Source organism: Mitsuaria sp. CC2 (assembly GCF_048957715.1).
Lineage (GTDB): Bacteria > Pseudomonadota > Gammaproteobacteria > Burkholderiales > Burkholderiaceae_C > Roseateles.
The window spans coordinates 1-44,325 of the sequence record NZ_JARVXN010000002.1; the positions used below are offsets into that span (position 1 = coordinate 1).

A 44,325-nucleotide genomic window follows, 5' to 3' on the forward strand; every position below is an offset into this window, starting at 1 on the left:
GAGCTGCGCGAGAGCAGGTCGTTCAGCAATTGCGCCAGCACCTCGTTGCCCTGCATGCGGGCGAGGACGACGTGGAAGTCCGCCAGCAGCCGCGTGCGGCCGGGGACATCGGTGCGCGCAACGGCTTCGCGTTCCTGCTTCAGATGCGCGCGCAGCTGCCTGATCTGCGCCGGGGTGATGCGCTGGCAGAGGTCGGCGAGCATCGCGGCCTCCAGCATCTTGCGCACTTCGAAGACCTGACGGGCTTCCTCGACGCTCGGCTGTGCGACGAAGGCGCCGCGCGCCGGCTCCAGCCGCACGAGCCGGTCGCGGCTGAGCTGGTTCAACGCCTGCCGCACCAGCGTGCGCGAGCAGTCGAAGATGTCCGCCAGCTGCTGTTCGACCAGCTTGGTGCCTGGCATCAGGCGGCGCTCGACGATCGCCTGCGTGATGGCGGCGGTGATGCGTCCGGTGACGGAAGCGCTGGCGTCGAGGTCCCGGGCGTTCATGGTGTGCGCAAGTGTATACACTTTGCACTTTCCTTCTTCCTTTCACCGAAGGCGCCGATGGGCAAGCTCACGACACACGTCCTCGACACCATGCACGGCAGCCCGGCCGCCGGCATGGCCGTGCGGCTGTACCGGATCGAGGCCGGCGAGCCGCGCCTGCTGCAGGCGCTGACGCTGAACGCCGACGGGCGGGCGGACGGTCCCTTGCTGGAAGGTGCGACCTTGCAGGTCGGCCGCTACCGGCTGGTGTTCGCGGTGGCCGAGTACTTCCGCAGCCGGCGGGTGACGCTGCCGGAGCCGGCCTTCCTGGACGAGGTGCCGCTGGACTTCGGGATCGCGGATCCGGGCGCGCACTATCACGTGCCGCTGCTGGCCAGTCCCTGGTCGTATTCGACCTACCGGGGCAGCTGAGGGTCTCGCATGCGTGCCTGGCAGACGCTGGCCCTGAGACTCGCGCGCGAGCCGGCGGTGCTGGTGCGCGTCGACGAGCTGCAAGGCAGCGGCCCGCGGGAGGTCGGTGCGTGGATGGCGGTGACCGCGGCCGACGTCGTGAACACGATCGGCGGCGGTCAGCTGGAATTCGACGCGATCGCGAAGGCGCGGGCGGCGCTCGCGGCGGGGCGTGTGATCGAGGCGCGCCAGCGCTTCGCGCTCGGGCCGTCGCTGGGGCAGTGCTGCGGCGGCGTCGTGTGGCTGAACTTCGAGTGGCTGGATGCGTCGTCGATCGCCGGGCTGGCGGATCGGCTCGGCGATCAGCGCGAGTGGCGCCGCATCGCGCTGTTCGGCGGCGGACACGTGGGCCGCGCGATCGTCGACCTGCTGGCGAAGCTGCCGGCGACGGTGCACTGGATCGACAGCCGCGAGGGCGTGTTCCCCGAGCCGCTGCCGGACAACGTCCGCGCTGAACAGTCCGAGCCGGTGCAGGGCGCGGTGCCGACGCTGGCGGCGGACTCGCATGTGCTGATCATGAGCTTCAGCCACGCGGAGGATCTCGACATCCTCGCCAGTTGCCTGAAGCGGCAGCGCGAGTCGCAGGATCTCCCGTACATCGGCCTGATCGGCAGCAGGAGCAAGTGGGCGACCTTCCGTCACCGCCTGGAAGCGCGCGGCTTCACGGCCGCCGAGCTGGCGCACGTCACCTGTCCGATCGGGATCCCGAACATTCCGGGCAAGCAGCCGGAGATGGTGGCGCTGTCGGTCGTCGCGCAGGCGATGCAGAAACCCGCCGAGCCGCTTTGAGCCCGTCCGGGACTGTATACACTTCGCTTCTCAACGTCGCCGCGGCGCCCGGATCTATTCAGCGCGACGCTTGCCGGTTCACAGCGCCCGCAGTGGTGGTCCGGATCTTGCTCGACGTTCGTTGATGGACAGCTACCTGCTTGACTGGGCCAATCTGCTGCTGCGCTGGCTGCACGTGATCGTGGCCATCGCCTGGATAGGCGCCTCGTTCTATTTCGTCTGGCTGGACAACCACCTGATGAAGCCCCAGGCCGAGGATCTCAAGTCCAAAGGCGTGGACGGCGAACTGTGGGCGGTGCATGGCGGCGGTTTCTACAACCCGCAGAAGTACATGGTCGCGCCGGCCAATCTGCCGCAGCACCTGCACTGGTTCTACTGGGAGAGCTACTGGACGTGGATGAGCGGCTTCGCGCTCTTCGCGCTGCTGTACCTCCTCAACGCCGATACCTACCTCATCGACAAGCGCGTCTTCGACTGGAGTCCGCCTGCGGCGATCGCGGGAGCGCTTGGCTTCCTGGCGGGCGGCTGGCTCGTCTACGACCAGATCTGCCGACGCTTCGGCCGCAAGGCCGACGGCTCGATCGGCAACGACGGCGTGGTGCTCGGGCTGATCGCGGTGGCGGTTGTCGGCACGGCCTGGGGCACGAGCCAGCTCTTCGCCGGCCGCGCGGCCTTCCTCATCACCGGCGCGATGCTCGCCACGATGATGAGCGCGAACGTCTTCTTCTGGATCATCCCCGGCCAGAAGCAGGTCATCGCCGACATGCGGGCGGGACGGCCGGTGGACCCGGTCCACGGCCAGCGCGGCAAGCAGCGCAGTGTGCACAACACCTACTTCACGCTGCCGGTGCTGATCGCGATGCTGTCCAACCACTACGGCATGCTCTACAGCCATGCGCAGAACTGGCTGGTGCTGGTGATGCTGATGGCCACGGGCGCGCTGGTGCGCACCTGGTTCGTGAAGCGCCACAAGGGCGTCGACGCCTGGCCGCTGCTGGTGGCGGTGGTCATGCTGCTCGCGGTGCTGATCGCCTGGCTGGCGCCGCAGCCGGCCACGGTGCCCGTCACGATGGCGCCGCCGGCGGCGACGTCGCCGGCAACACCTGGCACTGACGCGACCACGCCGGCGGTGGCCGGTTCGACCGTCGTGTCCTTCGAGCAGGTGAAGACCATCGTCAACGCGCGGTGCCTTGCGTGTCACAACGCGGCACTGGCACCCAAGCGCATCCAGTTCCACGAGCCGCAGATGATCGAGCAGCACGCCGCTGAAATCTACCAGCAGGTCGTGGTCCAGAAGACCATGCCGCTGAACAACGCGACCGGCATCACCGACGAGGAACGGGCGGCGTTGGGACGGTGGTTCAAGGCGAGGTGAGCCCCCGCTAGGGTCACCCCGGTGGCGCTCGTCGCTTCTGGAAATCAGAATCCAAAACAGCGTTTCAAAACTGAGAAACGAAGAGGATTCCGATGACCAAGCGCGTGGCCGTGATCGGCGAATGCATGCTGGAGCTCAAGGGCGAAGCCTTCGGTGCGATGACGCTGGGCTACGGCGGCGACACCTTCAACACTGCCGTCTATCTGCGCCGTTGCGGCGCTGCGGCCGGGCTGGAGGTGGCCTATGCGACCGCCGTCGGCGAGGACGGTCTCAGCGCCGGCCTGCTCGATCGCTGGCGGGATCAGGGCATCGATACGCGGCTGGTGCGACGCCTCGCGGGCCGCATGCCGGGGCTGTACATGATCGAGGTCGACGGGCGCGGCGAGCGCAGTTTCCACTACTGGCGCGACACCGCCGCGGCGAAGGCCTACTTCGACGCCGAGCGCACGCCGTTGGAAACCCACGCGGATGAATTCGACGCGCTGTACCTCAGCGGCATCACGCTGGCGATCCTGCCCGCGGACGGGCGTGAGCGGCTCTATGCGTTGATGGCCGCGATGCGCGAGCGCGGCGCGCACGTCGTCTTCGACAACAACTATCGGCCACGCTTGTGGAAAGACCGGCAGGCGGCGCGCGTCGAGTTCGAGCGCGCCTTCTCGCTCGCCACGATCGCCCTCGTCACTGCGGACGATCACCAGGCGCTGATGGATCTGCCGGACCTCGACTCCGCCATGGCGCATGCGAAAGCCTTGGCAGCGCCCGAGGTGCTGATCAAACGCGGCGCTTCGTCGACGCTCGTGCGTGCCGCCGACGGCCAGGGGCATTGGCTCGAAGCGCCGACGCAGTGGGTCGAGCGCGTCGTCGATACGACGGCAGCCGGTGATTCGTTTGCAGGAGGCTATCTCGCCAGACGCTTGACCGGACACGACGCTGTCAGCGCGGCCACGCACGGCAACCGCGTCGCAGCGCGCGTGATCGGATATCCCGGCGCGATCATCCCCGCCGAGGCGATGGACGATCTGCTCTGAAGTCTGCTCAGCGCATCCAGCGCTTGAGCTCCGGCATCGTCACGAGCAATTGCTCGGCGACCATCGCCGAGAACACCTGTGCGCCCTTGGCGCCGAGGTGCGTGCGATCGAACACCGGATTGGCCGCGCCAGCACGTTCCGCCCCGGACGCGCCCGGGGCGGGCGCGTCAACAGGCTTGGGCGCCATCGCCAGCGTGTCGGCTTCGTTCTCGCCCATCGTCTGCACCGCCGTGTGGCTGATCGCGTTCAGATCGATCAGCGGCACATGGTGCTCGGTGCTGACGCGGATCGTGGCCTCGGCCCAGGGGCGCAGGTTGTTCTCGAGCTTGCCCTGTGGATCGAAAGTCCGTCGTGTGAGCGGCGTCAGCATCACCAGGTGCGCGCCGGTCGGTGCGACATCGGCGATGTAGTTGGCGAGGTTGCCGGGGAACTCCGTCTGCAGGTCGGTGGAGCGGCCCGGCTTGCCGGGCTGGTCGTTGTGGCCGAACTGCATCAGCACCACGTCGACTTGGCCGGCGGGTCGATCACGTAGCAGCGTCTGCACCTGACCCCATAGTCCTTCGGCGCGAAAGCTTTTCGTGCTTCGACCGCCTCTGGCGACATTGAGGCAGGTCACCTCGGGTTTGAACCGTGCGCAGAGCGCGTCGCCGTATCCGCTCTTCGTGGCCATCGTCGAATCGCCGACGAGGATCACGCGCAGCGATGGCGGCGCCTCCTGCGCACACGCGGCGCCGGCCACAAGGGCGAGCGCCGCGAGCCATGAAGTCTTCATGAGTGCTCCGTGGTGATGCGACCGGAATGGGGCTTGGGGTTCCCGGAGGGAGGCCCCATGCCCCGTGGAGAGTCGGCGCTCATCCTCCCGCAGTGGACCCCGCGGGCTGGCTCAGAACTTGTACGCCGCTCCGAGCAGAAACTCCCGCCCTGTCACGTGATACACGACGGGGCTGTTGCGCGCCCTGGAGATGAACTGATCGTTCGCCTCGTTGGTCAGGTTGACGCCTTCCAGGGTGATGGTGAGGTGGTCGTTGACCTTGTACGAGATCGACGCGTCCACATTGAGCGTGGCGTTCTTCCCTTCGACGTCGTTGTTGTTCTGCCCCGGCACGCGCGTCAGGAACGACGAGCGCTTCGATGCCGACACCCGGGCGCTGAAGGTGTTGTCGTCGTAGTACATCGTCGCGTTCCACGACTTGGGAGACATGTTGAGCAGGTCGTCCGTGATGGTCGTGTTGCTGGTCGGCGAGACCAGGTAGGTGATCTTGGACTTCACGTACGTGTAGTTGAGCACCGTCCCGAAGTTTTTCCCCCAGCCGGGCAGGAAGGTGAACGGCTGCTGGTAGTTCAGCTCGATGCCGCGCAGCTTGCCTCCGGGGGTGTTGATCGGCGTCGTGAGCTGGAACACTTCCTCGCCGGTGAAGTTGGACGGCAGCAGCGACAGCGGCAGGCCGGTCTGGTTGTACGGCGCGTTGGTGCGCAGGCTCTGGATGTAGGTGTCGATGTTCTTCTGGAACAGGCCCACGCCGATGAAGGCGTTGCGGCCGAAGTACCACTCCAGGCTGCCGTCGAAGGTCTTCGCGCGGAAGGGCTTGAGGTACGGGTTGCCGGTGGTGATGGACAACGTGCCGGTGGTGCTGATGGTGCCGCCCGGGTTCAGGTTGCCCAGCTGCGGACGCGCCATCACCTTGGCCGCGGCGAAGCGCGCGATCAGGTCCTTGGTCAGGTTGGCCGAGACGTTCAGCGCCGGCAGCCAGTCCTTGTACTTCTGCCCGATGACGACCTCGGTGCCGCCGCCGGTGGCCAGGTAGCCGGTGGCGTCCTGCTCCGTCACGACGTAGCGCACGCCCACGTTGCCCTGCATGCGCAGGCCGAGCACGCGGCCTTCGAAGTCCGCCTGCACGAAGCCGCCGGTGTCTTTCTCCACCACCGCGCGGTTGTTGCCGCGCGCGTTGCCGTTGGTGGTCGAGGACAAGGTGTAGTCGCCCGGACCGCCTGCGGGGCCGCTCTTGATGCACTTGCAGTAGATGTCGTAGGCCGCGGCGATCGCGTTGAGGTCGGGGATGGCCCACGAGGTCGGCGTGCCTTCCGGCAGGCTGAGCCCGCGACCGAAGCCGGTGAGCATCTTCGTGAGCACGCCCGATCCCGCCGCCGGCGAGAACATCGTGTCGTTCTGGTTGACGCGCCGGAACTCGAAGGTGTCGAAGCTGTATTTCTTGTAGTCGAAGCCGGCCTTCAGCGTCAGCGTGTCCGGCATCACTTCCCAGGCCAGGTCCAGATGCGCGATGTCGTTGACGTTGTTCGCGCCCTGCGGCCGGATGCGGATCTCGCTCGTGGTCGTGTTGGTGACCGTCGTCGGCTGCGTGCCCGTGGTGACCTGCGGCACGCCCACGATCTGCAGCGCGCCGTTCTGCGCCGTCGGATCGAACGGGTACTTGATCACCGGCAGCCGGTCGTTGTTGCGGAAGTCCAGCGTGTAGCCGTTGACGTTGAGCGCGTCCAGCGTGACCGTCGTCTGCACCGGGTTGCGGAACTTCGAATCGGCGCGGCCCACCTTCGCGTTGAGCTTGAGGTGGTCGGTGAGGTCCTGCTCGAGCGTCAGGCTCGGTTGCTTGAAGGTCGTCGTCAGCTCGTCGTAGCGCGACTCGGCGCGGATGTCGACGCCGTTGAACACGCCGTACTGCAGCGCCCCGTTGGGCGCGTACTGCGCCTCGACCACGCTGGTCTGCGGCTTGCCGCCCTGGCTCGCCGTGCGGCTGAACGAGATCGCCTCCAGGAAGTCCTCGCTTCGCGTCGCGTCGAGCTTCGAGTACAGCATGTCGAAGGTCAGCAGCGTGCGGTCCGTCGGCCGGAACTGGATCGAGCCGGTCAGGCCCAGCCGGTCCTGGTCATGCGACAGCCGCCCGTAGCGCGGCAGGCGAGGGTGGAAGTTGTCGGCGCTGCTGGCCGCGTTGTAGGCGGCGGTCGCGCCGGGCGACGCCGGCAGACGCGGCACGCCCTGCGCGGCGGGGCCGCAGTTGGCGGCGGTGGTCGTCGGATTCGCGGGGGTCACGCCTTGCGGCGAGCACCAGCCGCCCGACGAGGCCCCGTTGTCCCAGCGCACCGACGAGAAACCTTCCTCGAAGAGCCGGCGCTTCGAATACGCGCCCGAGACCAGCACGCCCAGCTTCTTGTCGAGGAACACGTCGCTGAGCAGGAAGGCCGCGCGCGGATCGGTCTCGCGCGCCAGATCGTTGTACCGCGCCTTCACCGAAGCGGCCACCACGCGCTTGTTGAAGTCGAACGGCCGCGCCGCCTGCAGGTCCACGGTCGCGCCGAGCGAGCCCTCGTCGATCTCGGCCGAGCTGCTCTTGCGCACCGTGATCGTGTTGAAGAGCTCGGAGGCGAAGACGTTGAAGTCGAAGCCGCGCGAACGGTTCGCGCCGCCGGAGCTGTCGGTGCCCCCGGTCGTGGCCAGCGCCTCGATGCCGTTGATGCGCACGCGGGTGAAGTCCGCGCCCAGGCCGCGCACCGTGATGTTGCGGCCTTCGCCGGCGTCGCGGTCGATCACCACCCCCGGGATGCGCTGCAGCGATTCGGCGAGGTTGGTGTCGGGGAACTTGGCGATGTCCTCCGCCTTGATCACGTCGACGATGCCCTTGTCCTGGCGCTTGGCGTTCAACGCGCTCTCCAGCGAGGCGCGGATGCCGGTGATCACCACCGTGTCCAGCGCCTTGTCGGCGGAAGGGCCCGCCGGCGTGGCGGCGGCGGAAGCCGCGGGGGCCGGCGCGGGCGCGGCCTGCTCCTGGCTCCAGGCGGGCAGCGACAGCGTCGCGGTGCCCAGCAGGCAGGCGGCGAGGCGGGTCAGGCGGGGTGTCGCTGCGACGGGGGCGGCCCGTCGTGCCCGACGCGGGCGGTTGGACGTGGACGTCCCGAGGCGAGTCCCAATACGGTGGGGCATGACGTTGTCTCCATGGTTCTTCTGCGGTCGCGGGCGCGGGATCGTGGCCCGTCGCTCTCGCGCATGAGTCGCCAGGCGCGCGCAGGGCGCCGGCAGGGTGGGACGGGAGCGCTGTAGTGCGATGCCGCCTCGGTACTGCTGGATGACTGCGATCCGCGCCGCGCGCGGACCTGGGGGAATCAGCTCAGAGGTAGTCCTCGCGCCGCGGCGAGAACTGGTCCAGCAGCGTGCTGCCGGCCTCCAGCGCGACGACGCCGTGCGTCGTCAGCCGAGGCGCCACGAAGGCGTCGCCCGGCTTGAGCACGCGCTTCACGCCGCCGACGTCGCATTGGAACGAGCCGCTGATCACGAACGCGATCTGGTCATGCGCGTCGTGCGCATGGGGCGTGCCGATGGCGCCCTGGTCGAACTGCACCAGCACCGACATCAGTTCCGGCGTGTGGCCGACGATCTTGCGGCGGATGCCGTCGCCGAGCTCGGTCCACGGTTCTGCGTCGTTCACGAAGTACGGGCTGTTCATCGGGGCGTCTCCTGGAATCTGCTGGATTCAGGACGGTTCTCGGCCGTCGTTGCGAGCAACTATAACGACGTCGCAGAAAATTGAAACAGCGGTTCACTACATAGAAACCATAGTTTCGGGAAAGTCCGCAGGCCCGTACGCTGCGATCCCATCAGAGCTCGTGAAGCCACAGGAACCGCCAGGAGACGACATGGAAATCCGCCAACCCATCCACAGCGAACACGCCCGCACACTGGACACCGAAGGCTTGCGCCGCCAGTTCCTGGTGGACGAGATGTTCAAGCCCGACGAGGCGACGCTGACCTACAGCCAGATCGACCGCATCATCGTGGGCGGCATCATGCCGGTGACCAAGCCCGTGACCTTCTCGGCCGAGCTGGGCAAGTACACCGGCACCGATTTCTTCCTGCAGCGGCGCGAGCTGGGCCTGATCAACATCGGCGGCGCGGCGCGCGTCTTCGTCGACGACACCCAGTACGACGTCGGCCCGCGCGAGGCGCTCTACACCGGCCAGGGCGCGAAGATCGTCGAATTCAAGAGCGTCGACGCCGCGAATCCGGCCAAGCTGTACTTCAACTGCGCGCCGGCGCACACCGCGTATCCGACGCGCAAGGTCACGCTGGCCGAGGCCTCGCCGGAAACGCTGGGCTCGCCCGAGACCAGCAACCGCCGCACCATCCACAAGTTCCTGGTGCCCGACGTGCTGCCGACCTGCCAACTGCTGATGGGCATGACCCAGCTGGAGCCGGGCAGCCTCTGGAACACCATGCCCTGCCACCAGCACGACCGTCGCATGGAGGTGTACTTCTACTTCGACATGAAGTCGGACGCGGTGGTCTTCCACATGCTGGGCGAGCCCACGCAGACCCGCCACCTGGTCGTGCGCAACGAGCAGGCGGTCATCAGCCCGAGCTGGTCCATCCACTCCGGCGTGGGCACGCAGGCCTACACCTTCATCTGGGGCATGGTCGGCGAGAACCAGGTGTTCAAGGACATGGACCACGTGCCGATGACGACGCTGCGCTGAGCGCGCCGAGTTTCGTCACGGTCACCAAGGGAACGAAAGACATGATCCTGGACAACTTCCAACTCGACGGCCGCGTGGCCATCGTCTCGGGCTGCAACACCGGCCTGGGGCAGGGCATGGCGGTCGCGCTGGCGCAGGCCGGCGCGCACATCGTCGGCGTCAACGTGTCCGATCCGGCGGAGACCCGCGGCGAGGTCGAGCGCCTGGGGCGCCGCTTCCTCGACCTGCGCGCCAACCTCGGCGACATCAGCTGCATCGAAGGCCTCGTGGCCGAGGCCAAGTCGCTGACCGGCCGCGTCGACATCCTCGTCAACAACGCCGGCATCATCCGCCGCGAGGACGCCATCCGCTTCAGCGAGAAGGACTGGGACGACGTCGTCGACCTCAACCTGAAGACGGTGTTCTTCTTCTCGCAGGCGGTGGCCCGGCAATACCTGGCCCAGGGCGGCGGCGGCAAGATCATCAACGTCGCGTCCATGCTGTCGTTCCAGGGCGGTGTGCGGGTGCCGTCGTACACGGCCAGCAAGAGCGGCGTCATGGGCATCACCCGGTTGATGGCCAACGAATGGGCGTCGCACGGCATCAACGTCAACGCGATCGCGCCGGGCTACATGGCCACGAACAACACCGCCGCGCTGCGCCAGGACGAGACGCGCAACGCCGCGATCCTGGACCGCATCCCGGCGGGCCGCTGGGGCAGTCCGGACGACCTGGCGGGACCGGTCGTGTTCCTCGCCTCGAAGGCGTCCGATTACGTGAACGGGTATACCGTCGCGGTGGACGGGGGATGGCTGGCCCGCTGAAGGCGCGGCCTCTCGACTTCGCCCTTCCGGCATGACGCGGTCCGCAGAGGCCGCGCATGCCCGCCGACGGAGACACGGCACATGTATGAGAACAAGCGCCTGGGCTTCCTGTTCGTCCTGCCATTCGTGCTGGGCGTGCTGCTGTTCAAGCTATTCCCCTTCGTGATGAGCTTCGCGCTCAGCTTCACGCAGTACGACCTGATCGATCCGCCGACCTTCGTCGGGCTGCGGAACTATGAGGAACTCGCGACCGCGGATCCGCTGTTCCGCAAGTCGCTGGGCGTCACGCTGCTCTTCGCGCTGCTGGCGGTGCCGCTGCGCGTCGGCTTCGCGCTGTTCATCGCGCATGTGCTGAACTTCAAGCTGCGCGGCATCAACTTCTTCCGCGCGGCGTTCTACATCCCATCGATCCTGGGCGGCTCGATCGCGGTGGCGGTGCTGTGGCGTTTCGTCTTCGCGCGCAACGGCCTCGTGAACCTGGTGCTGATGAAGCTGGGCATCGAGCCGATCGCGTGGCTGGCCGACGAGCATTACTCGATGTGGACCATCGTCCTGCTGTTCACGTGGCAGTTCGGCTCGGCGATGGTGATCTTCCTGGCGGCGCTGCAGAACGTGTCGATCTCGCTCTACGAGGCCGCCGAGTGCGACGGCGCCAGCAAGACGCAGCAGTTCTGGAAGATCACCGTCCCGCTGATCACGCCGGTGATCTTCTTCAACGTGATCATGCAGATGGTGCACGCCTTCCAGGAGTTCAACGGCCCCTACATGATCACCGAAGGCGGTCCGCTGCACTCGACCTACGTGCTGGCGCTCTACATCTACGACCAGAGCTTCCGCTTCTTCAACCTGGGCTACGGCGCGGCCTTGTCCTGGGTGCTCTTCGCGCTTGTCGGCGGTCTCGCGGCACTGTCGTTCTGGAGTTCGAAGTACTGGGTCTTCTACTCCGGCGAGAAGGAGACCAAGCGATGAGCCGTCCGCCCGCGTCCGCGCATGTGAACACGCCTCGGTCTTCCCAACGCCCTCTCCCGCTTGCGGGAGAGGGCGGGGGTGAGGGCAGCGGCCGTGGCACCGCGCCGGCCCTGATCCTCGGCCGTGACCGCGGCAATCGCACGCTGCGCTACCTCGCGCTCGGGGCCGTGGCGGTCGTGATGCTCTACCCGCTGCTCTGGCTGATCGGTGCCTCCTTCAAGAGCAACGCGGAGATCTTCAGCTCCGCCGGTTTCCTGCCCGACCGCCTCGACTTCAGCGCCTACGCCAAGGGCTGGAAGACCAGCACCGAGTACACCTTCGCCACCTACTTCCTGAACAGCTTCCTGATCACCATCCCGCGCATCATCGTCACGGTGATCTCCTGCGTGCTGGTCGCCTACGCCTTCGCGCGTTTCGAGTTCTGGGGCCGCAAGCTGCTCTTCAGCATCATGATCGCCACGATGATGCTGCCGCTGATCGTGCTGCGTCTGCCGCAGTACCTGGTGTTCCGCGAGATCGGCTGGCTGGATTCGTACCTGCCGCTGATCGTGCCCTCGGCCTTCGCGACGGACACCTTCTTCGTGTTCATGCTGGTGCAGTTCCTGCGCGGCATTCCGCGCGACATGGAAGAGGCCGCGCAGATCGACGGCTGCAACGCGCTGCAGCTCCTGTGGCACATCATCGTGCCGCTGCTCAAGCCGGCCATCATCTCCGTGGTCGTCTTCCAGTTCATCTGGACGATGAACGACTTCATGGGTCCGCTGATCTACCTCGCGTCGGTGGAGAAGTATCCCGTCTCCCTCGCGCTGAAGATGAGCATCGGCGCGACCGAGGAGGTCGAGTGGGCCAACGTGATCGCGATCTCGGTGGTGGCGCTGATCCCGTCGGTGGCGGTGTTCTTCGCCGCGCAGAAGCATTTCATCGAAGGCGCGACGTCCAGCGGCGTCAAGGGCTGACCCCGATCCCGCCGCGCGAGAGCAGACAGGAAAAGAACCCGGAGACACGACGTGGCAAGACTGAGCCTCAACAAGATCGAGAAGGTGTACCCCAACGGATTCAAGGCCGTGCACGGGGTGGACCTGGAAGTGCGGGACGGCGAGTTCATGGTGTTCGTCGGCCCGTCGGGCTGCGCGAAGTCGACGCTGCTGCGCATGATCGCGGGCCTGGAGAGCATCTCCGGCGGCGAGCTGCGCATCGGCGACCGCGCCGTCAACGCGCTGCCGCCCAAGCAGCGCGGCATCGCGATGGTGTTCCAGAACTACGCCCTGTACCCGCACATGAAGGTCTACGACAACCTGGCCTTCGGCCTGAAGCTGGCCGGCACGCCGAAGGCGGAGCTCGACCAGCGCGTGCGCCACGCCGCGGGCCTGCTGGAAATGGAGCACCTGCTCGACCGCTACCCGAAGCAGCTCTCCGGCGGCCAGGCGCAGCGCGTCGCGGTGGGCCGGGCGATCGTGAAGAAGCCGGACGTGTTCCTCTTCGACGAGCCGCTGTCCAACCTCGACGCCAAGCTGCGTGCCGCAATGCGCGTGCGGCTCACCGAACTCCACCGCACCCTGCGCGAAAGCCGCCAGCCGGCCACGACGGTCTACGTCACCCACGACCAGGTCGAGGCGATGACCATGGGCGAACGTATCTGCGTGCTCAAGGACGGCGTGATCCAGCAGGTCGACACGCCGACGGCGCTGTACGACCGGCCGGCGAATGCCTTCGTGGCGGGTTTCATCGGATCGCCGGAAATGAACCTGCTGGCGGGGCGTCTGCTCGCGACCGACAACGGCTTGGCCGTCGAGGTTGGCGGTGCGAGGCTGCCGTTGCCGGCGGAGAAGACGGCGGGCATCGCGTCGCTGCCACGTCGGGCGGACGACGCGTTGACCTTCGGCCTGCGGCCCGAGCACATCGGCCTCGCGCCTCGCGCGCAAGGCGACAGCGTGCCGGTCTCCGCGCGGGTGCGCTTCACCGAACACATGGGCTCGGAGGTCTATCTGCATGCGGATCTCGGCCCGCTACCGATCTCCGCGCGCATCCCCGCGGAGCAGGCGGTGGCGCTGAGCGGCCTCGCCCGCGGCGACGCCGTGACGCTGCATCTGCAGATGTCGGCGTGCCACCTGTTCGACGCGACGAGCGGGCTGAACCTGCTGACGATGCCAGCCTCGTCCTCGTCCTCATCCTCGACGTCCTCGACGGCGGCGTCGACCTCGACCTCCGGGACCTACGCATGAGCCTGCCGCGACGACAGCTGCTGGGCATCGCCGCGGAATCGGCCGCGGTGGCCGCGACCGCGGGCGTGACGGCGGCGCTGACGGCGCCGGGGCTGCTCCGCGCGCAGGACAAGCCGACCGTGCTGCGCTTCGCGTGGTGGGGCGGCGCCGGCCGGCATGAGGCGACCCTGAAGGCGCTCGCGCTCTTCGAGCGCCGCCACGGCGTGCGCGTGAAGGCCGAGTACATGGGCTTCAATGGCTATCTGGAGCGGCTGACGACCCAGATCGCCGGCGGCTCCGAGCCCGAGGTCATGCAGATCAACTGGGCCTGGATGGCGATGTTCAGCAAGCGCGGCAACGGCTTCGCGGACCTGAATCGATTCGGACGCCTCCTGGACCTGGCGCAGTTCGATCGCGACGACCTCGCCTACGGCGACGTCGCCGGCAAGCTGAACGCGCTGCCGGTCTCGTTCAGCGCGCGGGTGATGTTGTGGAACCAGGCGGCGTTCGACCGCGCCGGCCTTGCGCTGCCGACGACCTGGGACGAACTTTTCGCCACGGGCCCGGCCTTCCGGCGGATCCTCGGCGACAACGCCTATCCGCTCGACGGCGAGCTCTACGACATGATGCTGCTGTCGCAGGCCTGGGTGCAGCAGCGGCACGGCACGGCCTACGTCGATCCCGCGCAGCCGCGCGTGGCGATGCACGAGGCGGCGGCGCTCGACTGGGTGCGCACCTACAAGCGCCTGATCGCCGATCACGTCGCGACCCCGCTGCCGCTGCGCGCGAGCCTGGGCGGCGCCGAGAAGCCGACCGAGCAGCAGCCCGACTGGGTCGTCGGCCGCTGGGCGGGCAACTACACCTGGGACTCTGTCATCGCGCTGCGCGCCTCCACGCTGGACAAGCAGCAGAAGCTGGTGCTCGGCGATTTCCCGACGCTGCCCGGCGCGCTCGACAGCGGCATGTTCGGCCGCCCCACGGTGATGTACGCGGTGAGCCGCCATGCGGAGAAGAACGGCCGCGCCGAGATGGCGGCCAAGCTCGTCAACTTCCTGCTGACGGATCCGGAGGCCGCGGCGCTGCTCGGCCGCACGCGCGGTCTGCCGTCGGCGCGCGGGCCTTACGAGCAGCTGAAGGCGGCCGGCAAGCTGCCGCCGCTGGAGGTCGCCGCGCACGAGCAGATCAAGGTGCAGCGCGAGTCGGGCCGGCTCAAGCGCCCGGCGCCGCTCTTTGAGCACGCGCGGCTGCACAAGTTCATGCGCGAGGTCTTCGAGACCGTCGCCTACAACAAGACCAGCGATGTCGACGCCGCCCGCCGCCTCGTCACGGAAGGCCAGGCGCTGCTGCAACGGATCAAGTGAAAGCCCCCATGAAAGCCAACGAACGACAGCTCCATTTCGTCACGCGCGAGGACCCGGACACCGGCGCGCGCGTCACGCGGCTGACGCCGACCGACGTGACCTGCCATCGCAACTACTTCTATCAGAAGTGCTTCACCAACGACGGGTCCCAACTGATCTTCGGCGCGGAGTTCGGGCCGGGCACGAGCTGGAACTACCACCTGCTCGATCTGAAGACGCAGGTGGCGACGCAGCTCACCGACCAGCCGGGCGAGAACACCTTCGGCGGCTTCCTCGGTCCCGATGATCGTCATCTCTACTTCGTCCGCGCCGAGCGGCAGCTGATCCGTCTGTCCATGCGGGATCTGGGCGAGGAGGTGGTCTACACCGTGCCCGAGGGCTGGGTCGGCTACGGCACCTGGGTGGCGAATTCGGCCTGCACGAAGATGGTCGGCATCGAGATCGTGGCGAGCGACTGGTTTCCGCTCAGCGACTGGCAGAAGTTCCACCAGATGTTCCATGCGAAGCCGCGCTGCCGCTTGATTCGCATCGACCTGGCGACGGGCGCGCGCGAAGTGATCCTCGAGCAGCAGGGCTGGCTGGGCCATCCGCAGTACCGGCCCGGCGACGACCACACCGTCGCGTACTGCCACGAAGGGCCGCACGATCTCGTCGACGCGCGCATGTGGTTCATCGACGAGGACGGTCGCAACGTCCGCTGCGGCCGCCGCCACGATCCGGGCGAGAGCTGCACCCACGAGTTCTGGGTGCCGGACGGCTCCGCGATGATCTACGTGTCCTACCTGAAGGGGCAGCGCGATCGCTGGATCTGCTCGCTCGATCCGGTGACGCTCGCATCGAAGCGCCTGACGCGCATGCCGCCGTGCTCCCACCTGATGAGCAACCAGGACGGCACGCTGCTGATCGGCGACGGCTGCGACTCGCCGGCCGACGTCGCCGACACCGGCAGCCACCAGATCGCGACCGATCCCTTCCTGCATCTCTTCGACCTCCAGGCCGGAACCGAGCGTCGCGTCGCGCGGCACGACAGCTCGTGGCGCGTCTACAAGGGCAATCGCCAGGTCACCCATCCGCATCCGTCGTTCACGCCGGATGAGAAGCAGGTGCTCTTCAGCGCTGACGCCGAGGGCGAACCGGCGCTGTACCTGGCGGACCTCTGATGCGAGTCCGGTCCGTGGTCGCGGCGGCGGGGGTGAGCCTGGCGGCGCTGTCCGGCGGCGCTGGCGGGGCACAGCCGGTGGCCGGCCCGGAGGCGATCCACGCGGCGGTACCGGCTGTTCCCGTCCAGGAACGTCCCCAGCTCACCGATGCGCAGGCGGCCACGGCCACGGTGGCCGCCTACCTCGGCGACTGGCAGCCCGTGCCGCTCGATCCTTCGCGTTGGACGCCGACCTTCGTCGTCGCGGCCGACGGCAGCGGCACGCACCGCACGGTGCAGGCCGCGATCGACGCGCTGCCCGCGAAGGCGCCGGGCCCGGCGTCGGCGCCACGCGCCTACGTGCTCGTGAAGCCCGGCACGTATCGCGAGCCGCTGTGCATCCAGGACAAGGCGCCGTTCACGCTGTACGGCGCGGGTGCGCCTTCCGAGGTCGTGATCGTCGAAGGCCGCTACAACGCGATGCCGAAGGCGAAAGGCGAGGCCGCGCATCGCTGCATGCCGCTGCTTGATGCCGAGACCCACGGGACGCCGGGCAGCGCCAGCGTCATGCTGTTCAGCGACGACGTTCAGCTCGCCCGTCTGACCATCGCGAACGACGCGATGGACCGGGTGCGCGATGGGCAGGGCTATCCCCCCGGTGTCGGCGAAAGCGGCGGCGCGCAAGCCGTCGCGCTGATGACGCGCGGTGACCGGATCCAGCTGGAGCAGGTGCGGCTCATCGGGCATCAGGACACCTTCTACGCGGAACGGGACGGCGCCGGGACGCCCGAGGCGCGCGTGCTCGTGCGTCGCGCGGAGATCCGCGGCGATGTCGACTTCATCTTCGGCGGCGCGACGCTGGTCATCGATGACAGCCTGATCGTCAGTCGCGCGGGTCGCCGTGTGCCGGGACATGGCGGCCACGTGATCGCGCCCAGCACACCCCACGCGCTGTCGCGCGGCTTCCTGATCCAGGACTCGCGCTGGCTGGCCGAACCTGGCCTGGCGCCGGCGAGCATCAGCCTGGGCCGGGCCTGGGACCGGGGCGTCGCACGCGGCGAGTGGCGCACGTCGCCGACTGTCCCGAACGGCCAGGCGGTGCTGCGCGGCAACCTCTTCGGGCCGCATCTGGCGCCGTGGTCCGCGTCGACCTCGCGACGACCGTTCAGCGCCGTCGGCGAGGCCGCCAACCGCATGGCCGAGTACCGCAATGTTTCGCTGCCGGTCTCCTTGCCCCTTGCGGCATTCGACGCGATCGCCCCCGGCGACGGCTGGGCATCGATGAACGGCGGCACCGTCGGCGGATCGGGGGCGAAGCCCGAGGCGGTCCAAGTCGTGCGAACGCGCGCGGAACTCGACGCGGCGCTCGCGCTCGGCGACACGCCCAAGCTGATCGCGCTCGCCGCGCGCATCGACCTCGCCGTCGATGCGAGCGGGAAGCGCCTGGGCATCGAGGACTTCCGAGATCCCGCCTTCGACTTCGACGCCTTCGTCCGTGAGTACGACCCGGCGACCTGGGGCCGCCGCGATCCGTCGGGCGCGCTCGAAGACGCGCGCAGGCGCTCGGCGAAGAAGCAGGCCGCGCAGGTCGTGATCAAGGTACCGTCGAACACGACGATCGTCGGCGTCGCGCCGGACGCGGGCTTCGACGGCGGCTCGCTGATGCTCGACCAGGTCTCGCAGGTGATCCTGCGCAACCTGCGCTTCTCCGACGCCTACGACTTCTTCCCCGCCTGGGATCCCAACGACAACGGCCACGGCGAGTGGAACTCGGCGTACGACACCGTCTCGTTGCGCGAAGCCTCGCAGGTGTGGATCGACCACTGCGCCTTCGACGACGGCGAGCGGCCCGACCCGCGCGAGCCGGTGGCGCTGGGCCAGCGCCTGCAGCGGCACGACGGGCTGCTCGATATCACGCGGCGCTCGGACTTCGTGACCGTGTCCTGGAACGTCTTCCGCCGGCACGACAAGACGATGCTGATCGGCGGCGGCGACGGGCATCGCGACGACCGCGGCCATCTGCGCGTGACGCTGCACCACAACCTGTGGGAGCAGGTGAAGGAGCGCACGCCGCGCGTCCGGTACGGGCAGGTGCACGTCGCCAACAATCTCTACGTCGCGTCGGCCGGCGGCGACTATCCCTACGGGTACTCGATCGGCGTGGGCATCGCCTCGCAGGTGCTCAGCGAGGCCAACGCCTGGGAGGCGTCGACGGGCGTCGCGCCGGCGCGCATCGTGCGCCTGCTCAAGGGCGATCGTCTCGAGGATCGCGGTTCGCGATTCAACGGTGAGCCCGTCGATCCGACGGCACTGCTGCGTGCCGCGAACCCTGACAAGGCTGTCGTCGGCGAGGCCGGTTGGACGCCACCGTACCGCCTGCCCATCGATGTTGCGGCCAAGGTGCCGGCCCGGGTTCGCGCGGGCGCGGGCACGGGCCGGCTGTGGTGAAATCTCCCCTTTCCAGGAATCCCTTGCGCATGGACGACGATCTGAACGATGGCAAGCAGCAGCCCGAATCCGTGGCCGCTGTGCTCAAGGTGTTCGCCATCCTGCAGGCCCTGTCAGAACGCAGTGATACCGGTATCTCGGAACTGTCCGTTCGGCTGGCCATGCCCAAGGCGACGGTCTACCGCTTCCTGCAGACGATGAAGACCCTGGGTTACGTTCGCCAGGAGACCGACAGCGAGCGCTACGGCCTGGCGATGAAGGTCTTCGAGATCGGCGCGAAGGCGCTGCAGTACCCGGACCTGGTGGACCTGTCCAGGCACCACATGCAGATGCTGGCCGACGCGACCGGCGAGACGGTGCACCTGGGCACGCTGATCGACAGCGAGATCATCTACGTGCACAAGGTCGATTCGAAGCACATGCTGGGCATGTACTCGCGCATCGGCCGTCGCGCGCCGCTGCACTGCACGGCGATCGGCAAGGTGCTGATGGCCTGGGAGCATCCCGAGCGCCGCGCCCGGGTCCTGGAGGGGGCCGAGTTCCAGCGCTTCCGCGACAAGACCATCACCGAGCCGGCGGCCTTCCAGGCCGAACTGGAGCGGGTGAAGGGGCAGGGCTTCGGCGAGGACCGCGAGGAATTCGACGACCACATCCGCTGCATCGGCGTGCCGATCTTCGACCGGCTGGGCCAGCCGATCGCCGGCATGAGCGTCAGCTTCCCGACCTTCCGCTACGACGACGCCAAGGCGCCCGAAGTCGTGGCGATGCTGCAGGCGGCCAGCCGGGACATCTCGGCGCGGCTCGGTTGCACGAAGTTTCCTCTGGACGCGGGCTGAGTCGCCCGGCGCGGCGGCGGCGGAGACAATCCGCGTCCCGCGCCCGTCCTTCGGCGAGCGCCGCCGCGCCCTCGACGACACGCTGCTTCGGCGCGACACCGCGATAACGCGGTTGTCGTGGCGCCCTATGTTGTCGTACAACTGACCCTGTGATGAATGCCTCGTTGACCCGTTCCCGACCGAAATCGCTGGCGCTCGGCCTTGTCCGCGCGCTGGAGGACCGGATCCGCGCGGGGGCGCTGGCCAACGGCGACAAGCTGCCGACCGAGGCGGCGATCATGGCCGAGTTCGAGGTCAGCCGCACGGTGGTCCGGGAGGCGATCTCGAAGCTGCAGGCCGCGGGGCTGGTCGAGACCCGGCACGGCATCGGGACCTTTGTCCTGGGGCTGGGGGAGGGCGGTCCGTTCCGCATTGGCGCGGAGCAGATGGCGACGCTGCACGATGTCGTCGCGGTGCTGGAGCTGCGTATCGGCATCGAGACCGAGGCGGCGGCGCTGGCGGCGCAGCGGCGCAGCGATGCGAACCTGAACAACATGCGCGCGGCGCTCTCGGCTTTCGCCGAAGCCGCCGAGGCGGGGCGCGACGCGGTGGCGGCGGACTTCCAGTTCCACCTGGAGATCGCCCGCGCGACTGGCAACCCGCACTTCGAGCAGTTGATGGCGACGCTGGGCGCGCCCAGCATCCCGCGTGCGCGTCTGGCGAGCCTGGCGGCCGCCGGCGACGAAGACCCGCTGGCGCAGCGCGACTACCTGCTGCGCGTGAACGCGGAGCACGAGAGCATCCTCGACGCGATCGCGGCGCGCGACACCGAGGCCGCGCGTGCGGCCATGCGGACGCACCTGGCCAACAGCCGCGAGCGGCGCCGCCGCGCGGCGTTGGCGTTGCAGGAAAAGCGCTGAGCTTGCGCGGCGTGATCAGGCTTCGACGGCCTGTTCGCTGGAGCCTTCCTTGGTCTCCTCGACCTTGAACTTCCAGCCCTTGCGGCCAGAGGTCGCCACGATCTTCTGACGCACGAGCCGCTCGACGGTCATGATGCGATCGAAGGCGGACCTGACGGTTTCGTCACCGGCGGCATGCGCGAGGAAGTACAGCCTCAACAGCGTGTCGTTGGCCCTGGGCACCTTGCCGTGCCGTTCCCACAGGCTCACGTTCTGTTCGCTGACGCCCTGGACCTTTGCCATGGCAGCTTGCGACAGGCGCAGATGGACGCGCAGGAAGCGGAACTCCTTGCCGGTGAGTCGCCCAGGCTTGTGTGCGACCCGGACAGCAATCTCTCGCAGCAATTCGTCCGCTGCGGTCACGGAGTAGGCCTTTCCATAGGCGGTGTCGATTTCGTTGTAGCCATTGGCGAGCCACACGTTGTCCAGGCCGCATTCGGTGTAGTGGTACATCATCAATTCCTCAGACTAGGCGATCACCGTGACGACGAGCAGGCCGGGCCGGGCGTCATCGAGTGCGACGCAAACGACCAGATCGGATGAGGGGCCATACCAGTGCATCCTGCAAACCAGATCGCCGCTCGTCATGTCTTCCTCGCCGGGCGTCAACAGGCGCCCCAAACGCAAGCAGTCGAACACTTCCTCCTTCAGCACACAACGTTCACGCATTCGCGCCACCGCATGCCTGGTCAGGTAAATCAGCCCGGTATCCCGTGCCGTCTGGCGGATATGTCGCTCGAGTTGGCTCAGGGTCAGTCGTTTGAACGTCACTTCAGTCGCGCCTCCGCGCCAAGTTGCTACCCATAATTTTTATGGGTTGCATCGTAGGTGCGCCCGCGGAGGCAGCGTGAACGTGGTGTTGCGTTCTTCCCATAGTTTTTATGGGTTGATTGCTGACTGCAATCGGTAGTTCTGCGTGTTTTCCCTCATCAGTGAGCGATTGACGCCGTCTTGTCATCCGTTCGACTCAACTTGTATGATGACTGACAACAAGACCGCCAAAGCGCTACAGGACGGAGTCCTGAAGGCGCACCAAGAGCGGTTTCCACGGTTCCTTCCCCGGAGACAAACCATGACCGTTCTGACCCGCCGCCTGGCCGTCAAAGCCGGTGCCGCCCTCGGCGCCGCCCTCCTGTCCACCTTCGCGGCCGGCCTGGCCCACGCCAGCGGCTTCCCCGACCGGCCGGTGACCATCGTGGTCCCGTTCCCCGCCGGCGGCTCCACCGACATGCTGGCCCGCGCCATGGGTGCCGAGCTGCAGAAGAAGTGGGGCCAGACCGTCATCGTCGACAACCGCCCCGGCGCCACCGGCACCTTGGGCACCACCCAGGTCAAGCGCGCCGCGCCCGACGGCTACACGCTGCTGGTGTCCTCGCTCGGCCCCTTCGTCATCGCGCCGCATCTGATCAAGGCCGTCCAGTACGACGCCCTCAAGGACATCGACCTGCTCACCGTCGCCATCCAGGCGCCGAACGTGCTGGTCGTGCCCGCGTCCTCGCCGCTCAAGAGCGTCAAGGACGTGATCGACACCCTCAAGAAGGAACCGGGCAAGATGAGTTTCGCTTCCTCGGGCAACGGCTCCTCCGACCACCTCACCGCCGAGCTGTTCTGGCTGCAGACCGGCACCAACGGCCTGCACGTCCCGTCCAAGGGCGGCGCTCCCGCCATCAGCGACCTGCTGGGCGCGCAGATCGAGGCCTCGTTCCAGAACGTCAACGCGGTGCTGCCGCACATCCTCGGCGGCAAGCTGCGCGCCCTGGCTGTCACCGGCGACAAGCGCTCCGCCGTGCTGCCCAACGTGCCCACGCTGTCCGAGTCCGGCATCAAGGGCGCCGATGTCTATTCCTGGCAAGGCGTGGCCGCGCCCAAGGGCCTGCCGCCGGCCGTGCGCGCGCAGCTGCAGAAGGACATCGTCGCCGCGCTGCACGACCCCGCCGTGAAGCAGAAGTTCTCCGACATCGGCATCGAGACCGTCGCCAACACGGCCGACCAGGCGCAGGCCTTCCAGAAGACTGAGTTCGCGCGCTGGAAGCAGGTCATCGACACCCGCAAGATCACCGCAGATTGACCAGGAGCCTCTCCGTGAGCGCAAGCAGTCCCATCGTCACCTCCGCCCGTGCGATCCCCGTCGCCGGCCGCGACGGCATGCTCATGAACCTGAGCGGCGCCCATGCGCCGTTCTTCACCCGCAACCTGCTGATCCTCGAGGACAACGCCGGCCACGTGGGCATCGCCGAGATCCCCGGCGGCGAGCCGATCCGCAAGACGCTCGAACAGGCCGGCGACTTGCTCGTCGGCCAGCCGGTCGCGAAATGGAACGCGCTGCTCGCGCAGGTCCGCGAGCAGTTCAAGGGCCTCGACAGCGGCGGCCGCGGCCTGCAGACCTTCGACCTGCGGACCACGATCCACGTGCTTACCGCCGTCGAATGCGCGCTGCTGGACCTGCTGGGCCAGCACCTCGGCGTGCCGGTCTGCGAGCTGCTCGGCGAAGGCAGGCAGCGCGACAGCGTCGCGATGCTGGGCTACCTGTTCTTCGTCGGCGACCGCACGAAGACGGGTCTGGCCTACAAGACCCCCGAGGACGAGGCCGGCAGCGATGCCGCGGCCGACGCCTGGCTGAAGGTCCGCCACCACGTCGCGATGACGCCGGAGACCATCGTCGAGCAGGCCGCCGCCGCGCAGGCGCGTTACGGCTTCAAGGACTTCAAGCTCAAGGGCGGCGTGCTGCGCGGCGAGGAAGAGGTCGAGGCGATCAAGGCGCTGAAGGCGCGCTTCCCCGAAGCGCGCGTCACGCTCGATCCCAACGGCGGCTGGCTGCTGAAGGACGCGATCCGCCTGCTGCGCGACCTGGGCGGCGTGCTCGCCTATGCCGAGGATCCCTGCGGCGCCGAGGAAGGCTTTTCCGGCCGCGAGGTGATGGCCGAGTTCCGCCGCGCCACCGGCCTGCCGACGGCCACCAACATGGTCGCCACCGACTGGCGCCAGTTCACCCACGCGCTGAGCCTGCAGTCGGTCGACATCCCGCTGGCCGATCCGCACTTCTGGACCATGTCGGGCGCGGTCCGCGTCGCGCAGACCTGCCGCGACTTCGGCCTCACCTGGGGCTCGCACTCCAACAACCACTTCGATGTCTCGCTGGCGATGTTCACGCACGCCGCCGCGGCCGCGCCCGGTCGTCTGACCGCGATCGACACGCACTGGATCTGGCAGGACGGCCAGTTCCTGACCGAGAAGCCGCTGCAGATCGTCGACGGCGAAGTCGCGGTCCCGACCGCGCCGGGCCTGGGCGTGACGCTCGACATGAAGGCTGTCGAAGCGGCCCACCAGCTCTACCTGCAGCACGGCCTGGGCGCGCGCGACGACGCCATCGCCATGCAGCACCTGATCCCCGACTGGAAGTTCGATCCCAAGCGGCCCTGCATGGTCCGCTGAACGATCCCCCCGAACGAAACCTGGAGAGAGACAACATGCAAGACAAGAAGTCCGCGCGCCGTGCCGTCATCGCCGCAGCCGCGCTCGCCGCGGCGGCCGGCATCGCCCCCAGCGCCTTCGCGCAGGCCGCCTGGCCCAGCAAGCCGCTGAAGATCATCGTCCCGTACACCCCGGGCGGCTCCTCGGACATCATCGCCCGCATCATTTCCCCGCTGCTCGGCGAAGCGCTCAAGCAGACCGTGATCGTCGAGAACAAGCCCGGCGCCAGCGGCAACATGGGCGCCGACCAGACCGCCAAGGCCAACGACGGCTACACCATCATGCTGTGCGACGTCAGCGCGCTGGCCATCAGCCCGTCGCTGTACACCAAGCTCCCCTTCGATCCGTCCAAGGACCTGAAGGGCGTGGCGATGCTGGCGTACTCGCCGCACATGCTGGTCGTCCACCCGTCGGTGCCGGCCAGCAACCTCAAGGAACTCGTCGAGCTGTCCAAGAAGTCCAAGATCGACTTCGCGGTCACCGCGATGGGCAGCGCGCCTCACCTGGCCGGCTACCAGGTCGCCAGCCTGACCGGCGCCAAGTGGGAATACATCCCGTACAAGGGCGGCTCGCAGGCCGTCACCGACACCATCGCCGGCCAGACGCAGGTGCTGATGAACGGCATGCTCGCGACGCTGCCCTTCGTGCAGCAGAACAAGCTGAAGGTCATCGGCGTCAGCAAGTCCACCCGCGTGCCGCTGCTGCCCAACGTGCCGACGCTGGCCGAGCAGGGTGCCACCGGCTTCGAGTCCGGCACCTGGCAGGGCATCCTGGCCCCGGCCAACATGCCCAAGGCCAACATCGACAAGCTGTCCGCCGCGCTGATCAGCATCATCCGTTCGCCCGACGTCCGCGCGCGTCTGGCCGCGCAGGGCGCCGAGGTCAGCACCATGAACCCGACCGAGATGGACACCTTCTTCAATGCCGAGCGCAAGAAGTGGGCGGGCGTCGTGAGCAAGAGCGGGCTGAAGCTCGATTGATGCCTTGATGCATCGAGGGCGGCGCCGACGACGGCCACGTCGCGGCGCCCGCCTGGATGCCTGTCCGATTCTGTTTTGAGGAGCCCGTCATGCCGACGCCGACCACGCCCTATTCCGCCTTCCCCAACACGCTGCGCCAGCGCCTGATCGCCGGCGAGCGCCTGATCGGCTGCTGGTGCTCGCTCGCCAGCCCGATCAGCACCGAGGTGCTGGGCGTGGCCGGCTTCGACTGGCTGCTGCTGGACGGCGAGCACTCGCCCAACGAGGTCAGCAGCTTCGTGCCGCAGCTGATGGCGCTCAAGGACAGCGTGAGCGCGCCGGTCGTGCGGCCGAGCAGCAACAACCCCGTCGAGATCAAGCGGCTGCTGGACGCGGGCTTCTCCAACTTCCTGGTTCCGTTCGTGGAGACCGAGGAAGAGGCGATCCGGGCCGTCGCGTCGACGCGTTATCCGCCGCAGGGCATCCGCGGCGTGTCGGTCTCGCAGCGCAACAACCGCTACGGCACGGTGCCGGGCTACTTCCAGGGCATCAACGAGCAGATCGCCGTGATCGTCCAGATCGAGAGCCCCGCGGGCGTGGACGCCGTCGAGGCCATCGCGGCGGTGGACGGCGTGGACGCCGTGTTCATCGGCCCGTCCGACCTGGCCGCCGGCTATGGTCACCTCGGCAACCCGCAGCATCCCGATGTGCAGGCGGCGATGGCCAGGATCTACGCGGTCTGCAAGGCCGCGGGCAAGCCCGTCGGCATCCTCGCGCCGGTGGAAGCCGACGCGCGCCGCTACCTCTCGCAGGGCGCGACCTTCGTCGCCGTCGGGAGCGACCTGGGCATCTTCCGCGCCGCCACGCAGGGCCTGCGCGACAAGTTCAAGGACTGAAAGAGAGAACTGACATGAGCATCAAGATCGGCTTCATCGGCCTGGGCATCATGGGCGCGCCCATGGCGATGCGTCTGGCGCAAGGCGGGCACCAGCTGTTCGTCCACACCCGTTCCAAGGTCCGCGAGGATGTGGCCGCCGTCGGCGTCACCGCCTGCGACAGCGCGACCGAAGTCGCCCGCCAGGCCGAGGTGATCTTCACGATGGTGCCGGACACGCCGGACGTCGAGCGCGTGCTGTTCGGCGACGGCGGCATCGCCGCCGCGTTCGCCGGCGGCAAGGGCGCGGGCAAGACGGTCGTGGACATGAGCTCGATCTCGCCGATCGCGACGAAGGACTTCGCCGCCCGCATCGAAGCGCTCGGCGCGGAATGGCTGGACGCGCCGGTCTCCGGCGGCGAGGTCGGCGCCAAGGCCGGCACGCTGTCCATCATGGTCGGCGGCAAGGAAGCCACTTTCGCGCGCATCAAGCCGCTGTTCGAGCTGATGGGCAAGAACATCACCCTGGTCGGCGGCGCGAGCGCGGGCCAGGTCACGAAGGTGGCCAACCAGATCATCGTGGCGCTGAACATCGCCGCCGTGGGCGAAGCGCTGGTCTTCGCCTCCAAGGCCGGCGCCGATCCGGCCAAGGTGCGCGAGGCGCTGATGGGCGGTTTCGCCTCCAGCCGCATCCTCGAAGTGCACGGCGAGCGCATGATCAAGCGCACCTTCAACCCGGGCTTCCGGATCGCGCTGCACCAGAAGGACCTGAACCTCGCGCTGCAGAGCGCCAAGGCGATGAGCCTGTCGCTGCCCAACACGGCCAACACCGCGCAGCTGATGCAGGCCGCCGCCGCGCAGGGCTGGGACCAGATGGACCACTCGGCGCTGGTCAAGGCGCTGGAGCTGCTGGGCCATCACGAGGTCGGTAGCACTACGGACGCCGGCTGAGGGGACAGGTCTCCACAATCACCGGTCATGAGCCTGCCCCACGACGCTTCCGCCGCTCCGGCCGCCCTGGCTGCCGCAACGTCCGGTCCCGGATCGCCCGTCGCCGGGTCGCCGGAGGCGGCGGCCCTCGTCTCGGATCCCCGCGCCCTGCTGAAGCACCTCTACCGCGTCGCGGTGGAGCGTGCGCTGCCCGGGAAGATCCTTGCCGGCCACCTGCCGCCGCCCCCGACATCGCCAAAGGGCCGCACGCTGGTGATCGGCGCGGGCAAGGGCGGCGGGTCGATGGCGCAGGCCTTCGAGGCCGCGTGGCCGGCGGACGCGCCCATGACCGGGCTGGTCATCACGCGCTACGGGCATATCCCGCCGGACTACCGGCCGCGGCGCATCGAGATGGTCGAGGCGGCGCACCCGGTGCCGGACGCCGCTGGCGAACGCGCCGCGGCGCGGATGATGCAGATGGTGCGCGACTTCAAGCCGACGGCCGACGACCAGGTGATCTGCCTGATCTCCGGCGGAGGTTCGGCGCTGATGCCGCTGCCCGCCCCGGGACTGACGCTGGCCGACAAGCAGGCGGTCAACCGCGCGCTGCTGGCCAGCGGCGCCAACATCGTCGAGATGAACTGCGTGCGCAAGCACCTCAGCGGGATCAAGGGCGGGCGGCTGGCCGCCGCCTGCGCGCCGGCCAAGCTGCTGACGCTGATGATCTCTGACGTGCCGGGCGACGATCCGCAGGTGATCGCCTCCGGCCCGACGGTGCCGGACGCCACCACCTGCGCCCAGGCGCTGGCGATCTGCCGCCGCTACCGCATCGCCTTGCCGCAGGTCGCGGTCGACGCGCTGGAGCGCGGCGAGTGGGAAACGCCCAAGCCCGGCGACCCCTGCTTCGACGGCCATGAGCAGCGCATCATCGCGGCGCCGCGCCAGAGCCTGCTGGCGGCCGCCGAGGCGGCGCGCGCGCTGGGCATCACTGCGCATGTGCTGTCGGACGAGATCGAGGGCGAGTCCCGCGAGGTCGGCCGCGTGCACGCCGCGCTGGCGCGCTCGGTGGCGCGGCACGGCGAACCCTTCGCCAAGCCCTGCCTGATCCTGTCCGGCGGCGAGACCACGGTGACGCTGGTTTCGCAGCCGGGACGCGGCGGCCGGGCGGGCGAGTTCGTGCTCGGCTGCGCGATCGCGCTGGACGGGCAGCCGGAGGTCTGGGGCCTGGCCGCGGATACCGACGGCATCGACGGCGTGGAGGACAACGCCGGCGCCTTCCTCAGTCCCAGCACCCTGGAGCGCGCCCGCGCGCTCGGTCTGAAGCCGGCGGACCTGCTGGCGGCCAACAATGGTTATGCGCTCTTCGAGGCGCTCGGCGATCTGCTGATCACCGGACCGACCCAGACCAACGTCAACGACTTCCGCGCGCTGCTGATCCGCTGATCTCCCCCTCTCGAGCGAATCGAGGGGGAGATTGATCAGATGTTGACGCTCCTCAAGGCAATTTCCTCGAAGGGCGAGGACAGTCCGGCATTCCCGCATTCCGAGAATTGCCGAGCACGCCCGTGATTGCCCCTCAGTCCCCCGACCTCTCCCTTCCCGCCAGCACCGGGCTGATCCCCGGTCCCGCGCATCCGATTCCCTGGCGCGCGCTGCTCGGCGACGTGCTGCTGGACGGCGACAGCTGGTCCGCGCTGGCCGGCATGACCCATGTGCGCCGCTGCCAGGCCGGCGAGTTGGCGATCCGACGCGGCGATGCCGCCGTGGCCATGCTGGCGTTGTGCGAGGGCAAGGTCGCCGCGCGCGGCCCGCTGAGCGGACCGCAGTGGCTGGACCTGCACACGGCGTGGATGGAAGGCCGTTACGAGGAGGACGTGACCGTGGTCTCCTCTTCGGCGCAGGTGATGGTCTGGCCGATGGCGGTGGCGACGATGTGGCTGCGCTCGCAGCCGCCGGTGCTGGAGGCGCTGGTGCGGGCCGTGTCCGCGCAGCTGCGCGACGCCCAGGACGGGATCCGCGGCCTGACGATGAAGGACGCCACCGGCCGGGTCGCGGCCTGGCTGCTGGCGCAGGCCGGCGCCGCCGGGGAGCTGCAGCTCGCCGAGCGCAAGCGGGACGTGGCGGCGCAGCTGTCGATCTCGCCGGAGACCTTGTCTCGCACGCTGCGCCAACTGGCCGATCGTGGCGTCCTGGTGGTCCAGGGCTACCGCATCGGGCTGCTGGACCGGGTCGAACTGCTGGCGCTGGCGCGCGGTCGCTGAGCCGCTTAGACTGGCCGCCACACTTCCCGTTGTGTCCCCAAGGAGGCCAATGTGACGATCGCCAGCGTGACCCCCGCCGCCACCGTTTCCAGTGCGGAACGATTCTTCGGGGGGCACGCCAGCCTTCCGGTGATGCCCGAGGTCGGACGCAAGCTGCTGCGCAGCCTGGACGACGACGGTGTCTCGCTCGGCCAGATCGCCGAGCTGATCGGGAAGGACTCGACGCTCGCGGCCAAGGTGCTGCGGCTGGCCAACTCGGCGCGCTACAGCCCGTCGCACACCATCAGCACGCTGCAGGACGCGGCGATGGCGCTGGGCCTGGAGACGCTGCGCAACCTCGCGATGGCGGCCAGCCTGACCGGCACCTTCCCCGACGTGAAGGGCCTGGACCGGCAGCGCTTCTGGCGCCACAGCATGCGCACGGCGGGGTATGCCCGGCTGTTGGCCAAGCTGCTGCAGGGCGATGCGGACACCGCCTACCTTGCCGGCCTGATGCTGCGCACCGGTCAGTTGATGATGGCGATGACCGAGCCGGACCAGGTCGCCGACGTGGAGGCCCATGCGGGCGAGCCGGGCAGCCGTTTCTCGCTGGAGTCCAGCCGCTTCGGCTGCACGCACGCCGACGTGACGGCGGCGCTCGCGGCGCACTGGCATTTCCCCGCCGATCTGGTCGAGGCCTTCAAGGATGCGAACGTGCCGCTGGAGGTCAAGCCCTTCTCGATGCTCGCCGCGATCCTGCATCTGTCCGAGGTCATCGCCGACGCCTGCGAGCAGAACGGCGATCGCATCGCCGCGCTGACGACGGCCGTGCCCGAGCTGGTGGAGCATCTCCACCTGGACCTCGAGTTCCTGCGCCTGCGTCTGGACGCGTGCGGAGATCCGGGACAGGACGTGGAGCTGATGCTCAAGTGAGGCAGCGCTGAGGTAAGGTCAGCCGTTCCACGATCCAGACAAAAGCATCGGAGACAGCATGACGACCTACCAGGGAAGCTGCCACTGCGGACGCGTGGCCTACGAGGTGGACGGCGAGATCGACGACGCGGTGGCCTGCAACTGCTCGATGTGCCAGCGCAAGGGCTCGCTGCTGTGGTTCGTGCCGCGCGCGCAGTTCCGGTTGAAGACCGAGGATGCGGCGGCGGCCACCTACCTGTTCAACAAGCACTCGATCAAGCATCGCTTCTGCGCGGTGTGCGGGATCCATCCGTATGCCGAGGGCACCGATCCGAAGGGCAACGCGATGGCGGCGATCAACGTCCGCTGCCTTGAAGGCATCGACCTGGAGAGCGTTCCGGTCACGCACTACAACGGCCGGGACGCCTGAGAACGCACGAGTCCCCGGGCGGCAAGGCGAGGCACGACGACGCCGTCGTCGTGCCGGCGGCTCACTTCGCGCGCAGGCCTTTGCCGTAGACCTCGAGCGAATCGTCGAAGACCTTGCAGTGGGACTGCTTGCGAGTCGGTGCGATCTCGCGGTCATACCGGCCCTGCAGTCGGGCCATCAGTAGCATGGATGCTTCTGACGCGCGATCGCGGGGCAGGGCGCCGGTGGCGACGGCGGCGTCATCGATCGTCTTCGTGGACAGGTCGAAGACCGCCTGGTGGCGGTTCTCCCACTTCATCAACGACTTGATCGCGGTCTTGCCGAACGGCTCGCAGAACATCGCCTCATTGCGGGCGCCGATGAGCAGCATCAGGTTGTTGGCCGCGTCCTCCTTCGTCAAGGCGTGAGCGGGCAAGGCGGCGCACAGGCCCAGGGCCAGCGCGGGGGCGAAGAGGAAGCGCGGTCGCATCGATCGATCCGGGTGAGGATGAGGGAGCGCGACGGTAACGACGTGGAAGGTGCGCGTCAATGTGCGGTCAGTCATGTGGACTGCCACGACCGCTGGCCCTCACCCCCCGCCCTCTCCCGCGGTGCGGGAGAGGGGGCCTCCACCGCTCAGAAGTAATCGGAGAGGGAGCCATCGGGACACCGTGGCGAGCCCCTCTGCGGGAGAGGGGCCTTGCTCAACGCCCGATCACAGCTTCGTGATCCGCACCCAGTTCAGGTTCCAGCCGCTGGCCGGCGCGTAGACGCCGAGCGCGTAGGTGCCGGCGTTCACGTTCACGGTGTGCGACACCGTCGTCCAGTTCTGCCATCCGCCAGTCGCCGGAATGACGACTTGACCGAGCTGGATGCTGCCGGCGTTCAGGTCCAGCGACAGCCGCGCGCCGCTCGGGCTGGCGACGCGGTACTCGACGCGGTAGCTGCCGCTGGTCGGGAAGTTGACGTTGGCGTAGGCCATCCAATCGCCGGTGTCGATCCAGCCGACGTTGCTGCCGCCTTCGCTGCAGGCCTCGGTCTGCACGCCGCTCTGGTTGCTGAAGCTCTCCGCCTCGATCAGCTTGCTGGTCGTGGGCGGGGGCGTCGTGCCGCCGCCGATCTCGGAGCGGATCGCCGTCAGCAGGCTGTTGGCGCCGCTGGCGTCCTGCGCCAGCTCCCAGATCATCACGCCCGACCCCTGCTGCAGGCCCAGTCGCGTCTTGGCCTTGATCGTCGGAATGCCGTTGTAGGTGATGTAACCGCAGCTGGCGCACAGCGTGCCGATCAGGTCCTTCTGCGCCGCGGCCGCGCCGAACTGGTTGAGGATGTCGTTGAAGCCGTAGTCCGACGCATAGCCGTTGAAGCCGTAGCCGTAGAACGGCACGCCCAGCACCAGTTTCTCCTTGGGCAGGCCGCGGGACTGCCAGGTCGCGACGTCGCGCTGCGCCTGCGCGTAGGACGAATGCTCCTGACCGACCTGACCCCAGCTCGGTCCCACGTTGTCGTAGGACATGATGGTCACGAAGTCGAAGTGCGGGATCGACGACACCGGCACCATCCCGCCTTCGTAGCTCGCCGTGGCTGCCGTCACCAGCTTGCCGGGCAGCGCGGCGCGCAGCGCCTGGATGAAGGGCGTGTAGTTGCCGGCGCGGTCGATGGCCGTCAGCACCGCGCCTTCGATGTCGATGTCGGCGCCGTCCAGGCCGTAGGTGTTGACGAACTGCGCCAGGCCGTTGACCGTGGCCGCGCGGCTGCCGGGCGCCAGCAGGTTCTGCCAGTTGCCGGAGCAGCCCGGGATCGCGCCGCCGGCCACCGAGATCAGCACCTTCACGCCGGCTGCGTGCGCCTTCTGCACGACGTACTGGATGTCGGCGCCCGACGCATCCATGCAGGTCGGATTGCCGTTGCTCAGGAAGGCGCCGCTGGCCGACGGATTCGCGAAGGCCAGGTTGATGTGGGTGAGCTTGCTCAGGTCGGTGCGGTCGGCGACGGCGCGCAGGTTCTTCCACGCCGGGATGTAGCCGACCACCTTGGTCTGGGCGAGGGCGCTCGACGCCACGCCGCACAGGGCGAGGGCGGCCAGCAGGCCGGTGAGGACCGGACGGCGGATCGATTCGGACAGAGTCATCGCATGCTCCCTTGGAGTTGAGGGATCGACCGGGCATCGCGCGACGTCCGCGCGGCCTCGGGGTCGATCGCCGGCGATTCTGTGGCGTTTGCTGAAATCGCTTTCATGGTTGTCCCTGAATCGGCGACGCGCATCCGGTATCGAATGCAACCAGGCGTTGTGCCCCTTGAACAGGGGGACGGGCGCGTGTCGGCTGTGTAAAGCGCGAAACGCTGGAATCCTGCTTGCGACCGCTTACGAATCGGCGCCACCGGTTGCAGGTCGTGCGAGGAGCGCTTCGAATAATCCGCCGCCTACCTCCAAAGGTCTAAAGGACGGATTTCCATGAACACCACCGCGAGGCGCTCCGGCGCAGCTCTCCGCCTGCATCCGCTGGCCCTGTCCCTGGTCGTGGCCGGCGTGCTCGTCGGTTGCGGCGGCGGCAGCGACGGCGCCGGCGGCCTCGTCTCGGCGGCCAACCAGACCGGCACCTCGACGACGGCCGCCGCCGTCGCCGCGGCCAACACCGGCACTCAGGTCTGCTTCTACGAGCACGTCAACTTCACCGGTGCCAGCATGTGCCTGACCGGCGACACGGCCTGGGTCGGCCCGGGCTGGAACGACCGCATCTCGTCGGTGCGCGTGCCGGCCGGCTGGAAGGCGGAGCTGTTCGCCGATCTCCGCTACGTCGGCAAGTCGCTGACGCTGACGGCGGACAACGCCAACCTCGTGCCCGCGGGCATGAACGACATCATCTCGTCGATGCGCATCACCAAGCCGTCGACGGCGGCGAAGGTGACGCTGGCGTCGGTGCAGTTCGCGCAGTCCATGCTCTACGGCAGCAGCGACAGCCAGCTCGTGCTGGTCGCCAACAAGCCGACGCTGCTGAAGGTCAACGTCACCGCGCCGGCGGGCACTGTCGCGCCGACGGGCCTGGTGCGCATCGACAACACGGTCGACGGCACCGGCCGCGACCTGATCCTGGCAGCGCCGCGCCGCGGTCTGCCGACCGCGGTCTCCGACACGCAGTCCTTCGACGACGCCTACAGCGTCAGCATCCCGGCGGACCTGGTGAAGAACGGCATGAAGGTGACGGTGAACGTCGCCGGCGCCGCGGCGCAGAGCTTCACGCCGCGCGTGGGCGGCGCCACGCCGATGAAGTTCACGCCGATCGCGGTGCGCATCGCCGGCACCACCGGCCAGCTGCCGGTGGACCAGACCGGCCACCTGCGCGCGCTGTTCCCGGTGTCGACGGTGACGCCGCAGTCGCACCCGGTCTTCGTGTCGAGCAAGGTCACCTCGCTGCCGACCACCGACGCACAGTGGAGCGACGCCTTCGGCAAGATCCTGGGCGAGCTCAACGACCTGCACCGCATCGAAGGCGCGGCGCGTCACGACTACTACTTCGGCTTCATCCCCAAGCGCACCTGGGGTCTGGCGGGTCTGGGCTACGTCCCGGGCAACTCGGCGGTCGGCTTCGACATGCCGAGCAACCCGGACACGGTGCGCGACGTCGTCGCGCACGAGCTGGGCCACAACTTCTCGCTGCCGCACGCGGCCTGCGGCGGCGCCGGTTCGCCGGATCCGAAGTACCCGTATCCGGACGCCAACCTGGGCAAGCCGGGCCGCTACATCTGGAGCTACCTGTCGGACACCAACTCGTTCTACGACCCGCGTCCGACCGACCGCCACGACATCATGAGCTACTGCGGCGGCGTGGTGTTCTCGGACTACAACTACCGCATCATGCAGACCTTCCTGACGCCGACGGACGCCGTCAAGGCGCAGGCGGCGGAAGCCAAGGCGGTGGCGCAGGACGTGCTGCTGGTCAGCGGCAGCATCAACGGCCGCCAGGTCGAGATCAACCCGGTGAAGGCGCTGTTCGCCAAGCCTGACGTGGCTTCCGGTCCGTACGTGCTGCGCGTGCAGACGACGGCGGGCCAGATCCAGGACGTGGCCTTCACGGCGCAGTCGCTGGACCATGACGGCGACAACCTGCACTTCAGCGTGCTGGTACCCAAGGTCGACAACATCGGCAGCATCAGCGTGCTGAAGGACGGCGTGACCCTGGCGCAGGCCCAGGCGAAGGTGACCAACGCCCGAGCGAAGTCGCTGGCGGCCGGCGGCACCCGCGCGCAGGTGACGGTGAAGGAAACGTCCGGCAAGGCCACGCTGCGCTGGGATGCGGACGCATCGCCGTTCCTGAGCGTGACCTGGACGGACGGCACCCGCCGCCTGAACCTGGCGCAGGACCTGCAGGGCGGCGAGGCGACGCTGGACACGCATGAACTGCCGGCCGGCGGCCGCTTCGAGTTCATCGTGTCGGACGGCCTGAACGCGCAGCGCGTCGAAACGGCACGCTGAGCAGGCTGAGCGCGCGGGAGCGCGCCGTCAGTCAAACGGGGGATCGGGCTTGAGGGCGCGATCCCCCGTTGTCGTCGGGACGTGTGATCAACGTCCCGTCGATCGACGCCGACCCGATCAGGCTCCGAGGAGCCGCTGCCGCTCGCCGGTGATCGCGGCGCGTTCCACCGCCGCGATCAGTCGGCTGTTGTGAAGCGCATGGGCGAAGCCCGGCGTGTCGTGACGACCGGTCGCCAGATCCCGCGCCAGACTGGCGTAGACCTCGCCGACGTTGATGGCGGCACCGTGCCAGAACGCCGCGGCGGTCGAGCCCACACCGGTTGCGATCGGGGCTTGCGGCGGCTCGACGCCCACGCTGGACGTCAGCGTCAGATCGCCGACCTGCACGCCGGCGGCATGGCTGCCTTTCAGCGTCAGAGACCCGGCGGAGCCGCGGACCTCCAGGACGAACTGCGCGTCCTCAGGCGGCACGCCGGCCAGCACCTGGATCGACACGGAGGCACCGAGAGCCGTCCTGGCGATGAGGTCGACGTGGTCGGGGATCTCCCGCACGGACGAGCGTCCCGCGTCGATCAGCTCGATCGTCGGCCAGAGGAGTTCGGTCCGCGCGTCGACCTCGGTGATGTCGCCCAGCACGGCTTCCACGACGTCCAGCACGTGGGCGGTCGTGATGGTCAGGAAGCTTGCGCCGGAGGCCGCCTTGTTGAAGTAGTCGTAGGCGAGGGGAGACTGCGGGCCGAATCCGAAGGTGGTGGCCCGGACGTTGGCCGACATCAGACGCCCAAGGCGACCCGAGGCAATGAGTTCGACGGCGCGGCGCACCGACGGATTCAAGCGGCCCTGCAGTCCGATGGCGGTATGCAGCGATCCTGCGGCGGCGGCCATCTCTCCGGTCTCGGCCAGGGTCGCGCCGAGCGGCGCCTCGCAGTAGACCGCCTTGTCCGCGGCCAGCGCCGCCAGCACCAGCTCCCGGTGCGCCGGCACCTTCACGGCTACGGTGACGACGTCGATCGTCTCGTCGCGGATCAACGCGTAGGGATCCGCATACCAGCGCTCCGCGCCGAAGGCTTGCGCCGCGGCCCGCGCGCTGCCCTCCCGTCGGGTCGCCACCGCGGCGAGCTCCAACCCGGGCTGATCCCGCAACGCGGGGACGTGCGACGCGCCGGCCCAACTGGCCTGGGCGTCTGCGCCGATGATGCCCACGCGAAATTTCCTGATCGACATGTCCTGACTCCAATGATGACGAGAAGGGACGGATGCTAAAAATCGGATTGATCAGCCGGAAGACCGTCTCGGAGACATCACTGTCAATGGCAGATTTACACTGGAGGCCATGACTCCTGCGCTGCTGCCTTCGCTGGCGTGGTTCGCCCGTGTCGCCCGACAGGGCAGCTTCACGCGCGCGGCGGACGAACTGGGCGTGACTCGCGCCGCGGTGTCGCAGAACCTCAAGGCGCTGGAACGGCAGTTGGGCGTCCGGCTGCTGCATCGCACGACACGCGACATGTCGCTCACCGAGGCCGGCCAGCAGTTGCTGGACACGCTGGTGCCGGCGCTGGAGAAGATCGAGCGGGCCGTGCAGCGCCTCGGCGACGTCGACGGCGCGCCGTCGGGTCTGCTCCGGATCAACACTTCGCGGCTGGCGGCCCGGGCCTTGCTGGCGCCGCATCTGGCCGAGTTCCACCAACGCTATCCGGCGGTGAAAGTGGAACTGGTGATGGCGGACTCGCTGTCCAACATCATTGCGGACGGATGCGATGTCGGCATCCGCTTGGGGCACAGCCTCTCGGAGCACGTGGTGGCGGTGCCGATCACGCCGCCGTTGTCGATGGCGGTCGTCGCCTCGCCGACGTATCTGGACCGGCGCGGGACGCCGAAGACGGTCGAGGACCTGATCGGGCACGACTGCATCAACTACCGTTTCGCGGGCAGCGGCGCTCTGCGCGAGTGGGATTTCAATGAACCGGGCAGCGCCGGCCGGCACTTCACGCAGGCGGTCGCCGGCAGTTTCACGAGCAACGACGACGAGAGCATGGTGACCGCGGCGGTCCAGGGCCTCGGTCTGATCCAGATCGTGGACATCGCGGTGCGGCCGCAGTTGGCCGACGGCAGCCTGGTCCGGGTGATGCGCGAGTGGACGCATGAACTCGCGGCGTTCTATCTGTACTCGCCCTCGCGCGAGCACCGGCCGGCGAAGGTGCAGGCGCTGCATGACTTCCTGATCGAGAAGCGGGCGGGCATCACGCCGGCGTAGTACAGCTGCTCGACGGCGAGCGTGGGCGACGGCGTGACCCGTTCGGTACCGCGCCGCGCTACCCCAGGACTTTCGTCCATTGACGCCGCGAGCTGGTGAAAGACACTGCGGGCCTTTCCTCGACCTGCTGCGGCCGCGCGCGACATGGACTCCTTCGAAGTTTTCCTCTTGTTCGTCGCCCTGGGCTATCTGTGGTGGCAGCTCTCCAAGGTGAAGCGGCGCGTCCGTGAGCTGGAGGAACGGCTGGCCACGACGTCTGCGCCGACCGCTCCGACCGTTCCAGTCGCTCCGATGCCCGAGGCCGCTGCGACCGTGCCATCGTCGCCGCCGGTCCGATCGCCGGCGGCACCCCGCGTCGCGCCGTCGCCGGCCGCCTCAGCCACACCGCAATGGCAGGTCGCCTTCTTCGACCTGCTGCGCAAGAACCTCTTCGCCGTCGCCGGCGTCATCCTGCTGCTGCTCGGCTTCGTGGTGCTGTTCCGCTCGATCGAGTGGGGCCACCTGCTGTCGCCGCTCGCCAAGGTCTCGCTCGGCTGGGTCGCCGCAGCGGCGCTCGGCTTCGCCGGCATCCGGCTGAGCGCGCGCAATGGGTTGTGGGGCCAGGTCGTGCAAGGCGGCGCGGCGGCCATCGGCTTCCTCGCGACCTATGTCGGCGCCTCGGGCTATGAAGTCGTCTCGCCGACGGTCGCGTTGGTCCTCTTCACCGCGATCTCCGGAGCGCTCGTGTATCGCGCGCTGAAGGAGGATGCGAAGGTCTTGGCCGGCGTCGGTTTCCTGGGCGCCTATGCCGCGCCGCTTCTGGCCATGTACGGCCATGCCGGGCTGCTCTTCAATCTGGTCTACGGCCTCATCGTCACTGCTTTCGCGCTGGGCGTGAGCCTGTCCCGACGCTGGCAGGAGATCGGCATCCACGCCCACGTGTGCGCGACGGGTCTGGCCTCGCTCGCGTACGCGGGCGCGACGTACGAACCCTCGCTGCCCGCGTGGCAGCAGCAGGCGCTGCTGCTGGCCTATGTCGCGCAGTTCGCCGGCTGGGCGCTGGTCTGGGCGCGGCGCCATCGTCCCTCTGAGGAGCCGGTCGGGCACTTGTTGTCGGCGTCGGCCCGCGAGATCCCCGTCCTCAGCGCCAGCTTCTCGACCACCGCCGTCGTCTTCGTCGCGCTGGAGAGCTGGCTGCTGGCGCCGACCGCGTTCATGGTCGTCGCCTTCTTCACCGCGGCCGCGCTGGCCTTCGCGGGCATGCGGCTGTTCCCGCAGCGCGCCCTGCGCGAGACCGCCTGGGTGCTGAGCGCGCTGAGCGTGGCGGCCGGGCTGGTGCAAGGCGATCTGGCGCGATCGGTCGCGAGCTTCGGCCTGTTCGCCGAAGGCGCGATCCTGACGCTGACGACGCGTTCGCAGTCCGTGTTCCGACGCCTCGTGGCGCGCGGACTCGTGGCGGTCGGCGCCGTCGCCGTGATCGATGTGCCCGCGTTGTGGCCCGTCGCCTTGCTGCTGCTGGCGGGCCTCGCGCTGTCGGTGCGGATGCAGCGCGAGCTCAGACCTGTCGACGCCGGCCTGGCCGCGACCGTGACCGTCGCGGCTGCGGCGGCGTTGTCGTACCGCCATGTCGGACTCGGCTTCGAGGTGCTGCCGATGTTCACGCTGATCATGCTGGCGGCGACGCTGCTGGCGCATGTGCTGGGTCGTGCAACGTCGACATCGCAGGAAGCGATGGAGGCGAAGCCGTCCGACATCCTCCTCGTGCGCTCGATCTACGCGGCCGTGCTCGCCGCGGGCTGGCTGCTGACCCTGACCGTGGCGCGCGAGGCACCGCGTGTGCTGACGCTGGCCGCGGTGGTGGCGCCCGTGGCCTTCGGCGCGGTGGCGGCATTCCTGTCGCTGCGCCGGACGCTCAGCCCCTATGCCGCCGAGCGCGCCAAGGCGCTGCTGTGGCTGGCCCATCTGCTGCCGGCGCTGGTGGCCTTCGTCTTCAACTGCAGTTGGACGCAGATCGCCTGGCTGCTCGTGGCGGGGACTGTCGCCATCGCCCACGTGCTCACGCGCTTGCGCGTGGATGCACCGGGGGCCAAGGAGGTCTTCATCTCCGCCATCAGCATGGCGCACGCGGCGGGGCTGGCGTCGCCGGTGCCGCTCGTGATCGCCGCCTGGCCCTGGACCGGCTCGGCCGGCGGCGCAGAGTGGGTGCTGGCCGGGGCGGCCTTCTACGCCGCATTGGTGACCTGGTGGAAGCTCGGTGAGGGCGTGCCCGTGCAGGTCCGCCACATCGTCGCCGCCGCGACCGGCGTCGCGATGGGCTATGTGGTCGTGCGCGGTGTGACCGACGCGCCGCAGCTCGCATTCCCGCTCGCGTGGGACAGCTACCTGCTGCCGGTCGCGCTGGCCGCCGTCGGCGTGGGCTTCCTGTTCCTGAGCACGCGCGGCGGTCGCCGCCTGGCCTGGCAGGTCTCGGCCGCTCTCCTGGCCGGCTCGGCGGTCAAGCTGCTGCTGTCGCTGGGCAGCCTGGCGCTGTCGCCGATGGGCATCGTCGGCAGCCTGCTCGGCATGGGCGCGCTGTTCCTGATGGCGGGATACCTGGCGCCGCAGCCACCGGCGCGGGAGTAGACGGTCCGACCTCGTCGTCGCCGCTAAGCGAAGCGCTTGCGGTACTCCACGAGCGTGAGTCCCAAGCGCCGGCCGAAGGCGCGCCGGAATCCGTCCACGTTCGCGTAGCCGACCGCGTCGGCCAGGCGCTTGGCCGGCAGGTCCGACTCCTCCGCCATCCGGCGCGCTGCGTCGATGCGCGCGTTCTCGACGAACTCCGCGGGGGTCGTGCCGGTCTCGTCGCGGAACACGCGCGCGAAGGTGCGCTCGCTCATGCCCGCGCGTTTCGCGAGCGCGGGAACGGACAGGTCCGCGCGCAGGTGCGCGAGCACGTAGTCCTGGATCGCGCTGACGTCGGAACGTTCGGCCGTCTGTGCGGCCAGGTGGGCGCTGAACTGGCTCTGCCCGCCGGGCCGCTTCAGGAACATCACCAGCTGCCGCGCCACGCGCAGCGCGAGCTCGCGGCCGTGGTCGTCCTCGACCATCGCGAGCGCCAGGTCCATCCCGGCGGTGACGCCCGCTGAAGTGAAGAGCCGGCCGTCCTTCACGTAGATTGCGTCGGGCTCGACGCAGGCGTCGGGGTGGTCCGCAGCGAGCAGGTCCGTGGAGTTCCAGTGCGTCGCCACGCGCTTGCCATCCAACAGCCCGGCCGACGCCAGCGCGAAGGCGCCGGTGCAGACCGAGCCGTACCGGCGCGCTGTGCTGGCTTGCCGTTGCAGCCAGCGCCGCAGGTCCTCATCGACGGCCATGTCGTCGCGCCGCGGGCTGCCGGCAACGAGCAGCGTGTCGATGCGACCGCGGTGCGTCGCCACGGTCGCGTCGACCGCCATGCGCAGGCCGCTGCTGCTGCGCAGCAGCCCCTCGTCCGTGCTGATCACGCTCACCTGGTATGCCTTGGGATCTCCGAGCTGGTGCGACGCCTCGGCGAAGACATCGGCAGGGCCGGCCACGTCGAGCAACTGAAAGCGGGGGAAGGCGAGGATGGCGATGCGCATGGCGGGGATGGCCCGGTGAATGGCAGGAAACGTCGTTCCGTAGTCGGGCACGTTTCGAGGAGCTTGGCAGAAAATGACGAGGCGCGCAAATTCAGCCAGATATCCGCCAACGACCCAGCCAAGGACGCCCCATGAACGCCTCGCCTCCCATGCCTTCGACCAGCCCCATGACATCGGGCATCGCGGCGGCCTCCGCTCCCGCGGACGCCTCGATCCGCCACCTGCCGGTGAACCTGTTCGCGTCCGTGATGGGGTTGTCCGGACTGGCGCTGGCCTGGCGGCTCGCGCATCGGAACCTCGACGCGCCCGCGTTCATCGGCGAGGCGCTGGGGCTGCTTGCGATCGTCGTCTTCGTGCTGATGGCCGCCGGCTACCTGAGCAAGCTCGCGAAGCACCCGGACGCCGTGCTGGCGGAGTTTCGCCATCCGGTGGGCGGCAACTTCTTCGGCACGATCGCGATCTCGCTGCTGCTCCTGTCGTCGCTGATCGAGCCCTACGCCGCATCGACGGCGCACGCGCTGTGGACGCTCGGCGCGCTGGGGGCGTTCGGGCTCGCGTTCCTCGCGGTGTCGCGATTGCTGAAGGGGCAGCTGGAATCCGCGCTCGTGATGCCTGCGTGGCTGCTCTCCGGCGTCGCGACGCTCGACATCGCGGTGACCGGCCGCGACATGCCGATGGCCTGGGCGCCGGAGATGAACCTGATCGCCGGCGCGCTCGGCGCGATGCTGGCGCCGGTGCTGTTCGTGATGATCGTGAGCCGGCTGGTGCACCGCGAGCCGCTGGCACCGGCGGTGACGCCCTCGCTGATGATGCTGGTCGCGCCGTTCGAAGTGGGATTCCTCGCCTACACCAACCTCGTCGGCGGCGTCGACCGCTTCGCGGCGGTGCTCTTCTACTTCGGGCTGTTCCTGTTCCTCGTGGTCGCGCCGAAAGTGTTCCGGCCCGGCATTGCGTTCTCGCCGGCCTGGTGGGGCATCAGCTTCCCGCTCGCGGCCTTGGCGAGCGCGGCGCTGAAGTACGCGCACCACGCGGGCGGCCAGCCGCTCCAGATGCTGGCGGTCGTGCTGCTCGCGGTGTTGAGCGTCGCGTTGGCCGTGCTGTTCGTGCGGACCTTGCGGATCGTGTTGAACGGGCAGCTGTTCAGGTGACCGGCGAGGCGTGCCCGGGAGGCCGACGCTCCGCGGCGCGCGTCATTCGAATATTGGTCTGACGAGCCTTGGCAATCGCGTTGTCCCAGGCGCGACCCGGGCTGACCTTGCCCGCCGACTGGGCGACAGGCACGACGGCCGAAGTCGGCGGCTGTGGGGGTGGCGGCGAAGCGATCGCGGGAGAGGGCGGAGCGTCGCGCGGGACGCTGGCGGCCGGTGCCGCTGTTGAAGCAATCCCGCTGGTGGCCGGTGCCTCCGCGCGGAAGAAAAGGAGCGCCGCGATCAGCGCGCCCAGCACGCCGCCAGCGGCGGCCCAACACAACGTCGATCTCACCATGTCCTCCCCAGGACCTTGTCTTGAGGCACGACGATACAGGGGAAAACGGCCAGACCGACTTAGCGCTCGCCTCGACTGACCTGGACCGCCTCGACCGCATCCAGCACCGCCTCCGGCGTCGCCGGCGCGCGCAGCGGCGGATCGCAGCGCCCCGGCCCGCAGGCCGCGACCGCGTCCTTGATCGCGAGCAGCACCGAGAACGGCAGCAGCAGCGGCGGCTCGCCGACCGCCTTCGACCGGTGGATGCTGTCCGCCGCGTTCGGCGCGTCGTAGAGCGCGACGCGGAAGTCCTGCGGCATGTCGTTGGCCGTCGGGATCTTGTAGGTGCTCGGCGCGTGCGTCAGCAGCAGCCCCGACTGCGGATGCCACACCAGCTCCTCGCTGGTCAGCCAGCCCTGGCCCTGCACGAACGCGCCTTCGACCTGGCCGATGTCCAGCGCCGGGTTCAGCGACCTGCCGACGTCGTGCAGCACGTCCGCGCGCAGCACGCGGGTCTCGCCGGTCAGCGTGTCGACGAGCACCTCCGCCACCGCCGCGCCGAAGGCGTAGTAGTAGAACGGGTGGCCCTGCAGCTTCGCGCGATCCCAGTGCAGGCCGGGCGTCGCGTAGAAGCCGTCGCTCCAGAGCTGGATGCGCTCCAGGTACGCCTTGGCCACCAGCTCCTTGAAGCTGATCGCCTTCGGACCATCGAGGCCCTCGCGATGTCCGTCGCCGGCGCCGTCGGCCCGCGCATCGACGCGCACCTCACCCCCGTCGAAGACGAGCGCGTCCTCGTCGCAGCCGAGCAGGCGCGCCGCCAGCGGCTTCAGGCGCTGCTTGATCTTGCGCGCCGCGTCCTGAGCCGCCTTGCCGTTGAGGTCCGAGCCGGTGGATGCCGCCGTCGCCGAGGTGTTGGCCACCTTGCTGGTGTCGGTCGCGCTCGCGCGCACCTGCAGCGCCGGCACGCCCAGCTCATGCGCCACTACCTGCGCGACCTTGGTGTTGAGCCCCTGGCCCATTTCCGTGCCGCCGTGGTTCACCAGCACCGAGCCGTCCGTGTAGACATGCACCAACGCGCCCGCCTGGTTCAGGTGGACGACGTTGAACGAGATGCCGAACTTCACCGGCGTCAGCGCGAGCCCGCGCTTGAGCACCGGGTTGGCCGCGTTGAAGGCGGCGATCTCCCCGCGCCGCGCGTGATACCCGGAGGTCTCGATCAACTGGTCCGTCAGCAGGCCGATCTGGTTGTCCTCGACGCGCTGGCCGTAGGGCGTGACGTCCTGGCCATCGCGATAGAAGTTGCGTTGCCGGACCGTCAACGGATCGAGGCCCAGTCGCCGCGCGACGCCGTCGAGGATCATCTCGATCGCCAGCGCGCCCTGCGGACCGCCGAAGCCGCGGAAGGCCGTGTTGCTCTGCGTGTTCGTCTTCGCGGCGTAGCCGTGCATGGCGACATTCGGCAGCCAGTAGGCGTTGTCGAAATGGCACAGGGCGCGCGCCATCACCGGTCCGGAGAGGTCCGCGCTGTGGCCGGCGTTGGAGATCAGGTCGATCTCGGCGCCGAGGATCCGTCCCTGGTCGTCGAAGCCGACCGACCATCGGTAATCGAAGCCGTGACGTCGGCCGGTGACGAGGAAATCGTCGTCGCGGTCGACGCGCAGCTTGACCGGGCGGCGCAGCTTGTTCGCGGCGATCGCCGCGATGCAGGCGAAGAGCGCCGATTGCGATTCCTTGCCGCCGAAGCCGCCGCCCATGCGCCGGCATTGCACCGTGACCTGATGCGACTGCCAGCCCATCGCGTGGGACACCAGCTGCTGCATCTCCGAGGGATGCTGCGTGGAGCAGTGGATCAGCAGCGCCTGGTTCTCCTGCGGCAGCGCGTAGCTGATCTGGCCTTCGAGGTAGAACTGCTCCTGTCCGCCGACGGCCCATTCGCCGTCGAGGCGGTGCGGGGACGCGGCCAGCGCGGCCTGCGCGTCGCCGCGCGCCAGGTGCATCGGGGGAATGACGTACTGGCCGAGGGCATGGGCCTCGCGCGCGGTCAGCACCGCCGGCAGCGGCGTGCCGACGATGACCTGCTTGGCCATCGCGGCGGCGCGGCGCGCGAGTTCGCGGTCGGTCGCGATCACCGCGTAGACCGGCTGGCCGACGTAGCGCAGCTCGCCGTTGGCGAGGAGGGGATCGTCGTGGAGCAGCGGGCCGCAGTTGTTCTCGGCGGGGATGTCGGCGGCGGTCAGCACCGCGACGACGCCCGGTTGCCGGCGCAGCAGCTCGACATCGATGGAGACGAGCGTCCCGTGCGCGATCGGCGACAGACCGAGCGCCGCATGCAGCGTGCCTTGGGCCTCGGCGATGTCGTCGATATAGGTGGCCTCGCCGCTGACGTGCAGGTGTGCGGCCTCGTGGGCGCGGCTGACGCCGACCTGCGGTTGCAAAGAGGCGGGCGGAGCGTCGGCCGCGA

The 44,325-nt window shown here is 68.7% G+C and carries 38 protein-coding genes; 27 read left to right on the plus strand and 11 right to left on the minus strand.

Annotated elements, in window-relative coordinates; genetic code table 11:
* Positions 1–488, minus strand: a 488-nt coding sequence (locus PV762_RS00475) for a GntR family transcriptional regulator (protein WP_421033070.1), incomplete at its 3' end; no start/stop codon positions are given.
* A gap of 57 nt (positions 489–545) precedes the next feature.
* On the opposite strand from PV762_RS00475, the gene uraH reads away from it, so the two are divergent.
* From uraH to PV762_RS00495, 4 genes are all read left to right on the plus strand, one after another.
* Positions 546–899, plus strand: coding sequence for a hydroxyisourate hydrolase (uraH, locus tag PV762_RS00480; RefSeq protein WP_421033071.1), 354 nt, complete (start codon positions 546–548; stop codon positions 897–899).
* Between the two features lie 9 nt (positions 900–908).
* On the plus strand, positions 909–1,727 hold the full coding sequence (xdhC, locus tag PV762_RS00485) for a xanthine dehydrogenase accessory protein XdhC (RefSeq protein ID WP_421033072.1): 819 nt from the start codon (positions 909–911) through the stop codon (positions 1,725–1,727).
* A gap of 124 nt (positions 1,728–1,851) precedes the next feature.
* Entirely contained in the window at positions 1,852–3,102 is a 1,251-nt protein-coding gene (locus tag PV762_RS00490) for a urate hydroxylase PuuD (RefSeq protein WP_421033073.1), read from the plus strand.
* Between the two features lie 92 nt (positions 3,103–3,194).
* A complete protein-coding gene (locus tag PV762_RS00495; RefSeq protein ID WP_421033074.1) occupies positions 3,195–4,130 on the plus strand; it encodes a sugar kinase in 936 nt (311 codons plus the stop codon).
* 7 nt (positions 4,131–4,137) lie between these two features.
* Here PV762_RS00495 and PV762_RS00500 read toward each other — a convergent pair whose 3' ends face one another.
* The 3 genes from PV762_RS00500 to PV762_RS00510 form a co-directional block, all read right to left on the minus strand.
* Positions 4,138–4,902: a rhamnogalacturonan acetylesterase gene (locus PV762_RS00500; protein ID WP_421033075.1), complete on the minus strand. Its 765-nt coding sequence runs from the start codon at positions 4,900–4,902 to the stop codon at positions 4,138–4,140.
* 111 nt (positions 4,903–5,013) lie between these two features.
* A complete protein-coding gene (locus PV762_RS00505) occupies positions 5,014–8,064 on the minus strand; it encodes a TonB-dependent receptor (RefSeq protein WP_421033076.1) in 3,051 nt (1,016 codons plus the stop codon).
* A gap of 184 nt (positions 8,065–8,248) precedes the next feature.
* The gene (locus PV762_RS00510) at positions 8,249–8,584 is read right to left on the minus strand and encodes a cupin domain-containing protein (protein WP_421033077.1); all 336 of its coding nucleotides are present in this window, start codon (positions 8,582–8,584) and stop codon (positions 8,249–8,251) included.
* A 190-nt stretch (positions 8,585–8,774) separates the two neighbouring features.
* Between PV762_RS00510 and kduI the strand changes: the two genes are divergently transcribed.
* The 10 genes from kduI to PV762_RS00560 all read left to right on the plus strand — a co-directional run bounded on the left by kduI (position 8,775) and on the right by PV762_RS00560 (position 20,266).
* Complete coding sequence (gene kduI, locus PV762_RS00515; protein ID WP_421033078.1) at positions 8,775–9,611, plus strand: 5-dehydro-4-deoxy-D-glucuronate isomerase; 837 nt, start codon at positions 8,775–8,777, stop codon at positions 9,609–9,611.
* A gap of 41 nt (positions 9,612–9,652) precedes the next feature.
* The gene (kduD, locus tag PV762_RS00520) at positions 9,653–10,414 is read left to right on the plus strand and encodes a 2-dehydro-3-deoxy-D-gluconate 5-dehydrogenase KduD (RefSeq protein WP_421033079.1); all 762 of its coding nucleotides are present in this window, start codon (positions 9,653–9,655) and stop codon (positions 10,412–10,414) included.
* Between the two features lie 81 nt (positions 10,415–10,495).
* A complete protein-coding gene (locus tag PV762_RS00525) occupies positions 10,496–11,383 on the plus strand; it encodes a carbohydrate ABC transporter permease (protein WP_421033080.1) in 888 nt (295 codons plus the stop codon).
* Positions 11,380–12,339, plus strand: coding sequence for a carbohydrate ABC transporter permease (locus tag PV762_RS00530; RefSeq protein ID WP_421033081.1), 960 nt, complete (start codon positions 11,380–11,382; stop codon positions 12,337–12,339). The genes PV762_RS00525 and PV762_RS00530 overlap by 4 nt, the downstream gene beginning before the upstream one ends.
* 51 nt (positions 12,340–12,390) lie before the next feature.
* Positions 12,391–13,605, plus strand: coding sequence for an ABC transporter ATP-binding protein (locus tag PV762_RS00535; protein WP_421033082.1), 1,215 nt, complete (start codon positions 12,391–12,393; stop codon positions 13,603–13,605).
* Positions 13,602–14,945, plus strand: a complete 1,344-nt coding sequence (locus PV762_RS00540; RefSeq protein ID WP_421033083.1) for an ABC transporter substrate-binding protein — start codon at positions 13,602–13,604, stop codon at positions 14,943–14,945. Before PV762_RS00535 ends, PV762_RS00540 begins: the two co-directional genes overlap by 4 nt.
* Before the next feature lie 8 nt (positions 14,946–14,953).
* Positions 14,954–16,105, plus strand: a complete 1,152-nt coding sequence (locus tag PV762_RS00545; RefSeq protein ID WP_421033084.1) for an oligogalacturonate lyase family protein — start codon at positions 14,954–14,956, stop codon at positions 16,103–16,105.
* Entirely contained in the window at positions 16,105–18,531 is a 2,427-nt protein-coding gene (locus PV762_RS00550; protein WP_421033085.1) for a pectinesterase family protein, read from the plus strand. Before PV762_RS00545 ends, PV762_RS00550 begins: the two co-directional genes overlap by 1 nt.
* 29 nt (positions 18,532–18,560) lie before the next feature.
* Positions 18,561–19,367: a DNA-binding transcriptional regulator KdgR gene (gene kdgR, locus PV762_RS00555; protein ID WP_421033086.1), complete on the plus strand. Its 807-nt coding sequence runs from the start codon at positions 18,561–18,563 to the stop codon at positions 19,365–19,367.
* 152 nt (positions 19,368–19,519) lie between these two features.
* Entirely contained in the window at positions 19,520–20,266 is a 747-nt protein-coding gene (locus PV762_RS00560) for a FadR/GntR family transcriptional regulator (protein WP_421033087.1), read from the plus strand.
* Between the two features lie 15 nt (positions 20,267–20,281).
* Here PV762_RS00560 and PV762_RS00565 read toward each other — a convergent pair whose 3' ends face one another.
* Together PV762_RS00565 and PV762_RS00570 are read right to left on the minus strand one after the other, a co-directional pair.
* Positions 20,282–20,758 (minus strand): hypothetical protein, encoded by a 477-nt coding sequence (locus PV762_RS00565; RefSeq protein ID WP_421033088.1) that lies wholly within the window; start codon positions 20,756–20,758, stop codon positions 20,282–20,284.
* Between the two features lie 15 nt (positions 20,759–20,773).
* Complete coding sequence (locus tag PV762_RS00570) at positions 20,774–21,076, minus strand: DUF4258 domain-containing protein (protein ID WP_421033089.1); 303 nt, start codon at positions 21,074–21,076, stop codon at positions 20,774–20,776.
* 301 nt (positions 21,077–21,377) lie between these two features.
* Between PV762_RS00570 and PV762_RS00575 the strand changes: the two genes are divergently transcribed.
* The 9 genes from PV762_RS00575 to PV762_RS00615 all read left to right on the plus strand — a co-directional run bounded on the left by PV762_RS00575 (position 21,378) and on the right by PV762_RS00615 (position 30,121).
* Positions 21,378–22,373, plus strand: coding sequence for a Bug family tripartite tricarboxylate transporter substrate binding protein (locus PV762_RS00575; RefSeq protein WP_421033090.1), 996 nt, complete (start codon positions 21,378–21,380; stop codon positions 22,371–22,373).
* 77 nt (positions 22,374–22,450) lie between these two features.
* Positions 22,451–23,737: an enolase C-terminal domain-like protein gene (locus PV762_RS00580; RefSeq protein WP_421033105.1), complete on the plus strand. Its 1,287-nt coding sequence runs from the start codon at positions 22,451–22,453 to the stop codon at positions 23,735–23,737.
* Positions 23,738–23,772: 35 nt separating this feature from the next.
* Entirely contained in the window at positions 23,773–24,756 is a 984-nt protein-coding gene (locus PV762_RS00585) for a Bug family tripartite tricarboxylate transporter substrate binding protein (RefSeq protein ID WP_421033091.1), read from the plus strand.
* Positions 24,757–24,845: 89 nt separating this feature from the next.
* A complete protein-coding gene (gene garL / locus PV762_RS00590; protein WP_421033092.1) occupies positions 24,846–25,631 on the plus strand; it encodes a 2-dehydro-3-deoxyglucarate aldolase in 786 nt (261 codons plus the stop codon).
* Between the two features lie 14 nt (positions 25,632–25,645).
* Complete coding sequence (locus PV762_RS00595; RefSeq protein ID WP_421033093.1) at positions 25,646–26,560, plus strand: 2-hydroxy-3-oxopropionate reductase; 915 nt, start codon at positions 25,646–25,648, stop codon at positions 26,558–26,560.
* Between the two features lie 33 nt (positions 26,561–26,593).
* Positions 26,594–27,982 carry a glycerate kinase type-2 family protein gene (locus PV762_RS00600; protein ID WP_421033106.1) on the plus strand — a complete coding sequence of 463 codons (1,389 nt, stop codon included), beginning with the start codon at positions 26,594–26,596 and terminating at the stop codon, positions 27,980–27,982.
* Between the two features lie 122 nt (positions 27,983–28,104).
* Positions 28,105–28,800 carry a Crp/Fnr family transcriptional regulator gene (locus PV762_RS00605; protein WP_421033094.1) on the plus strand — a complete coding sequence of 232 codons (696 nt, stop codon included), beginning with the start codon at positions 28,105–28,107 and terminating at the stop codon, positions 28,798–28,800.
* A 51-nt stretch (positions 28,801–28,851) separates the two neighbouring features.
* Positions 28,852–29,712 (plus strand): HDOD domain-containing protein, encoded by an 861-nt coding sequence (locus PV762_RS00610; protein ID WP_421033095.1) that lies wholly within the window; start codon positions 28,852–28,854, stop codon positions 29,710–29,712.
* A gap of 58 nt (positions 29,713–29,770) precedes the next feature.
* Positions 29,771–30,121, plus strand: coding sequence for a GFA family protein (locus tag PV762_RS00615; RefSeq protein WP_421033096.1), 351 nt, complete (start codon positions 29,771–29,773; stop codon positions 30,119–30,121).
* Between the two features lie 61 nt (positions 30,122–30,182).
* On the opposite strand, the gene PV762_RS00620 is transcribed toward PV762_RS00615, so the two are convergent.
* On the minus strand, positions 30,183–30,590 hold the full coding sequence (locus PV762_RS00620) for a hypothetical protein (RefSeq protein ID WP_421033097.1): 408 nt from the start codon (positions 30,588–30,590) through the stop codon (positions 30,183–30,185).
* A gap of 225 nt (positions 30,591–30,815) precedes the next feature.
* The gene (locus PV762_RS00625) at positions 30,816–32,228 is read right to left on the minus strand and encodes a carbohydrate-binding protein (RefSeq protein ID WP_421033098.1); all 1,413 of its coding nucleotides are present in this window, start codon (positions 32,226–32,228) and stop codon (positions 30,816–30,818) included.
* 324 nt (positions 32,229–32,552) lie between these two features.
* Between PV762_RS00625 and PV762_RS00630 the strand changes: the two genes are divergently transcribed.
* Positions 32,553–34,571, plus strand: a complete 2,019-nt coding sequence (locus tag PV762_RS00630; protein ID WP_421033099.1) for a peptidase inhibitor family I36 protein — start codon at positions 32,553–32,555, stop codon at positions 34,569–34,571.
* Between the two features lie 117 nt (positions 34,572–34,688).
* Here the strand turns inward: PV762_RS00630 and PV762_RS00635 are convergent, their stop codons facing one another.
* Complete coding sequence (locus PV762_RS00635; protein WP_421033100.1) at positions 34,689–35,795, minus strand: Gfo/Idh/MocA family protein; 1,107 nt, start codon at positions 35,793–35,795, stop codon at positions 34,689–34,691.
* Positions 35,796–35,904: 109 nt separating this feature from the next.
* Between PV762_RS00635 and PV762_RS00640 the strand changes: the two genes are divergently transcribed.
* Both PV762_RS00640 and PV762_RS00645 read left to right on the plus strand, forming a co-directional pair.
* A complete protein-coding gene (locus PV762_RS00640) occupies positions 35,905–36,825 on the plus strand; it encodes a LysR family transcriptional regulator (RefSeq protein WP_421033101.1) in 921 nt (306 codons plus the stop codon).
* A 144-nt stretch (positions 36,826–36,969) separates the two neighbouring features.
* Positions 36,970–39,426 carry a DUF2339 domain-containing protein gene (locus PV762_RS00645; protein ID WP_421033102.1) on the plus strand — a complete coding sequence of 819 codons (2,457 nt, stop codon included), beginning with the start codon at positions 36,970–36,972 and terminating at the stop codon, positions 39,424–39,426.
* A 23-nt stretch (positions 39,427–39,449) separates the two neighbouring features.
* Here PV762_RS00645 and PV762_RS00650 read toward each other — a convergent pair whose 3' ends face one another.
* Positions 39,450–40,400 (minus strand): GlxA family transcriptional regulator, encoded by a 951-nt coding sequence (locus PV762_RS00650; RefSeq protein WP_421033103.1) that lies wholly within the window; start codon positions 40,398–40,400, stop codon positions 39,450–39,452.
* Between the two features lie 167 nt (positions 40,401–40,567).
* Here PV762_RS00650 and PV762_RS00655 point away from each other — a divergent pair, with 167 nt between their 5' ends.
* Positions 40,568–41,548, plus strand: a complete 981-nt coding sequence (locus PV762_RS00655; protein WP_421033107.1) for an SLAC1 anion channel family protein — start codon at positions 40,568–40,570, stop codon at positions 41,546–41,548.
* Between the two features lie 396 nt (positions 41,549–41,944).
* Here PV762_RS00655 and xdhB read toward each other — a convergent pair.
* Positions 41,945–44,325: xanthine dehydrogenase molybdopterin binding subunit (gene xdhB / locus PV762_RS00660; protein WP_421033104.1), on the minus strand; the 2,381-nt coding region annotated here is incomplete at its 5' end.

What these genes read in the sequence shown, in the direction of transcription:
- uraH (WP_421033071.1), top strand. Translation starts at nt 546, where the DNA reads ATGGGCAAGCTCACGACACACGTCCTCGACACCATGCACGGCAGCCCG.
- xdhC (WP_421033072.1), top strand. Translation starts at nt 909, where the DNA reads ATGCGTGCCTGGCAGACGCTGGCCCTGAGACTCGCGCGCGAGCCGGCG.
- PV762_RS00490 (WP_421033073.1), top strand. Translation starts at nt 1,852, where the DNA reads ATGGACAGCTACCTGCTTGACTGGGCCAATCTGCTGCTGCGCTGGCTG.
- PV762_RS00495 (WP_421033074.1), top strand. Translation starts at nt 3,195, where the DNA reads ATGACCAAGCGCGTGGCCGTGATCGGCGAATGCATGCTGGAGCTCAAG.
- PV762_RS00500 (WP_421033075.1), bottom strand. Translation starts at nt 4,902, where the DNA reads ATGAAGACTTCATGGCTCGCGGCGCTCGCCCTTGTGGCCGGCGCCGCG.
- PV762_RS00505 (WP_421033076.1), bottom strand. Translation starts at nt 8,064, where the DNA reads ATGCCCCACCGTATTGGGACTCGCCTCGGGACGTCCACGTCCAACCGC.
- PV762_RS00510 (WP_421033077.1), bottom strand. Translation starts at nt 8,584, where the DNA reads ATGAACAGCCCGTACTTCGTGAACGACGCAGAACCGTGGACCGAGCTC.
- kduI (WP_421033078.1), top strand. Translation starts at nt 8,775, where the DNA reads ATGGAAATCCGCCAACCCATCCACAGCGAACACGCCCGCACACTGGAC.
- kduD (WP_421033079.1), top strand. Translation starts at nt 9,653, where the DNA reads ATGATCCTGGACAACTTCCAACTCGACGGCCGCGTGGCCATCGTCTCG.
- PV762_RS00525 (WP_421033080.1), top strand. Translation starts at nt 10,496, where the DNA reads ATGTATGAGAACAAGCGCCTGGGCTTCCTGTTCGTCCTGCCATTCGTG.
- PV762_RS00530 (WP_421033081.1), top strand. Translation starts at nt 11,380, where the DNA reads ATGAGCCGTCCGCCCGCGTCCGCGCATGTGAACACGCCTCGGTCTTCC.
- PV762_RS00540 (WP_421033083.1), top strand. Translation starts at nt 13,602, where the DNA reads ATGAGCCTGCCGCGACGACAGCTGCTGGGCATCGCCGCGGAATCGGCC.
- PV762_RS00545 (WP_421033084.1), top strand. Translation starts at nt 14,954, where the DNA reads ATGAAAGCCAACGAACGACAGCTCCATTTCGTCACGCGCGAGGACCCG.
- PV762_RS00550 (WP_421033085.1), top strand. Translation starts at nt 16,105, where the DNA reads ATGCGAGTCCGGTCCGTGGTCGCGGCGGCGGGGGTGAGCCTGGCGGCG.
- kdgR (WP_421033086.1), top strand. Translation starts at nt 18,561, where the DNA reads ATGGACGACGATCTGAACGATGGCAAGCAGCAGCCCGAATCCGTGGCC.
- PV762_RS00560 (WP_421033087.1), top strand. Translation starts at nt 19,520, where the DNA reads ATGAATGCCTCGTTGACCCGTTCCCGACCGAAATCGCTGGCGCTCGGC.
- PV762_RS00565 (WP_421033088.1), bottom strand. Translation starts at nt 20,758, where the DNA reads ATGTACCACTACACCGAATGCGGCCTGGACAACGTGTGGCTCGCCAAT.
- PV762_RS00575 (WP_421033090.1), top strand. Translation starts at nt 21,378, where the DNA reads ATGACCGTTCTGACCCGCCGCCTGGCCGTCAAAGCCGGTGCCGCCCTC.
- PV762_RS00580 (WP_421033105.1), top strand. Translation starts at nt 22,451, where the DNA reads ATGCTCATGAACCTGAGCGGCGCCCATGCGCCGTTCTTCACCCGCAAC.
- PV762_RS00585 (WP_421033091.1), top strand. Translation starts at nt 23,773, where the DNA reads ATGCAAGACAAGAAGTCCGCGCGCCGTGCCGTCATCGCCGCAGCCGCG.
- garL (WP_421033092.1), top strand. Translation starts at nt 24,846, where the DNA reads ATGCCGACGCCGACCACGCCCTATTCCGCCTTCCCCAACACGCTGCGC.
- PV762_RS00595 (WP_421033093.1), top strand. Translation starts at nt 25,646, where the DNA reads ATGAGCATCAAGATCGGCTTCATCGGCCTGGGCATCATGGGCGCGCCC.
- PV762_RS00615 (WP_421033096.1), top strand. Translation starts at nt 29,771, where the DNA reads ATGACGACCTACCAGGGAAGCTGCCACTGCGGACGCGTGGCCTACGAG.
- PV762_RS00620 (WP_421033097.1), bottom strand. Translation starts at nt 30,590, where the DNA reads ATGCGACCGCGCTTCCTCTTCGCCCCCGCGCTGGCCCTGGGCCTGTGC.
- PV762_RS00625 (WP_421033098.1), bottom strand. Translation starts at nt 32,228, where the DNA reads ATGACTCTGTCCGAATCGATCCGCCGTCCGGTCCTCACCGGCCTGCTG.
- PV762_RS00630 (WP_421033099.1), top strand. Translation starts at nt 32,553, where the DNA reads ATGAACACCACCGCGAGGCGCTCCGGCGCAGCTCTCCGCCTGCATCCG.
- PV762_RS00635 (WP_421033100.1), bottom strand. Translation starts at nt 35,795, where the DNA reads ATGTCGATCAGGAAATTTCGCGTGGGCATCATCGGCGCAGACGCCCAG.
- PV762_RS00640 (WP_421033101.1), top strand. Translation starts at nt 35,905, where the DNA reads ATGACTCCTGCGCTGCTGCCTTCGCTGGCGTGGTTCGCCCGTGTCGCC.
- PV762_RS00645 (WP_421033102.1), top strand. Translation starts at nt 36,970, where the DNA reads ATGGACTCCTTCGAAGTTTTCCTCTTGTTCGTCGCCCTGGGCTATCTG.
- PV762_RS00650 (WP_421033103.1), bottom strand. Translation starts at nt 40,400, where the DNA reads ATGCGCATCGCCATCCTCGCCTTCCCCCGCTTTCAGTTGCTCGACGTG.
- PV762_RS00655 (WP_421033107.1), top strand. Translation starts at nt 40,568, where the DNA reads ATGACATCGGGCATCGCGGCGGCCTCCGCTCCCGCGGACGCCTCGATC.